Origin of the sequence: Streptomyces sp. 4F14 (assembly GCF_048159485.1) — a bacterium.
Lineage (GTDB): Bacteria > Actinomycetota > Actinomycetes > Streptomycetales > Streptomycetaceae > Streptomyces.
Genome location: NZ_JBLRVY010000046.1, coordinates 1 through 56,236 on the forward strand (window position 1 = coordinate 1; position 56,236 = coordinate 56,236).

The following is a 56,236-nucleotide window of genomic DNA, read 5'->3' on the forward strand; positions in this document are numbered from 1 at the left end:
CCCGGAAGCTAAGCCTTACAGCGCCGATGGTACTGCAGGGGGGACCCTGTGGGAGAGTAGGACGCCGCCGAACAATCTTTGGAGGACCCCTGGTCCCAGCGTTCAGCTGGGACCAGGGGTCCTTTTGTTTTTACAATGCTTGAGGTACCGAAGACAGGAGTCACCCATGTCCACCAACTCTCCCGACGACCGACCGGAGCGCGACCAGCGGCGACGGGACAGTGGGGACCGCAACGACCGTGGTGAGCGCGGCGATCGTGGCGGTTTCCGCCGTGACGACCGACGCGACAGCGGCCGGGGCGATCGGGGTGACCGGGGTGGGTTCCGCCGGGACAATGACCGGCGCGACGACCGCCGTGACGGTGGCCGGGGCGACCGCCGCGACGACCGTCCGCAGGGCGACCGTGGCGGGTACGGCCGGCGTGACGACCGTCCGTCGTTCCGTCGTGACGACGACCGTGGTGGTTTCCGTCGGGATGACCGTCGGGACGACCGTCCGCAGGGTGACCGTGGGAGCTACGGCCGGCGTGACGACCGGGGTGGCCGTCCCGCGTTCCAGCGCGACGACCGCCGGGACAACGACCGCGGCGGCTACCGCCGCGACGACCGTCCCCAGGGCGGAGGCGACCGTCGCGACGACCGGCCGTCGTTCCGCCGCGACAACGACCGCCGCGACGACCGCCCCTCCTTCCGCCGGGACAACGACCGTCCGCCCTTCCGGCGTGACAACGACCGGCGTGACAACGACCGCGGCGGCTTCCGCCGCGACGACCGTCCGCAGGGCGACCGTGGGAGCTACGGCCGGCGTGACGACCGCCCGTCGTTCCGCCGCGACGACGACCGTCCGTCCTTCCGCAGGGACAACGACCGGCGCGACGACCGCAGGGACGACCGCCGGGACAACGACCGTGGCGGGTTCCGCCGCGACGACCGAGGCGACCGTCGCGACAACGACCGTCCCTCCTTCCGCCGAGACGACGACCGTGGTGGTTTCCGTCGGGATGACCGTCGGGACGACCGTCCGCAGGGCGACCGTGGGAGCTACGGCCGGCGTGACGACCGGGGTGGCCGTCCCGCGTTCCAGCGCGACGACCGCCGGGACAACGACCGCGGCGGCTACCGCCGCGACGACCGTCCCCAGGGCGGAGGCGACCGTCGCGACGACCGGCCGTCGTTCCGCCGCGACAACGACCGCCGCGACGACCGCCCCTCCTTCCGCCAGGACAACGACCGCCGCGACAGCGGCCGGGGCAGCTACGGCGGCCCCCGTCGCGACGACCGGGGCGGGCGCCCCGGCGGCGGCTTCCGCGGACGTGACGACCGGCGTGACGACCGGCGTGACGACCGCCGTGGCGGTTTCCGCCGGGACGACCGGGACCGCGACCGGGACCGTGACCACCGTGACCGCGACCGCGAGCCGATCAAGCGCCTGCCGATCCCGGACGACGTCACGGGCGACGAGATCGACAAGGACGTACGGCAGGAGCTGCTGAGCCTGCCGAAGGGGCTCGCGGAGGACGTCGCCAGGAACCTGGTGATGGTGGCGCGGCTGATCGACGAGGAGCCGGAGAAGGCGTACGGCTACTCGAAGGTCGCCCTGCGACTGGCGTCGAGGGTCGCCGCTGTGCGGGAGGCGGCCGGTTTCGCGGCGTACGCGAACCAGAAGTACAGCGAGGCGCTGGCCGAGTTCCGGGCGGCCCGGCGGATGACCGGGAACACGGAGCTGTGGCCGGTGATGGCCGACTGCGAGCGTGGGCTCGGGCGGCCGGAGAAGGCGTTGGACATGGCCGGCGCCCCGGAGGTCCACAAGCTCGACAAGGCCGGCCAGGTCGAGATGCGGCTCGTCGCGGCGGGTGCCCGGCGTGACATGGGCCAGCTCGACGCGGCGATCGTGACGCTGCAGAGCCCCGAGCTGGCGTCCAACTCGGTCCAGCCGTGGACCGCGCGCCTGCGGTACGCGTACGCGGACGCGCTCCTCGCGGCCGACCGCGTGGACGAGGCGCGCGAGTGGTTCGCGAAGGCCGTAGAGGCGGACCGCGACGGCAGCACCGACGCCTCCGACCGCCTGGCCGAGATGGACGGCGTGGAGTTCGTGGACGCCATGGTGGAGGACGACGCCGAGGTCGCCGAGACCCCTGAGGCGCAGGACGCCGAGGAGGACGAGGACATCGACGACGTCGAGGAAGAACTCGACGACGAGGACGATGAGGACGCCGAGGACGAGGCCGTAGCGGCCGAGCCGGCCGTCAAGAAGGACTCCGACGACAAGGACTCCGCCGACAACGCCTGACGACCGAAAATGGGCCTCCTCTTTTAAAGAGGGGGCCCATTTTGTCTATGGAGTGCCTTCGTTGCAGGGCGTGCCCTTACAGATCCACCGCGCGCAGCACCAGCCCCGTAGCCGGCTTCGGCCCGAACGACGTCGACTTCCTGGGCATCGTCACTCCCTGCCGGGCCAGTTCCCGCACGATCTCCTCGCGCACGGGATGCAGCAGGACCGCAGTCCCCCCGTCCCGCTCGGCCTTGCGGACCGTCGCCTCCGTGTCGTGGATGTACGCCACGCGCGCGGGATCATCCTCGGGGATGTCCCAGACGGCGGCGAGGAGCGTCGCGTGCAGGACGGTCGCGTCGAGTGTGCGCCAGGCGGTCGGATGCCCGGTGGGGACGGTGCGTGCCAGCAGTCCCGGATCGGGCCGGTCGACCAGCCACAACCCGCCGTCCCCGGCGAGGAGGTACGCGTTCCCCGCGCACGCGGCGTCCGCGAGGGTCTCCAGGGCCTCCGGGAGAGCGCCCTCCAGGCGTCGTACCCGGAAGTGGCCCTCCAGGGCGGCCAGCGCCTCGCCGATAGGCAGTCCCGGCAGGTAGCGGTGGATCGCGCGCACGCGCAGGGGGTAGCGGGCCGTGTCGACGAGGAGGACCAGCCCGTGGTCCCAGGGGCCGGGGGAGGGGTGTTCCGCGCGGAGCATGCGGTACGTCGCCCAGCGGTGGTGGCCGTCGGCGATGAGGGCCTGGTGGCGGGCCAGGTCGGCCTGGACGCCTGCGACCTCGGCGGGGTCGGTGATCTGCCACAGGCGGTGGTGGTAGCCGTCGTCCGTGGTGGTCGCGAGCAGGGGCGGGCGGGCCGCCGTGCGCTCGACGAGGTCCGCTGCCGTGCCGCCGTCGCCCCGGTAGGTGAGCAGCAGCGGTTCCAGGTTGGCCTGGGTCGCGCGCATGAGGGCCGCGCGGTCGGCGACGACGTGCGGCATGACGTCCTCGTGCGGCAGGACGACGCCCTCGGCGGGTTCGGAGACGCGCAGGGTGCCGATCAGGCCGCGCTGGAGCATGCCGTCCGCGTGGCGCTGCTCGTAGACGTACAGGGCCGGGTAGGGGTCCGGGGTGAGGATGCCCTCGGTGAGCCACTCGCGCAGGGTCGCGGCGGCCTGGTCGTTCCGGGCGGCCGGGGTGGTGGCCTGCGGGAGGATCAGGCGGACGATGTTGTGCGGGTCGGCGTCGTGGAGCTCGTGCAGACCGTCAGGGCGGACGACGACGTCGTACGGCGGTGAGGTGACCGCGGCGAGCCCGCCGACCCGGTCGGGGTCGTAGCGAAGTCCTCGGAACGGGGTGAGTTCCAGACCTCGGGGCGCCGTTGCCTGCGAGTGACCTGCTGTGTTCATCAGGGCATCGTACGGCTGTCAGTGGCATGGGGGATGATCGGAGGAAAGGCGAGCGAACGAGGAGCGTGGGGTATGGGGCAGGGCGTGCGGAGGGTTCCGGACGGCAGTGAGCAGGCCCTGAGCGAGGCGTACGACACAGCGCTGCTCGATCTTGACGGGGTGGTGTACGCGGGTGGGAACGCGATCGCGTACGCGGTCGAGTCGCTGCACAGCGCCCGCGCGGGGGGCATGCGCCTGGCGTATGTCACGAACAACGCGCTCAGGACGCCGGACACGGTCGCCGATCACCTGACCGAGCTGGGGATCGACACAGCGCCCGAGGACGTCATCACGTCCGCGCAGGCCGTCGCCCGGCTGATCAGCGAGCAGGTGCCCGCGGGCGCGCGCGTGCTGGTCATCGGCGGCGAGGGGCTGCGGGTCGCGCTGCGCGAGCGCGGGCTCGTGCCGGTCGAGTCGGCGGACGACGACCCGGCGGCGGTCGTGCAGGGGTACGGCGGGCCGGAGCTGCCCTGGGGGCGGTTCGCGGAGGCGTCGTACGCGGTCGCGCGTGGGGTGCCGTGGTTCGCGTCGAACACGGACCTGACGATCCCGAGCGGGCGCGGGATCGCGCCGGGGAACGGCGCGGCCGTCCAGGTCGTGCGGATCGCGACCGGCGCGGAGCCGCAGGTGGCGGGCAAGCCGCTGCCCCCGATGCACCGGGAGACGATCCTGCGGACGGGCGCGGAGCGGCCGTTGGTGGTGGGGGACCGCCTCGACACGGACATCGAGGGCGCGTTCAACGGCGAGGTGGACTCCCTCCTGGTCCTGACCGGCGTCACGGACGGCGCGCAGCTTCTTGCCGCGCCCCCGCAGCACCGGCCGACGTACGTGGACCGGGACCTGCGCGGGCTCCTCACGGGCCAGCCGGAGGTCGTCGCGGACGGGCCGGGCTTCCGTTGCGGAGGCTGGACGGCGACGGCCGGCGAGACCCTCGAACTCACCGGCGAGGGCGACGAGCTGGACGGCCTGCGGGCCCTGTGCGCGGCGGCCTGGACGGCGGCCGGCGAGGGCTCCTGCGAGCTGGACGGGGGCAAGGCGCTGGCACGGCTGGGCCTCTGAGACACGGTCACCGGGCGGACGAGAAGGCGCCTCGCAGGCAGGCGCGACGCCCCCGCCACCCTCCCAGTTGTCCCCGCCACCCCTCCCACCAGCCACCTTCCGCCACCAGCCCCCGGGAGCGCATGGCAGGGTAGGCTAACCTAACCTCCGTGTTGGTCGACAGTGTTCCGGAACAGGCGGTCTCCCCACCCCGCAGCGGGCGAGGGCCCCGCTCCCTAGGGCTCGTGGTCTCGGCGGTGCTCCTCGCGGCGGTCGCCGTCGCGAGCATCGCCATCGGGGCGAAGGAACTGTCCCTGGAGCAGGTGTGGCACGGCCTCTTCCAGGACTCCGGGAACTACGCGGACGTCGTCGTCGGCGACCGCCTCTCGCGCACGCTCCTCGGAGTGCTGGCCGGCGCCGCGCTCGGGCTCGCCGGAGCCGTCCTCCAGGCGCTGACCCGCAACCCGCTGGCCGACCCGGGCCTGCTCGGCATCAACGCGGGCGCCTCGGCGGCCGTCGTCACCGCGATCACCTTCCTCGGCGTCACCAGCCTCAGCGGCTATGTGTGGTTCGCGTTCCTCGGCGCGGCGGCGGTCGGCGCGCTGGTCTGGTTCCTGGGCGGCAGCCGGGGCGCGACCCCGGTACGGCTCGCGCTCGCCGGCACGGCCATCACGGCGGCCCTGTACGGCTACCTCCAGGCCGTCATGATCATGGACGACGCGGCGCTCGCCCGGATGCGGTTCTGGACGGTCGGCTCGCTCTCCGGCGCCTCTGACGAGACGATTCTGCAAGTCCTCCCCTTCCTCGCCGTCGGCACCCTCCTCGCCTTCGCGCTCGCCCGCCCCCTCAACGCCGTGGCGATGGGCGACGACACGGCAACAGCCCTCGGCGCGCATCTGGGCCGCACGCGCGCGCTGTCGATGCTGGCGGCGACCGTGCTGTGCGGGGCGGCCACGGCGGCCTGCGGTCCGATCGCGTTCGTCGGCCTGATGGTCCCGCATGTCGTGCGCTCGTTCACCGGCCCCGACCTGCGCTGGATCATGCCGTACGCGGCGATCCTGTCGCCCGTGCTGCTGCTGGGCTCCGACGTGCTCGGGCGGGTCGTCGCCCGGCCCTCCGAGGTGCAGGTCGGCATCGTCACGGCGGTCGTCGGCGGGCCGGTGTTCATCTTTCTCGTACGGCGGCGGAGGGCGGCCCAGCTGTGAAGACGACGACCCTCAAGAACCGCACGCCCCGCGCCCCGCGCACACCTCGGGCCTCGCGCGCCCCACACGCGACCCGCGCTCCCCGCGCCCTGCGCACCGGCCGCCTCTCCCTCCGCCTCGACCCCCGCGCCCTCACCGTCACCCTCGCCCTCCTCCTCGCCGCGCTCACCGCGAGCGTCGTCCTCATCGGTACCGGCGACTTCCCCATCCCCGCCTCCGACGTGCTCAAAGTGCTGTTCGGGGACGGGAGTCCGAGCCAGGAGTTCATCGTCAACGACCTGCGGCTGCCGCGTGTCCTGGTCGGCCTCCTGGTCGGGGCGTCGCTCGGACTCGGCGGGGCGCTGTTCCAGGCCGTGTCGCGCAACCCGCTCGGCAGCCCCGACGTCCTCGGGCTCAGCCAGGGGGCGACCGCCGGGGCGCTGATCATGATCGTGCTGTTCTCCGGGTCCACCGCGCAGGTCACCCTGGGCGCGCTGGCCGGCGGGCTCGTCACCGGCGCGCTGATCTATCTGCTGGCCTGGAAGCGGGGCGTGCACGGCTACCGGCTCGTCCTCGTCGGGATCGGCGTCTCGGCCGTGGCGAGCGCGGTCAACGGCTACCTCATCACCAAGGCCGACATCGTGGACGCCGCGCGGGCCGTCGTCTGGATGACCGGGACGCTCGACGGGCGGGACTGGAAGCAGGTCTGGCCGCTGCTCGCGCTGGTCTGTGCGCTGGTGCCGGTCGCGCTGGCCAATGCGCGCGGGCTGCGGATGATGGAGATGGGCGACGACGTCTCGAACGCGCTCGGGGTGCGGGTGGAACGCGTACGGATGCTGCTGATGGTGTCCGCCGTCCTGCTGACCGCCGCCGCGACCGCGGCCGCCGGTCCCGTCAGCTTCGTGGCGCTCACCGCGCCGCAGCTCGCCCGCCGCCTCACCCGCTCCCCGGGCCCGAACCTCGTCCCGTCCCTGTGCATGGGCGCGGCCCTCCTGGTCACCGCCGACTGGGCGTCCCAACGCCTGTTCGGGGACGGCCAGTTGCCGGTCGGCGTGGTCACGGGGGTGCTCGGTGGGGTGTACCTGCTGTGGCTGCTGGTCACCGAACGGAAGGCAGGTCGGATATGAGCGGATCGTACGACCATGAACTCCCCGCCCCGCACCAGGCCGCCGTCCCCGGCACCCCACACCCCCCAAGGAACACCGTGAACCGCCTCTCCGCCGAGAACGTCACCCTCGCCTACGACCAGCGGGTCATCGCCGAACAGCTCTCCGTGGAGATACCCGACCGGTCGTTCACGGTCATCGTCGGCCCCAACGCCTGCGGCAAGTCCACGCTCCTGCGCGCCCTCTCCCGGATGCTGAAGCCCCAGCAGGGCCGCGTGCTGCTCGACGGGCAGGTCATCCAGTCGATGCCCGCGAAGAAGGTCGCCCGCACCCTCGGCCTGCTCCCGCAGTCGTCGATCGCGCCCGACGGGATCACCGTCGGCGACCTCGTCGGCCGGGGCCGCTACCCCCACCAGGGCATCCTGCGCCAGTGGTCCACCGAGGACGAGCGCGTCGTACAGGAGTCGATGGAGCAGACCGGCGTCGCGCGGCTCGCGGACCGGTACGTCGACGAGCTGTCCGGCGGGCAGCGGCAGCGCGTGTGGATCGCGATGGCGCTCGCCCAGCAGACGCCGCTGCTGCTGCTCGACGAGCCGACGACCTACCTCGACATCCAGCACCAGATCGACGTGCTCGACCTGTGCGCGCAGCTCCACGAGGAGCAGGGCCGTACGCTCGTCGCCGTCCTGCACGACCTCAACCACGCCGCCCGCTACGCCACCCACCTGATCGCCCTCAAGGAGGGCCGGGTCGTCGCCGAGGGCGCCCCGGGCGACATCGTCACCGCCGGGCTCGTGGAGGAGGTGTTCGGGCTGCGCTGCCAGGTCATCGACGACCCCGAGACCGGGACGCCGCTGGTGGTGCCGGCCGCCCGCCAGGCCCGTACGAAGTCCGCTACAGCAGCTTCCTGAGGCTCAGCAGGTCGCGGAAGCCCGCCTCCAGCTTCACCCGGCCCGAGCCCCACGCCTTCGCGAAGTTCAGCTCGCCGGCCACCATGGCGACCAGGTCGTCGCCGGTCATGGTGAGGCGGATCTGCGCCTTCTCGGCGGGCGGGCCGGGCGCGACGTCGTCCACCACGATCGCGCCGCCCGTCATCCGGCCGGTGAACGTGACATCCAGGTCGGTGACGCGGCAGCTCACCGTGCGCTCCAGGGACACGGCTTCGCGTACGTCGCCGTCGGCGCCGCGCATGTTCTGCGCGAGTTTCTCCAGTGCCGTACGGCACTCATCGATCGTGGCCATCGTGATCGACGGTACACCGGCGGCTCGGGGTAGCGTCGGGGCATGAACGATGCCACCGACGGCCGGGCACCCACCGGGAACCCCGAGGTCGACGCCCTCCTCGACCGGCTCGCCGACACCGGGCACCTCGCGACCGAGGGGCACGTCGAGGTGTACGAGGATGTACACCGGGGGCTGCGCGAGACGCTCACCGCGCTCGACGCCCGCCCGGGGCCTTCGGGGCCCGCAACGCCGTACGTGAACTAGGAGTGGGACCCAGGTGGCAGGAGTCGCGCGTCGACGGTTGGACGCGGAGCTGGTGCGGCGGAAGCTGGCGCGGTCGCGGGAGCACGCCAGTCAGCTGATCGCGGCGGGGCGGGTGACGGTCGGGAAGACCGTCGCGACGAAACCGGCGACACAGGTGGAGACGGCCGCGGCGATCGTCGTGCAGGCCGACGACGGCGATCCCGAGTACGTGTCCCGGGGCGGGCACAAACTCGCGGGCGCGCTCGCCGTGTTCGTGCCTCGGGGGCTCGTCGTCGAGGGGCGGCGCGCGCTCGACGCGGGCGCCTCCACCGGCGGGTTCACCGATGTGCTGCTGCGGGCCGGGGCCGCGCACGTCGTCGCCGTCGACGTCGGATACGGACAACTCGCCTGGTCTCTTCAGAGCGATGAACGCGTCACCGTCAAAGACCGTACGAACGTACGCGAGTTGACGCTTGAAGCGATCGATGGGGAGCCTGTGGATCTTGTCGTGGGGGACTTGTCCTTCATTCCGCTCGGGCTCGTGCTGCCCGCGCTGGCGCGGTGCACGAAACCGGGTGCCGATCTGGTGATGATGGTCAAGCCGCAGTTCGAGGTGGGGAAGGAACGGCTCGGCAGCGGGGGCGTCGTCCGCAGTCCCGAACTGCGCGCCGAAGCCGTGCGGGGGGTGGCCGCGAAAGCCGCCGAACTGGGGCTCGGGGTGAACGGGGTCACCGCGAGTCCGCTGCCCGGGCCCTCCGGGAATGTCGAATACTTTCTGTGGCTGCGTGCCGGGGCGCCCGCCCTGGACCCGGCCGACGTCGATCGTGCAGTGGCGGAGGGGCCGCGGTGACCCAGAACTCAGGTCGTACTGTTTTCCTGCTCGCGCACACGGGGCGGCCCGCCGCCATCCGCAGCGCCGAGCTGGTCGTGAAGGGGCTGCTGCGGTCCGGGATCGGGGTGCGGGTCCTGGAGTACGAGGCCCGCGATCTGCCGCTGCCGGCCGAGGTCGAGCTGGTCGCCGAGGCCACCCCGCAGTGCCTTGAGGGGTGCGAGCTGCTCATCGTCCTCGGCGGGGACGGCACGCTGCTGCGCGGCGCCGAGTTCGCGCGGGCGTCCGGGGTGCCGATGCTCGGCGTCAACCTCGGGAGCGTCGGGTTCCTCGCGGAGGCCGAGCGCGACGACCTCGACAAGGTCGTCGACCGGGTGGTGACGCGGGCGTACGAGGTCGAGGAGCGGATGACCGTCGACGTCGTCGTGCACAGCAACGGTGACATCGTCCACACGGACTGGGCGCTGAACGAGGCGGCCGTGCAGAAGGCGGGCGCCGAGAAACTGCTCGAAGTCGTCCTGGAGATCGACGGGCGGCCCGTCACCGGGTTCGGGTGCGACGGGATCTGCCTGTCGACGCCGACCGGGTCCACCGCGTACGCCTTCTCCGCCGGGGGGCCCGTGGTGTGGCCCGAGGTGGAGGCGCTGCTCATGGTGCCGATCAGCGCGCACGCGCTGTTCGCGAAGCCGCTGGTGACGTCGCCGGATTCCGTGCTGGCCGTGGAGATCCTGCCGCACGTTCCGCCGGGGGTGCTGTGGTGCGACGGCCGGCGGACGGTCGAACTGCCGCCGGGGGCCCGGGTGGAGGTCCGGCGGGGGTCGGTGCCGGTGCGGTTGGCCCGCTTGCATCATGCGTCGTTCACGGACCGGTTGGTGGCCAAGTTCGCGCTGCCGGTTTCCGGGTGGCGGGGGGCGCCGCACTAGGCGGTTGGTGGTGGGGGGGGGTGCTGCTTCGGCGGCGGGTGCGGGTGATCTGTGGCTGGTCGCGCCCACGCGGCGGAGCCGCATATCGATGCAGCCCCGCGCCCCTGAGAGATTCGGGCTCGCCGGAGATCTCTGGCTCGGCCCCTCCGTTCTCACAACCTCCACCCGCCCGGGTGACAAGGGCGCCTCGCGCTTCTCCCCGCCCACCTCGTATGGTCTTCTGCGTGCTGGAAGAGATGCGGATACGGTCCCTCGGAGTCATCGACGACGCGGTCGTCGAGCTGTCGCCCGGGTTCACCGCCGTGACCGGTGAGACCGGTGCCGGGAAGACCATGGTGGTCACCAGTCTGGGGCTGTTGCTCGGAGGAAGGGCCGATCCGGCGCTGGTGCGGATCGGGGCCGAGCGGGCCGTCGTCGAGGGGCGGATCTCCGTGCCCTCGGGGGCCTCGGTGGCGCTGCGGGCCGAGGAGGCCGGGGCCGAGCTCGACGACGGGGCGCTGCTGATCAGCCGTACCGTTTCGGCGGAAGGCAGGTCGCGGGCGCACGTCGGCGGGCGGAGTGTGCCCGTGGGGGTGCTGGCCGAGCTTGCCGACGAACTGGTCGCCGTCCATGGGCAGACCGATCAGCAAGGGCTCCTGAAGCTCACCCGGCAGCGGGCGGCGCTCGACCGGTACGCCGGTGACGCCGTGGCCGGACAGCTCGCCAAGTACGGCGAGGCGTACCGGCGGCTGCGGGTGGTCGCGGCCGAGCTGGACGAGATCACCACGCGCGCGCGGGAGAGGGCGCAGGAAGCCGACCTGCTGCGCTTCGGGCTGGAGGAGATCGCCGGGGTCGAACCCCGCGCCGGCGAGGACCTCGAACTCGCCGAGGAGGCCGAGCGGCTCGGGCACGCCGAGGCGCTGTCGTCGGCCGCGACCCTCGCGCACGCCGCGCTCGCGGGCAACCCCGAGGACCCCGAGGGCATCGACGCGGCGACCCTCGTCGCGGGCGCCCAGCGGGCCCTGGAGGCCGTCCGCGCGCACGACCCGGCGCTGGCCGCCCTCGCGGACCGCATCGGCGAGATCGGCATCCTCCTCGGCGACGTGGCGGGCGAACTCGCCGGGTACGCCGACGACCTGGACGCCGACCCCCGGCGCCTGGCGGCCGTGGAGGAGCGCCGCGCCGCCCTCACCGCCCTGACCCGCAAGTACGGCACCGACGTGAACGCCGTCCTGGAGTGGGCCGAGACGAGCGCCGCCCGCCTCACCGAACTGGACTCCGACGACGACCGGATCGAGGAACTCACCGCCGAACGCGACGCCCTGCGCACCGGACTCGGCGCCCTCGCCCAGGCGTTGACCGACGCCCGCACCGAGGCCGCCGACCGCTTCGCCGCCGCAGTCACCGCCGAACTCGCCTCCCTCGCGATGCCCCACGCGCGCGTGTCGTTCGCGATCCGCCAGACCGAGGACCCCGAGGGCGTCGAGGTCGGCGGCCGCACGGTCGCGTACGGCCCCTCCGGCGCGGACGAGGTCGAGCTGCTGCTCGCCCCGCACCCCGGCGCCCCGCCCCGGCCGATCGCCAAGGGCGCGTCCGGCGGTGAGCTGTCGCGCGTGATGCTCGCGGTGGAGGTCGTGTTCGCGGGCACCGACCCCGTCCCCACGTACCTCTTCGACGAGGTCGACGCGGGCGTCGGCGGCAAGGCGGCCGTCGAGATCGGCCGGCGGCTCGCCAAGCTCGCCAAGTCCGCGCAGGTCGTCGTCGTCACCCACCTCCCGCAGGTCGCGGCCTTCGCCGACCGGCAGCTGCTCGTCGAGAAGACCAACGACGGGTCGGTCACCCGCTCCGGCGTGAAGGTCCTGGAGGGCGAGGAACGCATCCGGGAGCTGTCCCGGATGCTCGCCGGCCAGGAGGACTCCCAGACGGCCCGCGCGCACGCGGAGGAACTCCTCGCGGCGGCCCGCGCGGACGCGTAGCGGTACGCCCCCGCGCGCAGGGGGCCGTTCGGGTGATGTGCGGGTCGTCCGGGGGTGCTGTGGCGGCCGGGTGTGCGAAGTTCTCCAACCGTGGAGAGGTTGTTCGCACGTAACCGGACGGCGTCACTCATGTGGGTGACAAGAGGGTTCAGGCGCGGGGGTCCGGGCATGCCGGGCGGTCCGGAACACCCGTACGTGCTGGCATCCTTGGTGGGGAACGCGCGGGAATGTACGGGGGACGCGTCCGCGTACGTCCCTTCGGTACGTTCCCTCGTGACCATCCCCCGCCGAACCAGGAGCCCCGGCCGCGTGAGCCACGTGAGCAGCCCTTCGTCCCAGGGCCAGGCCCCGCTGCGCACCGTGCAGGTGCTCGGCGGCGGCAACGCCGGCAGCAGCGCGCACGTGCGCTCGCTGACCGCCGGGCTCGTCGCACGGGGCGTACGGGTCACGGTGTGCGCCCCCTCCGAGTCCGATCACGCCTACGACTTCTCCGGCGCCGGCGCGGACCACGTACCCGTGCCGCGCAGCAGCGACCCCGGGTCCGTCGCCGCGCTGCGGGCCGCGTGCGCCGACGCGGACCTCGTCCACGCGCACGGGCTGCACGCGTCCTTCCGGGCCGTCCTCGCGCTCAGCGGACGCCGTACGCCACTGATCGTCACCTGGCACAACGGGGCCCGCGCCGAGGGCGCCCGCGCGCATCTGCTGCGCCTGCTGGAGCGGCGGGTCGTGAAGGCGGCGACCGTCGTCCTCGGGACCACCTCCGGCCTCGTCGACCGGGCGCGGCGCACGGGGGCGCGGGACGCGCGGCTCGCGGCCGTCTCCCTGCCGGGGGCCCGGCGCGACTCCGGGGTGCTGTCGGGGGACAAGGTGCGGGCCGAACTCGGGGTGGGGGAACGGCCCTTGCTGCTCGCCGTCGGGTCGCTCGAACGGCATCGGGGGTACGAGGTGCTGCTCGACGCGGCCCGCGGGTGGCGGTTCCTCGAACCCGTTCCGCTGGTCGTCGTCGCCGGAGAGGGGCCATTGCGGGGGGAGTTGCAGGGGCGGATCGACCGGGAAGGGCTGCCGGTGCTGCTCGCCGGGCGGCGGGAGGACGTTCCCGAACTGCTGGGGGCGGCCGATCTGGCGGTGCTGACGGGAGCCGACGAGTCGCGGTCCGTCTTCGCGCAGGAGGCTCTGCACGCGGGGGTGCCGTTGGTGGCTCCGTTGACCGGTGGGGTGCGGGAACTGGTGGGGGACGCGGCGGAGTTGGTGGCCGCGGGGGATGCGGAGGCGTTGGCGGGGGCTGTGGTGCGGTTGCTGGGGGACGAGGAACGGCGGAGGGTGTTGCGGGAGTTGGGGGAGCGGCAGGTGGGGAGCTGGCCCACGGAGGATGAGACGGTGGCGCAAGTGCTGAGTGTTTACGACGAGTTGACTCAGCCTCGGCCTATTGGGTAGGGGGTGTGCCCTCAAGGGCGTACGTGTCTCCGTGCCTTCAAAGCCAAGCTCAGTGTCAGCACCGTCTGCGGGTCGTCCAGGTCCGTTCCCAGCAACTCGCCGATCTTCGCCAGGCGGTTGTACAGCGTCTGGCGGTTCAGGTGGAGTTCCCTCGCCGTCTCCGCCTTGCGGCCCGCGTGCGCCAAGTACGTTTCCAGCGTGGGGAGCAGAGGCGGCTTGGCCCGGGTGTCGTGGGACTGGAGGGTGCCGATCGCTCTCGTCACGAACGCCGCGAGGTCCGGGTGGTCCCGTAGCCGCCACAGCAGCAGGTCCGTGTCCAGGTGGCGGGCGTCGTGCCAGGGCTGGGGTGGCAGGCCCTGGGCCGCTGTGGCCGCCTCGGTGGCGTGGTGGAGGCTCGCCGCCGCCGCTGTCCAGGTGCCGGGGACTCCTACGACGATCACCGGCGGCGGGGTACCCGGGCGCCGGGTGCCCGCTCGGTCCGCGCCGGCGTGGAGGGCGGTGGCCGCGCGGTCGGCCAGCGCCCCGCGGTCCCCTTCCGTACGCAGGCCCAGGAGGACCAGGACCCGGCCCTCGACGGGGCGGACGCCGAGCAGGACCGGGACGCCCAGGGACGCCAGTTCCTCCGCGAGCGCCCTCGCCGTGAGCGTCCCGGGATCGCCGAGGCGCATCACGATCGGCAGCAGGGGCCCGGCGCCGGGCTTGAACCCGAGCACCCTGGCCTGGGCCGGCGCGTCCTCGGCGGCGATCCGTCCCTCGGCGAGGTCGGTGAGGAAGTCGCCCCGGCCGCGTGCCGCCAGCTCCTCCTCCTGGCGGGCCTGCATCAGGACGACCGCGAGGGTGCCGGCGGCGCGCTCGGCGGCGATGCGGTGAACGGGGGCGAGGGGGGCGCGCACGGGGAGCAGAACGAGCCGGGCACGCACCGAAGTGCTGCCGGCGCCTCCGCCAGAGCCGGCCCTGCCTCCCCCGACCACCTCGGCGCCGGAGCCCCCGACGCCCGGCGCTGACCCGCCCCGCCCCGCCCCCGGCCCTCCGCCGCTCCACCCGCCCCCCGGCGTCGAGCCACCCCCGTACCCACCCGGCACATCCACCACCACCGATCCCGAAGGTGCCTCCCGCCCCGGCCCCCGTAGCCGTTCCCACACCTGGAGCGGATCCGCCCCCTCCGGCCCCGCCCCCGCCGCGTACAGGAGCCTCCCCTCGGCCGTCTCCAGGAACACCGGGTTGCCGCTGAAGTCGCCGAGGATGCCGAGGACTTGGGGGATGCCACCGCCGCTGAGGACCGCGTCCGTGCACCGGCGGTGGACTTCCTCGGCGCGTCGGAGGAGCGCGTAGTGCCCGTTCACGATCTCCGTGTGGATCTCTTCGGTGACCGTCACGAAGGCGACCTCGCGGTGGAGTTGGACCAGCGGGAGTCCCGTCGTGCGTGCCGTGTCGACCAGGGCCGCGGGCAACCGGGTGAAGCGGGGCCCGAGTTCGACCACCAGCGCGGCGATGCCCCGCTCGGCGAGGGTGCGGACGAAGGCGCGCTGTTCGGCGGGGCGGGTGCCGAGGCCGTACCCGGTGGTGAGCAGGAGTTCGCCGCCCTTGAGGAGCGAGGCGATGTGCGGCACCTCACCCGCGTGCACCCACCGCACCCCCCGGTCCAGCGCCTCCGCCCCCGCGAGGACCTCGGGCAGCCCCCTGCGCAGCCCGGGCAGCTCCAGGGCGCGGCGCACGGTGATGTGGTCGACGGGGGTGTCCATACGGGGACGCTACCCGGGGACGCCGCCCATGGCCTCTACGGGGCGACCAGCTCCTCCAGCGCCGGCCCCAACCGCTGCGCGAGCCCCGAGTCCCAGTGCCCGACCTCCGCCACCAGCAGCCCCACCGCCGCCCCCAGCGCCCTGCGCAGTTCCTCCGCGTCCAGGGACCGTACGAGCGTCGGCTCCAGGGGAAGGTCCACGAGGTGTGCCCCCTTGGCGTGCGCGGAGGGAACGCCCAGCCGGAGACACGCGAGGGTGATCAGGTGGGCCCGCAGTGCGCCGATCCAGTGCTCGGCCTGCCAGGCCCGGCCCCGCTCCACGCACGTGCGCGCGTGCAGGGCGTGATGCCAGGAGAGGCCGATCAGATGCGCCGGATCAGGGTCGCCGAACGGCTCCTGCACCCTCGTACTCCCGAAGAGCGTGCGCCACTGCGGGCCTCGTGGGCCGAACTCCGCCTCCGGGGCGAACGTGATGTCGACCTCCGTCCAGCCGGGCAGGAGGAAGACGCGGATCGTGCCGAGGTCCCAGTGGTGGAGGGCGCCGAAATCGGAGTACAGACGGGCCGTCCACGCCGTGACGACCGGTGTGCGGTCGCCGTGGACCGCGAGGACCAGGTCGAGGTCGGACCACTCGTCGGAGTGGTCCGTGGCGTGGGAGCCGGTGAGGGCGGCTCCCGTGATCGCGGGGTCCTGGCGGGCGAGGCTCAGGAGCCGCTGGGTGACCTGGTCCTCGGGCACGGTGTCAGCCGCCGTACGCGCCCGATGCCGTCAGGCGCAGGGCCGTGTCGATCAGGGGGACGTGGCTGAACGCCTGCGGGAAGTTGCCGACCTGGCGCTTGAGGCGGGGGTCCCACTCCTCGGCGAGGAGGCCGAGGTCGTTGCGCAGCGCGAGGAGCTTCTCGAAGAGCTTGCGGGCCTCGTCCACCCGGCCGATCATCGCGAGGTCGTCCGCCATCCAGAACGAGCAGGCCAGGAAGGCGCCCTCGTCGCCGGGGAGGCCGTCGACGCCCTCGTCGCCGCCGGAGGTGGGGTAGCGCAGGATGAAGCCGTCCGAGGTGGACAGCTCGCGCTGGATGGCCTCGATGGTGCCGATGACGCGCTTGTCGTCGGGTGGCAGGAAGCCCATCTGGGGGATCAGGAGGAGCGAGGCGTCGAGTTCCTTCGAGCCGTACGACTGCGTGAAGGTGTTGCGCTCCTTGTCGTAGCCCTTCTCGCAGACGTCCCGGTGGATGTCGTCGCGCAGTTCGCGCCAGCGCTCCAGGGGGCCGTCCGCGTCGCCGGACTCGATGAGCTTGATCGTGCGGTCGACGGCGACCCAGGCCATCACCTTGGAGTGCACGAAGTGCCGGCGCGGGCCGCGGACCTCCCAGATGCCCTCGTCCGGCACGTTCCAGTGGTCCTCCAGGTAGCGGATCAGCTTGAGCTGGAGCAGGGAGGCGTAGTCGTTGCGGGCGAGGCCGGTCATGTGGCCGAGGTGCAGGGCCTCGGTGACCTCGCCGTACACGTCGAGCTGGAGCTGGTGCGCGGCGCCGTTGCCGACGCGGACCGGCGCCGACTTCTCGTACCCCGGCAGCCAGTCCAGCTCCGCCTCGCCGAGCTCGCGCTCGCCCGCGATGCCGTACATGATCTGGAGGTTCTCCGGGTCGCCGGCGACGGCCCGCAGGAGCCATTCGCGCCAGGCGCGCGCCTCGTCGCGGTAGCCGGTGCGCAGCAGCGAGGAGAGGGTGATCGCGGCGTCGCGCAGCCACGTGTAGCGGTAGTCCCAGTTGCGGACGCCGCCGATGTCCTCCGGCAGGGAGGTGGTGGGCGCGGCGACGATCCCGCCGGTGGGGGCGTACGTGAGGGCCTTCAGCGTGATCAGCGAGCGGATCACGGCCTCGCGGTAGGGGCCGTGGTACGTGCACTGCGCGACCCACTCGCGCCAGAACTCCTCGGTCGCCTCCAGCGAGGCTTCCGGCTCGGGGAGCGGCGGGGGCTGCTTGTGCGAGGGCTCCCAGGAGATCGTGAACGCGATCCGGTCGCCCGGCGCGACCGTGAAGTCCGAGTACGTCGTGAGCTGCTTGCCGTACGTCTGTGCGGTCGTGTCGAACCACACCGAGTCGGGGCCCGCGACGGCGACCGTGCGGCCCTCGTGCTTGTGGACCCAGGGGACGATCCGGCCGTAGCTGAAGCGCATGCGCAGCGCCGAGCGCATCGGCACGCGCCCCGAGACGCCCTCGACGATGCGGATGAGCTGGGGCGCTCCGTCGCGCGGGGGCATGAAGTCGGTGACCCGGACCGTGCCGCGCGGGGTCTCCCACTCGGACTCCAGGATCAGCGAGTCGCCCCGGTAGGTGCGCCGGGTGGCCGGCGGGGGAGCGGATTCGGCGGGGTGGGCGGGGCCCAGGCGCCAGAAGCCGTGATCCTCCGTGCCGAGCAGGCCCGCGAAGATGGCGTGCGAGTCGAAGCGGGGCAGGCACAGCCAGTCGACTGTGCCGTCCCGGCAGACCAGTGCGGCGGTCTGCATGTCTCCGATGAGTGCGTAGTCTTCGATGCGCCCGGCCACGTGCAACTCCAGAAGAACGGCCACGTCACCCCCGCGAGGGGGGCTTCTTGCGGTCAAGGGGTCGGTGTCAAATGCATGTCGTTGAGTGGTTGTGAAGCAAACCAGTCGTCCCGCGCTGTGGCAAAACGCCATTTTTCGCTCAACGAGCTGACGAGCGTTCGTTGTTCCGGTGCGCAGGCGGGGGTGTCCCGTGAAGCAGCGGGCGGGCTCGGCAGCGAGTGTCTGAGCAGGATACGGCTCACGTAGATGATCTGCGTGCCGCTCGCGTCAACGGGGCTGCGCCGAACGGGTGAGTCAGGGTGAAAGCGTCGTCAAGGAACACGAAATCCTTACCAAAGGACTTGTGTCGGCGGGTGCGCGGAGCGTGGCCGGAGGCCATCTCTCCGGGGCGCTGATACCCTGGTAGCCCGTGGACCGGTGGGCTCGAAACCCCCGAACCGCAGCGACCCCAGACCGCGACCACGGGAGCCCCCCCTTGGCTATGACGCCCAAAAGTACGACGACCAAGCACATCTTCGTCACCGGGGGTGTCGCTTCCTCGCTCGGCAAAGGTCTGACCGCCTCCAGCCTCGGCATGCTGCTCAAGGCCCGAGGTCTGCGCGTCGTCATGCAGAAGCTCGACCCGTACCTGAACGTCGACCCCGGCACGATGAACCCCTTCCAGCACGGCGAGGTGTTCGTCACGAACGACGGCGCCGAGACCGACCTCGACATCGGCCACTACGAGCGCTTCCTCGACCGCGACCTCGACGGCAGCGCCAACGTCACCACCGGCCAGGTGTACAACACCGTGATCGCCAAGGAGCGGCGCGGCGAGTACCTGGGCGACACCGTCCAGGTCATCCCGCACATCACGAACGAGATCAAGCACCGCATCCGCCGTATGGCGACCGACGAGGTCGACGTCGTCATCACCGAGGTCGGCGGCACGGTCGGCGACATCGAGTCGCTGCCGTTCCTGGAGACGGTCCGCCAGGTCCGCCACGAGGTCGGCCGGGACAACGTGTTCGTGGTCCACATCTCGCTCCTTCCGTACATCGGCCCGTCCGGTGAGCTGAAGACCAAGCCCACCCAGCACTCGGTGGCCGCCCTGCGCAACATCGGCATCCAGCCCGACGCGATCGTGCTGCGCTGCGACCGCGAGGTGCCGACCGCGATCAAGCGCAAGATCTCCCTGATGTGCGACGTCGACGAGTCCGCCGTCGTCGCCTGCCCGGACGCGCGTTCGATCTACGACATCCCGAAGACCGTCCACGGCGAGGGCCTCGACGCGTACGTCGTCCGCAAGCTGGACCTGCCGTTCCGCGACGTGGACTGGACGACGTGGGACGACCTGCTGGACCGCGTCCACAACCCCGACCACGAGATCACGCTCGCCCTGGTCGGCAAGTACATCGACCTCCCCGACGCCTACCTCTCGGTCACCGAGGCGCTGCGCGCGGGCGGGTTCGCCAACAAGGCCCGCGTGAAGATCAAGTGGGTCACGTCGGACGACTGCAAGACCCCGGCCGGCGCCGCCGCCCAGCTCGGTGACGTGGACGGCATCTGCATCCCCGGCGGCTTCGGCGACCGCGGGGTGCTCGGCAAGGTCGGCGCGATCAAGTACGCCCGCGAGAACCGCGTACCGCTCCTCGGGCTCTGCCTGGGTCTCCAGTGCATCGTCATCGAGGCGGCCCGCAACCTCGCGGACATCCCGGACGCCAACTCCACCGAGTTCGACGCGGCGACGGCCCACCCGGTCATCTCGACCATGGCCGAGCAGCTCGACATCGTCGCGGGTGACGGCGACATGGGCGGCACGATGCGGCTCGGCATGTACCCGGCGAAGCTCGCCGAGGGCTCCATCGTCCGCGAGGTCTACGACGGCAAGGAGTACGTCGAGGAGCGGCACCGCCACCGCTACGAGGTCAACAACTCCTACCGCGCGGAGCTGGAGAAGAAGGCCGGCATCCAGTTCTCGGGCACCTCCCCGGACGGCAAGCTCGTCGAGTACGTCGAGTACCCGCGCGAGGTCCACCCCTACCTGGTCGCCACGCAGGCGCACCCGGAGCTGCGGTCGCGGCCGACGCGCCCGCACCCGCTGTTCGCCGGGCTGGTGAAGGCGGCTGTCGAGCGCCAGCGGGTCGAAGGGGCCGCCAAGAGTTCGAAGTAACACGGCCGGTTGTACGGTGGCCGGGGTGTCTCCCGCTCAACGGGAGCACCCCGGTTTTCGTTTGCGCACGTCGGAGAGGCAAGAGCAATGACGATCAAGGACACCCCGCAGGAGTGGGAGATCCGGGCGACGGACACCCCCTTCGTCGGCAAGAAGACGTCCGTGCGCACCGATGACGTCGTCATGCCGGACGGCTCGGTCGTCCGCCGCGACTACCAGGTCCACCCCGGCTCCGTCGCCGTCCTCGCCCTCGACGACGAGGACCGGGTGCTGCTGATCAAGCAGTACCGCCACCCCGTGCGCGAGAAGCTGTGGGAGATCCCGGCCGGTCTGCTCGACGTCCCCGGCGAGAACCCGCTGCACGCGGCGCAGCGCGAGCTGTACGAGGAAGCCCACGTCAAGGCGGAGAGCTGGCACGTCCTCACCGACGTCTACACCACGCCCGGCGGCTGCGACGAGGCCGTGCGCGTCTTCCTCGCGCGGGGGCTCTCCGAGGCGCAGGGGCGGCGCTTCGAGGTCGAGGACGAGGAGGCCGACATGGAGTACGCGCGCGTGCCGGTCGCCGAGCTGGTCCGGGGGATCCTCGCGGGGGAGCTGCACAACAACTGTCTGGTGGTGGGGGTCCTGTCGCTGGTCGCCGCGCGTGCCGGGGACGGGCTCGGGGCGCTGCGTCCGGCGGAGGCGGCGTGGCTGGCCCGGCCGTTCGAGGCGTGACCGTTTCTGACGCAAACGTGAACCCCGTGTGATCGTTCCGCGGTCCCTCAGGGGTTCACGTTCCCGGTGTGACCATCGGCTGATCCGATCAGGGGACCTGAGGGACTGTCATGGCCGCGCTCCGCGAAGAAGGTTGCAGAGCGTGAACTAGGCTCCCGTTGAGTGAGCCGAGAGTGCGTGCCGGTGTTGCGCGTGTGTGAGACGGGAGCGTGGCCCGTGGCGGATCAGGCAGTGGAGACGGACGGCGTGCCGCTGTCGGGCCACGCTGCGACGGAGGGCCAGTTCCTGGGCCGGACCAGGGAGTTGAAGGAACTGCGCGCCGACATCGAGCGCGTCGGCCTCGACACCCTGGTCGGCAAGAAGGCCCCCCGCGCGCGGGTGCTGCTCATCGCCGGCCGGCCGGGCTCGGGGCGCACCGCGCTCGCCGAGGAACTCGTCCGCCAGGTCGCCGACCGTTACCGGGACGGCGTCCTGCGGGTCCGGCTCGCCGAGCCGGACGGCACGCCCGTACCGGTCGAGCGGGCCGCCCGCGACCTGCTCGCCGAGCTGGAGGTCGAGGCGCCCGCCGGAGCCGATCAGGACGACCTCTCCGCGCTGCTGCGGGACGCGCTCGCCGAGCGCCGTACGCTGCTGCTGCTCGATGACGCGCCGGGCGCCGAGCAGGTGGACGCGCTGCTGCCGGACAACCCGGAGTGCCTGGTCGTCGCGGTGTCCGGGGGGCCGTTGACGGGGATCGCCGATGTGCGGCCGTGCACGCTGGGCGGGATGGACACCAAGTCGGCGCTGGACCTGCTGACGCGGTCGACCGGGTCGGTGCGGGTGACCGTCGATCCGCGCTCGGCGGAGGGGCTCGTCGAGGTGTGCCAGGGGCAGCCCGCCGCGCTGGTCCTGGCCGGGGGATGGCTCGCCGCGCGGCCCATGGCGGCCGTCGCCGACCTCGCCAAGCACCTGCGCGCCGAGGGCGACGAGGGGACGCCGCTGAGCCGGGTCTTCCGGCTCGTGCACGCGGGACTGCCGGCGCCGGCCGCGCGGATACTGCGACTGCTGAGCCTCGCCCCCGCCGGGCTCGTCGACCCGCACACCGCCTCCGCGCTGGCCGGCTGCTCGATCGGCGCCGCCCGCACCACCCTGGACGACCTGACCGCCCACGGCCTGCTGCACGCGGTGGACTCACCGCTCCCGCAGTACGAGGTCCCCGGCTGTCTGTACCCCCTGCTGAAGGCCGCCGCCGAGACCCACGACCGCCCGGCCGAACTGCACCTGGCCCGCGCGCGCATGCTGGAGCGCACGGTCCGCCTCCTCCAGTCCTGCCGCGCGGTCACCGAACCCGAGAACCCGCAGGCCCGCGCCCGCCTCCAGGGCCTGCCACGCGCCCTGCGCTTCCCCAGCCAGCGGGCGGCCGGCGACTGGCTCAGGCTGCGCCGCCCGGCCCTGCTCGCCTCGGCCCGCCTCGCGGTCGCCGACGGCGAACTCGACACCCTGGCACGCCGGTTGATGTCCCAGTTCGTGCGCGCGATGGTCGCCCACTTCGGCACCCGGGCCGCCGCCCCCGACCTGTACGGCGTCCACCACCTCGTCCTGGACGTCGCCGAGCGCCGCGCCCTCCCGCGCGAGCGCGCCGCCGCCCTGCTGAACCTCGCCGACGTCGACGCGAGCACCGGCCGCACCGAGGAGGCCCTCACCCGCTACCGGGCCGCCCTCGACGCCGGGCGCGAGGCGAACGACCCGTACGCGACCGGCCGGGCCATGGAGTCGATCGGCGGCGCCCACCTCGAACTCGGGGACTTCGAGCGGGCCGCCGACTGGTACGGCCGCGCGCTGGCCCAGCGGCTCGCCCGGGACGAACGCGCCGACGCCGCACGCCTGTACGGCCGTATCGCCACCGCGCAGACGTACGCCGGCCGGTACGGGGAGGCGCAGCGGGCGTGGCGGGCGTCGGCCGCCGGGCACCGGAAGAACGGGGACGTGGGGGCGCACGCGCGGGCGCTCAGTGAGCTGGCGCGGGTGCAGGAGTACGCGGGGCGGCCCGAGGAGTCGCTGCGGACCTGCCAGGAGGCGGTGGAGTGGGCGCGGCGGGCGGAGGACGGGCGCCTCCAGGCCGCGCTGCAACTGCGGCTCGCCGACACGCTGGAGCACCTCGGCGACCCGGCGGCGGCCCGTGTGCACCGGGCGGCGGCCGACCGGATGCTGGCCGAGGAGGGCCCCAGCCGTGAATCCGAGGTGGAACACCGCGCTAGCGCCTACGAAATCCGTGGCGCTTCGGCCGAAGATTGATGCTTTGAAAGGCTGGACACCGGGAACACCTTCATTAGACTGGCTCTGTCGTACCACTGGTGCGACATATCCCGGTATACGCATATGTATACGTCCCTTGAGTCGAGGACCGTGATCGACGTGAAGGTCGGCATCCCCCGCGAGGTCAAGAACAACGAGTTCCGGGTGGCCATCACCCCCGCCGGCGTCCACGAGCTGGTGCGCCACGGCCACCAGGTCGTCATCGAGCGCGGCGCGGGCGTCGGGTCCTCGATCCCGGACGAGGAGTACGTCGCGGCCGGCGCCGCGATCCTGGACACGGCGGACGAGGTGTGGGGCAGCGCCGACCTGCTGCTCAAGGTCAAGGAGCCGGTCGCCGAGGAGTACCACCGGCTGCGCAAGGACCAGACGCTCTTCACCTACCTGCACCTGGCCGCGTCCAAGGAGTGCACGGACGCGCTGGTCGCCTCCGGCACCACCGCGATCGCCTACGAGACGGTCGAACTCCCGGGCCGCGCACTGCCGTTGCTCGCACCCATGTCCGAGGTCGCGGGACGGCTCGCCCCCCAGGTCGGCGCCTACCACCTGATGCGCTCGGCCGGCGGACGCGGTGTCCTGCCCGGCGGGGTGCCGGGGACCCAGCCCGCCAAGGCCGTCGTCATCGGCGGCGGCGTCTCCGGCTGGAACGCGACACAGATCGCGATCGGACTCGGCTTCCACGTCACGCTGCTGGACCGGGACATCCACAAACTCCGCGAGGCCGACAAGGTGTTCGGCACCCAGGTGCGGGCCATCATGTCCAACTCCTTCGAACTGGAGAAGGCCGTCCTCGACGCCGACCTCGTCGTCGGCGCGGTCCTCATCCCGGGCGCGAAGGCGCCGAAGCTGGTCACCAACGAGCTGGTGGCCCGCATGAAGCCGGGAAGTGTCCTTGTCGACATCGCGATCGATCAGGGCGGCTGCTTCGAGGACTCCCGGCCCACCACCCACGCCGAACCGACGTTCACCGTCCACGAGTCGGTGTTCTACTGCGTCGCCAACATGCCCGGCGCGGTCCCCAACACCTCGACGTACGCGCTCACCAACGCGACCCTCCCGTACATCGTCGAACTCGCCGACCACGGCTGGGCCGAGGCGCTGCGCCGCGACCCCGCGCTCGCCAAGGGGCTCAACACCCATGACGGCAAGGTCGTTTACCGCGAGGTCGCCGAGGCGCACGGCCTGGAGCACGTCGAACTGACGTCGCTGCTGGGCTGATCGGCCGCGCCTGATCGGCCAAGCTCAAGTCACCGTTTCATAAAGGCGATACGTCAACAAGACGCGTCAACGACGCACAGCGGGCCGGGCCTTGTCCATAAGGTCCGGCCCAATGTGTGTATGGTCACTTTGCGATGCTCGGTCAACTCGCCGCGAACGTAACCCTTCGACCGATTCGCACACCGGTGAAACCTGCTGTGCGACGGCCGTACGCCCTTGACAGCGTCATGTTTCTTTGCCGACACATCCGGCCGGGTCCGGCGGATTGTGTTGCTGCGAACGGCCGACACGCCATAGAGTCGCCAACCGTCGGCATGGTGCCACGCTGACCTGTCTAGAAATTCCCTGGTCACCAAGGAGGTAAGACGACTTGTGAATGAGTCGACATTTTCTCCCGGGGGTGGTCGAGCAGGAACGCCTGTCCGGGGCCGGAGCCCTGAGGGAACCACCGAGGCTGTCGGCTCCGTCGCTGTGCGCACTTTCGCAGCCCACCAGAGTCCGCAGACCCTGCGGACAGCACACCAGAGCATGGATGGCCATCACGTGAACGCCATGGCCGGCGACGGAAGTGGCACGCCCCACAACCACTTCGCCGACTACGACGAACTGCCCGACGGGCACTTCTACGATCCCGACGCCGAATACGAGCCCGACCCCGAGTACGCGGCCACGCTCGCGCCCGACGCCGCACGCCAGCGTCGCGAGCGCGTCGGCCCGACCGGGCGGCCGCTGCCGTACTTCCCGATCCCGGGCCCGCTGACCGATCACGGACCCGCGACGATCATCGCGATGTGTAACCAGAAGGGCGGCGTCGGCAAGACCACGTCGACCATCAACCTGGGTGCCGCGCTCGCGGAGTACGGCCGACGGGTCCTGCTCGTGGACTTCGACCCGCAGGGCGCGCTGTCGGTCGGTCTCGGCGTCAACCCCATGGAGCTCGACCTCACGGTCTACAACCTGCTCATGGAGCGGGGCATGTCGGCCGACGAGGTCCTGCTCAAGACCGCGGTCCCCAACATGGACCTGCTGCCGAGCAACATCGACCTGTCGGCGGCCGAGGTCCAGCTCGTCTCCGAGGTCGCGCGCGAGTCGACCCTCCAGCGGGCACTGAAGCCGCTGATGGACGACTACGACTACATCGTCATCGACTGCCAGCCCTCGCTGGGCCTGCTCACGGTGAACGCGCTCACGGCCGCCCACAAGGTGATCGTCCCGCTGGAGTGCGAGTTCTTCGCGCTGCGCGGGGTCGCGCTGCTCACCGAGACCATCGAGAAGGTGCAGGAGCGTCTCAACCCCGAACTGGAGCTGGACGGCATCCTCGCGACGATGTACGACTCGCGCACCGTCCACAGCCGTGAGGTGCTCGCGCGCGTCGTCGAGGCGTTCGACGACCACGTCTACCACACGGTGATCGGGCGGACCGTCCGCTTCCCGGAGACCACGGTCGCGGGCGAGCCGATCACCACGTACGCGTCCAACTCCGTCGGCGCCGCCGCCTACCGTCAGCTCGCCAGGGAGGTGCTCGCCCGGTGTCACGCCGAGTGAGTCTGCCGGGGGCCGACGAACTCTTCCGCACGACAGGGGGAACGGCGCTCCAGCCGTCCACTCCCCGGCGGCCCGGCGAGGGCCGGGTGCCGGGACAGGCGGGTGAGAGCGAGACGGCGAGCGGCGCCGCCGAGGACGTGCCGCTCGCCGTGCCCGCGCAGGGCGGGGACGGCGACGGGGCCGAACACGTCGCCACCGACGCCGGCCAGGGCAACGGGGGCGAGTCCCGCAGCAGGGGCGAGCCGCAGCCGGGCGCGCGGCGGGCGCAGGAAGGTTCTGTCACCGCCGCCGGGCCCGCCGACGCCGAGCCGCGCAAACGGGGCCGGGCCGCAGCCCGCCGCCCCTCCGGGCGCGAACGGCACGACGAGAAGATCACCGTGTACGTCTCCGCCGAGGAACTGATGGACCTGGAGCACGCGCGCCTCGTCCTGCGCGGCGAGCACGGCCTCGCCGTCGACCGCGGCCGCATCGTCCGCGAAGCGGTCGCCGTCGTCCTCGCCGACCTGGAGTCCCGCGGGGACGCGAGCATCCTCGTACGCCGGTTGCGGGGGCGTTAGGGGTACCTTCGGGGGCTATGACCTCGCACGACACGTCTCCTGCCACCGGTGCCCCGGTCGGCCGCCGACGCGCACTGGGCCGGGGGCCGGGCGCCGGGGAGGAGACGGTCCCGGAGGTGCCGGCCGCGCCCGAGCCCGAGGCCGAGGCTGTCCCCGACGGGGTCTTCAAGGTCCGGCTCGCCAACTTCGAGGGCCCCTTCGACCTGCTGCTCCAGCTCATCGCCAAGCACAAGCTGGACGTCACCGAGGTCGCGCTCTCCAAGGTCACCGACGAGTTCATGGCGCACATCAGGGCGATGGGCCCGGACTGGGACCTGGACCAGACCACCGAGTTCCTCGTCGTCGCCGCGACGCTGCTCGACCTCAAAGCCGCGCGGCTGCTGCCCGCCGCCGAGATCGAGGACGAGGCCGACCTCGCGCTCCTTGAGGCGCGGGACCTGCTGTTCGCGCGGCTGCTCCAGTACCGGGCGTACAAACAGATCGCCGACATCCTCAACCACCGGCTGGACGTCGAGGGGCGCCGCTACCCCCGTACCGTCGGCCTGGAGGCGCACCACGCCGAGCTGCTGCCCGAGGTCGTCATCAGCATCGGGGCGGAAGGATTCGCCAGGCTCGCCGTGAAGGCGATGCAGCCGAGGCCCAGGCCCCAGGTGTACGTCGACCACATCCACGCGCCGCTGGTGAGCGTCCAGGAGCAGGCGGGGCTGGTCGTCGCCCGGCTCAAGGAACTCGGCGAGGCGAGCTTCCGGGTGCTGGTGGCGGACACCGAGGACACCCTGACCGTCGTCGCCCGGTTCCTCGCGCTGCTGGAGCTGTACCGCGACAAGGCGGTGGAGCTGGACCAGGAGACGGCGCTCGGGGACCTGATCGTGCGGTGGACCGGCGGGGACGCCGCCGTGGCGGTGACCGACGAGTTCGACCGGCCGGCCTCCGACCGGCCGACCGAGGAGGAGGAGACGTGAGCGAGGACGTCGCGGAGCTGGACCTCAAGCCGGCCCTGGAGGCCGTCCTCATGGTCGTGGACGAACCGGCGACCGAGGAGCACCTCGCGAAGATCCTCCAGCGGCCCCGTCGGCAGATCGGGGACGCGCTCAGGGAGCTGGCCGACGAGTACACGGCACAGGGCAGGGGATTCGAGCTGAGGACCGTCGCGGGGGGCTGGCGCTACTACACGCGGCCCGCCTACTCGGCGGCCGTGGAGGGCTTCGTCCTGGACGGCCAGCACGCCCGGCTCACCCAGGCGGCCCTGGAGACGCTGGCGGTCGTCGCCTACCGCCAGCCGGTCAGCCGCAGCCGGGTCTCCGCGGTGCGCGGGGTGAACTGCGACGGCGTGATGCGCACCCTGCTCCAGCGGGGCCTGGTCGAGGAGACGGGCACGGAACCCGAAACAGGTGCGATCCTGTATGCGACGACGAACTACTTCCTGGAGCGGATGGGCCTGCGCGGTCTGGACGAGCTTCCGGAACTCGCGCCCTTCCTCCCGGAGGCGGAGGCGATCGAGGCCGAGACGCAGGAGGGCGTTCCGTCGTTCGATCCGGACGCTCCGGATTCCGAGGACGCAGACGACAAGACGGAACTTTGATGCGAAGCAGCAGCGGCAGGAACAGCAGCGGAAACAACGGCGGGAGCCGTGGTGGCAACAGCGGCGGCCGCGGCGGGAACAGCGGGGGTCGCGGCAACTACCGCGGCGCCGGCAACAACCGCGACGACAACCAGGGCGGCCGGCCGAAGAAGCCCCGCCCCGAGGAGCGGCGCTACGACGTGGGCCCCGGCGCCTCCCCGGAGGGCCCCAAGTCGGGGCGCGGCGCCTCGGCGCGCGGCGGCGCCAAGGGCGGCCCGAAGCAGTCGTCGGGCAGCAGCGGCCGTGGCCGCTGGGCGCCGGCGACCTCGCGTGAGTACGACGCGCGCGCGGAGGAGCGCAACCGGGAGCGGTACGCGGGCAAGAAGGACGTGAAGCTCCCCAAGACCTTCCCGGGTGCCGAGCAGGAGGGCGAGCGGCTGCAGAAGATCCTCGCGCGCGCGGGCTACGGCTCGCGGCGGGCCTGCGAGGAGCTGATCGAGCAGGCGCGCGTGGAGGTCAACGGCGAGATCGTCCTGGAGCAGGGCAAGCGCGTCGACCCCGAGAAGGACGAGGTCCGCGTCGACGGGCTGACGGTCGCGACGCAGTCGTACCAGTTCTTCTCGCTGAACAAGCCCGCCGGTGTCGTCTCCACGATGGAGGACAACGAGGGCCGCCAGTGCCTCGGCGACTACGTCACCAACCGTGAGACGCGCCTGTTCCACGTGGGCCGGCTCGACACGGAGACCGAGGGCGTCATCCTGCTCACCAACCACGGCGAGCTGGCGCACCGCCTGACCCACCCGCGGTACGGCGTGAAGAAGGTCTACCTCGCGCACATCGTCGGCCCGATCCCGCGCGACCTGGGCAAGCAGCTCAAGGACGGCATCCAGCTGGAGGACGGGTACGCCCGCGCGGACCACTTCCGGGTCGTCGAGCAGACCGGCAAGAACTACCTGGTCGAGGTCACGCTCCACGAGGGCCGCAAGCACATCGTGCGGCGGATGCTCGCCGAGGCGGGCTTCCCGGTGGACAAGCTGGTGCGGGTCGCCTTCGGCCCGATCACCCTCGGCGACCAGAAGTCGGGCTGGCTGCGGCGGCTGTCCAACACCGAGGTGGGCATGCTGATGCAGGAGGTCGACCTCTAGAAGGCGGCTGTACGGCTCTGTGGCGGCCGATCCCGGGCTCTCCGGGATCGGCCGTCGCCGTGTCCGGGAACGGGTCTCCTGGGGGCGTTGAGAGCTTTCGGGGGTTCCGTGGAGGGCTGGTGCCGGTCGCGGCCAGGGTCTTGTCCGCACCCGGCACGCTGCTTATGGTCGAGGTGACCATAAAGGCGGGGGTGGCGGTGAACGGCTACGACAAGCACGCGCACGAACCCTTCGCCGTGACCGTCGACCTCGCCGTGCTCACCCTGTCCGCGGGCGCCCTGCACGTCCTGCTCGTCGAACGGGGCCAGGAGCCGTACGCCGGACGGTGGGCGCTGCCCGGCGGGTTCGTGCTGCCCGAGGAGTCCGCCGAACAGGCCGCCCGGCGCGAACTCGCCGAGGAGACCGGGCTCGGCCACGTCACCGGGCTGCACCTGGAGCAGCTGCGCACCTACAGCGAACCCGGCCGCGACCCCCGGATGCGGGTCGTCTCCGTCGCCTTCGCCGCCCTCGTCCCCGGCGCCCCGACGCCGCACGGCGGGGGCGACGCCGTCCAGGCCCGCTGGACGCCGTACGACACGGCCGGGCCGCTCGCCTTCGACCACGACCGGATCCTCGCCGACGCGCGCGAACGCGTGGGCGCCAAGTTCGAGTACACGTGCCTCGCCACCGCGTTCTGCCCGCCCGAGTTCACCCTCGGCGAGCTCCAGCGCGTCTACGAGACCGTCTGGGGCACCGGCCTCGACCGGCCCAACTTCCGCCGCAAGGTCCTCGCCACCCCCGGCTTCGTCGAACCGGCCCGCGCGGGCGCCGCCCGGCTCACCGGAGGGCGCGGCAAACCCGCCGCCCTCTACCGCGCGGGCACGGCCACCGCGCTCCACCCGCCGCTCGTCCGGCCCTCCACAGAAGGACGTCCCTCATGAGTTTCACCGTGCACAAGCGCGCCGCCTCCGGGGCCCTCATGGGGCTGGCGCTGGGGGACGCCCTCGGCTTCCCCACCGAGTTCAACGACGTCCCGCAGATCGTCGCCAAGTTCGGGCCCTGGCGGAAGATGCCGCTGCCCGCGCGGGCGATCGTCTCCGACGACACCCAGATGACGCTGGCCCTCGCGCGCGGGCTGCGCTCCGCCATGGACCGGGGCGTCCTCGCACCGCTGCGGCTGGAGCGGCCCGTGCGCGAGGAGTTCGTGAACTGGTACCACTCCCCGGACAACAACCGCGCCCCCGGCCGGACCTGCCTCAGGGCCTGCGAGCTGCTGGGCGACCCCGAGCGGCACTGGCAGGACGCCAGCCAGATCGACTCCAAGGGATGCGGCGCCAACATGCGCGTCGCCCCCATCGGACTCGCCCCCGGACTCAGCGACGAACAGCGCGCGGGCGCCGCCCAGCTCCAGGCCGCCCTCACCCACGGCCACCCCACCGGGCTCGCCGCCTCTGACCTCACCGCGCACGCGGTACGGCTCCTCGCGCAGGGGACCCGGCCAGGTGTGCTGATCGGCCTCCTGCGCGCGTACGCGCTGGCGAACCGGTCCAAGTACCGGCGGGACTGGCTGGGTGACCTGTGGACCCGCAGCCAGGACCCCGGCCCGGAGCACTTCATCGCGCGCGGGTGGGACGAGTGCCTCGCTGTCCTGGACCGGCTGGAAGCGGCGCTGCTGGACCCCGACCCGGAGGCCGACCCCTGCCTCGCCACCGGCGCCGGGTGGATCGCCGAGGAGGCCCTCGCGACAGGGCTGTACTGCTTCCTGCTGTTCCCCGAGGAGCCGCTCACCGCGCTGCGCAGGGCCGCCTGCTCCTCGGGGGACTCCGACTCCATCGCCTGTCTGACCGGGGCCTTCGCGGGGGCCTGGCTGGGGATCGACGCGTGGCCCACCGAGTGGGCGGACCGGATCGAGTACGGGAGTGAGCTGGTGACGCTCGGGGCGCTGTGGGACGCGTGAAGTGACGGGGTGGCGCGCGCGTGAGAGGGCTCCTCACGCGCGCGTGTGAGTTCACGCCAGGGTGATCGTGTCGCCCTTGACCGTGATCTCCTTCGCGGGCAGCGGGCGCGGGGCCGGGCCGCCCTTCACCGCGCCGTCCGCGATGCCGAACCTGCTCTGGTGGCAGGGGCAGTCGATCGTGCCGTCCGCCACCTTGGCCACCGTGCAGCCCTGATGGGTGCAGACCGCCGAGAACGCCTTGAACTCGCCCTTCACCGGCTGGGTGACCACCACCTTCTGGTCCTTGAAGACCTTGCCGCCGCCCACCGGGATGTCGGAGGTCTTCGCCAGGTCCGTGGCGCCGGACGTGCTGTCCGAGGAACTGTCGTTGCTGCCGTCGGCGTCGTCGGAGCCGCCACAGGCTGCCGTGAGCGCCACCGCGCTCGTCGTCATCAGGGACGTCAGGAGGACCGTGCGGCGGGTCGTGGGGAGCGTCATGCGCGTCATCCTGGCACCGGCGGGCGGCGACGAGAAGCAACCGGGACGGAGTGGCACAAAGGCGTCGGACGTCTCAGGGGGCGGGCGGACGCGCCGTTGTCAGTGGGGCTGATTACGCTGGGTGGTCCAGAGGCGAGGCGTACGGAGACAGCGAGGAGCGGTGGCGTGGCGGTACGAGCGGTCCGGGGGGCCGTCCAGTTGGACGAGGACGACGCCGGGGAGATGGAGCGGCGGGTCGGGGAGCTGCTCGCGGCCGTCCTGGAGCGCAACGACCTCGCCGTCGACGACCTGATCAGCATCTGGTTCACCGCGACGCCCGACCTGCACAGCGACTTCCCGGCCGCCGCCGCCCGCAAGATCGGGATCGTCGACGTGCCGCTGATCTGCGCGCAGGAACTCGACATCACCGGGGCCATGCCCCGCGTCGTCCGGCTCCTCGCGCATGTCGAGTCCCCGCGTGCGCGGGCCGACATCGCCCACGTCTACCTCGGTGCCGCCGCCGGGCTGCGGAAGGACATCGCCCAGTGAGGACCGCGCTCGTCATCGGGACCGGGCTCATCGGGACGTCCGTCGCCATGGCCCTCGTCCAGCGGGGGGTCGTCGTCCATCTCGCCGACCACGATCCGGAGCAGGCCCGGACGGCCGCCGCGCTCGGGGCCGGGACCGACGAGGCGCCCGAGGGGGTCGTCGACCTCGCCGTCGTCGCGGCGCCGCCCGCGCATGTCGCCCGGGTGCTCGCGGACGCCATGCGGCGCGAGGTCGCCTACGGGTATCTCGACGTCGCCAGTGTCAAGGGCGGGCCCCGGCGGGAGCTGGAGGCCACCGGGGTCGATCTGGCCCGGTATCTCGGGACGCATCCCATGTCCGGGCGGGAGAAGTCCGGGCCGCTCGCCGCGTCCGCGGAGTTGTTCGAGGGGCGGCCGTGGGTGCTCACGCCCACGCGGGACACCGAGACCGAGGTGCTCAATCTCGCGCTGGAGCTGGTGTCCCACTGCCGGGCCGTGCCGGTCGTCATGGACGCCGACGCCCACGACCGGGCCGTCGCGCTCGTCTCCCACATGCCCCATATCGTGTCCAGCCTGGTCGCCGCTCGGCTGGAGCATGCCGAGGAGTCCGCCGTGCGGCTGTCCGGCGGGGGGATCCGGGACGTTACGCGGATCGCCGGGTCCGATCCCCGGATGTGGATCGACATCCTGTCCGCGAACCCTGGGCCTGTGGCCGAGCTGCTGTCCGATGTCGCCGCCGATCTCGACGAGGCGGTGCGGGCGTTGCGGGCCGTGGAGTCCGGGGACGTCGATCGGCGGAAGGCGGGGGTCGCCGGGATCGAGGATGTGCTGCGGCGGGGCAATGCCGGGCAGGTTCGGGTGCCGGGCAAGCACGGGGCCGGGCATCGGGTGTACGAGGTGGTCGCCGTGCTCATCGACGATCAGCCGGGGCAGCTGGCGCGGATCTTCGCCGATGCGGGGCGGGCCGGGGTGAACATCGAGGACGTGCGGATCGAGCATGCGACGGGGCAGCAGGCCGGGCTGGTGCAGCTGATGGTGGAGCCCAAGGCCGCGCCGGTGCTGTCGGCGGCTCTGCGGGAGCGGGGCTGGGGGGTCCGGCAGTAGTCTCCTCGACCCCGCCAGGGGCTCCGCCCTTGGACCCCGTCCGGCCCCGGAAGGGCCTCGTCCTCAAACGCCGGACGGGCTGGTAGTGAGTACCCAGTAACCTTGTGCGGGGCGTTCTTGTCGTCCCCGATTCCCAGCACCATGCACCAGGAAGGTGTCTCCCCGTGGAAAACGGCGCCGCTCGGCCTGTGATCGTCGCTATTGACGGTCCCTCCGGCACCGGGAAGTCGAGTACGTCGAAGGCTGTGGCCGGGGAGCTCGGGCTGAGTTACTTGGACACCGGGGCCCAGTACCGGGCGATCACCTGGTGGATGGTGAGCAACGGGGTCGATGTCGAGGACGCCGATGCCGTCGCCGCTGCCGCCGGGAAGCCGGTGATCGTGTCGGGGACGGATCCGGCGGGGCCGACGATTCATGTGGACGGGGTGGACGTCGCCGGGCCCATCCGGACGCAGGACGTGACGTCCAAGGTCAGTGCCGTGAGCGCGGTGCCCGAGGTGCGTGCCCGGATCACCGAGTTGCAGCGGTCCATCGCCGCCGGCGCGGAGAAGGGGATCGTCGTCGAGGGGCGGGACATCGGGACGACCGTCCTGCCGGACGCCGATCTGAAGATCTTCCTCACCGCGTCCGCCGAGGCCAGGGCCGCCCGGCGCAGCGGTGAGCTGGGCCAGGGCACCGACGTCGCCGCGACGCGCGAGGCGCTGGTCAAGCGGGACGCGGCGGACTCCAGCCGCAAGACCTCGCCGCTCGCGAAGGCGGCCGACGCGGTCGAGGTGGACACCACGGAGCTGACGCTGACGCAGGTCATCGAGTGTGTCGTGACCCTCGTCGAGGAGAAGCGGGCGGGGAAGTGAGCACGCAGCCCGCCCGGTGGTCGCAGCGCCTGGCGCCGGCCGCGTCCTCCACCCCCTCGGAGAGGGGCGCCGAGGTCGGCCGGCGGATCGGCGTCGGCCTCATGTACGGCCTGTGGAAGCCCCGTGTGCTCGGCTCCTGGCGGGTCCCGGCCGCCGGCCCCGTCATCTTCGCCGTGAACCACTCGCACAACATCGACGGTCCGATGGTGATGGGTGTTGCCCCGAGGCCCACGCACTTCCTGATCAAGAAGGAAGCGTTCATCGGCCCCCTCGACCCCTTCCTCCTGCGGATCGGCCAGCTCAAGGTGGACCGCGAGTCCACCGACCGGGGCGCCGTCACGCAGGCCCTGGACGTCCTGAAGAACGGCGGCGTCCTCGGGATCTTCCCCGAGGGCAGCCGGGGCGAGGGCGACTTCGCGGCGCTGCGGGCGGGCCTCGCCTACTTCGCCGTACGCGGGAACGCGCCGATCGTCCCCGTGGCCGTGCTGGGAAGTTCCGAGCGCCGGGGACGGTTGGTCAAGGGGCTGCCGCCGCTGCGGTCGCGGGTGGACGTCGTCTTCGGGGACCCCTTCGACGCGAGCGACGGCACCGGCCGTCGTACCCGCAAGGCTCTCGACGAGGCCACGGAACGTATCCAGAAGCAGCTGACAGCGCACCTGGAAAACGCGAAGCGCCTCACCGGGCGTTAAGCGACACTTAGTAGTGGATCAGCCCATAACGGAGGGTCCACCGATCACCACGATGAACGAGGTACGGAACTTCATGAACGACGACAACCACTCCGAGCACGGAGCGCTCGGCGATGCCGAGTACGCGGAGTTCATGGAGCTCGCCGCGGAAGAGGGCTTCGACGTCGAGGACGTCGAAGGGGCCATCGAGGAGGCGGGGCACGGGCCGCTGCCGGTGCTGGCCGTGGTCGGGCGCCCGAACGTCGGCAAGTCGACGCTGGTCAACCGGATCATCGGCCGCCGCGAGGCCGTCGTGGAGGACAAGCCGGGGGTGACCCGGGACCGTGTGACGTACGAGGCCGAGTGGGCCGGGCGGCGCTTCAAGGTCGTCGACACCGGCGGCTGGGAGCAGGACGTCCTCGGCATCGACGCCTCGGTGGCCGCGCAGGCGGAGTACGCGATCGAGGCGGCCGACGCGGTCGTCTTCGTCGTGGACGCCAAGGTCGGCGCGACGGACACCGACGAGGCCGTCGTACGGCTGCTGCGCAAGGCCGGGAAGCCGGTCGTGCTGTGCGCCAACAAGGTGGACGGGCAGAGCGGCGAGGCGGACGCCTCGTACCTGTGGTCGCTGGGTCTCGGCGAGCCGCACCCGGTCTCCGCGCTGCACGGCCGCGGTACCGGCGACATGCTGGACTCCGTCCTGGAGGCGCTCCCGGAGGCGCCGGAGCAGTCCTTCGGCACGGCCGTCGGCGGTCCCCGGCGGATCGCGCTGATCGGGCGCCCGAACGTCGGCAAGTCCTCGCTGCTGAACAAGGTGGCGAACGAGGAGCGCGTCGTCGTCAACGAGATCGCGGGCACGACCCGTGACCCGGTCGACGAGCTGATCGAACTCGGCGGCGTCGTCTGGAAGTTCGTCGACACCGCGGGTATCCGCAAGCGCGTCCACCTCCAGCAGGGCGCCGACTACTACGCCTCGCTGCGCACCGCCGCCGCCGTCGAGAAGGCCGAGGTGGCGGTCATCCTCATCGACGCCGCCGACTCCATCTCCGTACAGGACCAGCGGATCGTCACGATGGCCGTCGAGGCGGGCCGCGCGATCGTCGTCGCCTACAACAAGTGGGACACCCTCGACGAGGAGCGCCGCTACTACCTGGAGCGGGAGATCGAGACGGAGCTCGGGCAGATCGCCTGGGCGCCGCGGGTGAACGTCTCGGCGCGCACCGGGCGGCACATGGAGAAGCTGGTCCCGGCGATCGAGACGGCGCTCGCGGGCTGGGAGACGCGGGTGCCGACCGGCCGGCTGAACGCGTTCCTCGGCGAGCTGGTCTCCGCGCACCCGCACCCGATCCGCGGCGGCAAGCAGCCCCGCATCCTCTTCGGCACCCAGGCCGGCACCAAGCCGCCGCGCTTCGTGCTCTTCGCCTCCGGCTTCATCGAGGCGGGCTACCGCCGCTTCATCGAACGCCGGCTGCGCGAGGAGTTCGGCTTCGAGGGCACGCCGATCCATATCTCGGTGCGCGTGCGCGAGAAGCGCGGCAAGAAGAAGTGAGCGGTACGTGAGAAAGGGCGGCTCCTTCGGGAGCCGCCCTTTCTCAGTACCCCCTGCGCGGGCCCGGTGGCAGCGCCGCCGGGATGTGCTGCATGCCCTGGTACTGGTACGACGGCTGCTGCTGCCCCAGCGTCCCCACCCGCTGCCACTGCCCCTGCTGCCGCGCGCTCTGGGCGCCCGCGCTGTAGGCGCTGTAGCCGCCGTACGAGCCCGCGTAGCCCCCGGCGTACCCGCCGCCCGCCCCGGGCCCGCTCCCGAACGCCGTGAACCCCAGCTCCTCCTCCCCGCTCCGGTCGCCCGGCAGCGCCCGGAAGGACTTCACGTACTCGGCGTAGAGCGCGTCGTAGATCGGGGTGGCCGACTGCGTGTCCTGTCCGGGGCGGGCGGACGGGATCGCGGGGTAGGACGGCCACAGAGACGGTTCGTATGTGTGCACGTCAGTCCCAACGACCCGGGTGGGCAAGGGATGCGGTGGGGGAGGTGTGACCCGGGTGAGGGTCACGTGCCCGCCAGCGGCAGGGCCGCGGCCACCAGACGGCCGTTCGCGGCGGCCTTGTCGAGCGCGTCGCGCAGCAGGTCCTCGCGGGGCTGGCGGCCGATCGAGCCGACCGGCGCCGCGAACATCAGCACCTGCTGGTGCTTGTTGGCGGCGGCCCGCCAGCTGTCGGTGACCTGGAGCGGCTGGTGCGCCTGCCACCAGGCCGCCGGCTGACCGCCGCCCGGACCGGGCTGGAGGATCGCGTGGAGCTGGCCGACGGCGAGCAGCACCGACCAGCCGTGGCGCACCGGCGGCACCTCGGTGATCTGGCCGACCGGCTGGAAGCCCTGCTCGACGAGGAGCGGCAGGAAGTCGTCCCCGGCGCCCGTGGAGCCGGGGCGGGCGATCGGCGCGGTCGGCTCGACGACCAGCGCGGGGTGCAACTCCCCGGCGATCAGGACGAGTCCGCTGGTCACCCCGAGCACCGCCTGCTCCGGTACGGCCTTGGCGGGCTCGGCGTCGCCGCCGATGGAGCGGACGGCGCCCTGGAGCTGCTCCTCGGTCACCTGGACGACCTGGGAGGGCAGGCAGCCGGCGTGGGCGAAGGCGAGGACGGCGGTCTCGTCGCCGATGAACAGGACGGTGCTGGTGCGCTCGTGCTCGGAGTCGCCCGGAGTGCGGCAGGACGTGCAGTCGTAGCTGCCGGGGGCGTTGTCTCCGGTGAGCAGCCGGTCGGCTTCTTCGTCGCCGATCTCGGTGCGTACCTCGTCGCTGACGTCGAGCATGCGCGGCACGGTGGCTCCCTCGGGATGCGGTGCTGTGGCGGGCCGGGTGGGTCCCCGGCTCATTCAGACTCAACGGGCGAGCTGTGGTGGGAGTCACGCACTTGTGAGGACTGAACCGGGCCGCTCGACGAGGTCGGTCACTTTGGGGTCGGATTCGAACACGGGCAGTCAAGTAACGGGTGGGTCACGGGCGTTGGTTCCGTGAGGTGACTCACAGGGCGCTCTGGTTCATGGTCGACAGATCGTGAAATGAGGTGATGTAAAGGCCGTTCAATCCTCTTTGTTACCACCGGTAATGCCTAACTGGCCTGCGGAAACAGGGAGTTGGTTGCTAACGGCTCGTCAGGACTCCTAGATTCCTCCGCCGGTGCACAGAGCACCACCCGGAACCTGTGCGGCGACCGCGCTGAGACAGACAGCGCGCCGAAGCATCACGTCGGCGCACAGGGGGCGGAACGCCATATCGACGTCCGTACGTGGATAGCGTCCCGCTCGTCAGGGGGAATCCGGGTCCGTAGAGAGGGAACCACATGTCCGAGTGTGCCGATAACACCCGCCGCACCCGCACGACCGCTGTCCTCGCCGGGGCAGCGCTCCTCGCCCCCCTCGGTCTGCTGGCCACAAGCGGCAACGCCGCCGCGGCCGACAGCGGGGTGTGGGACCGGATCGCGCAGTGCGAGAGCGGCGGCGACTGGCACATCAACACCGGCAACGGCTACTACGGGGGCCTGCAGTTCTCGGCCTCCACCTGGCGTGCCTACGGCGGGACCGCGTACGCGTCCACCGCCGACCAGGCGTCCAGGGCCCAGCAGATCGCCGTCGCCACCAAGGTCCAGCGCGGACAGGGCTGGGGCGCCTGGCCCGTGTGCTCGTCCCGCGCCGGGGCCTACGGCAGTGCGCCCAACTCCGGGTCGGGATCCGGGTCCTCGGGATCGGGGTCATCCAACTCCGGCTCCGGTTCGGTGAAGAAGTACAAGAGCGAGAGCTCGTACAAGAAGAGCTCCGCCAGGAAGGGCTCGTCCGGCGAGAGTTCGCGCAAGAACTCGGCGCCCGAGCGCTCCACCGGGAACACCGCGCGAGGCACCGTCCGGGCGACGCCGGGCGCCAACTACACCGTGCGCGCGGGTGACACGCTCAGCGGCATCGCCGAGCGCAACGGGACGACCTGGGGCCGGCTGTACTCCGCCAACAAGGCCGTCATCGGGGGCAACCCCGACCTGATCATGCCGGGACAGCGGCTGCTCGTCTGAGCCGTCGTCACGTCCTCGGGGCCGGGCCCCATCCGGTGAGCCGACCGGGTGGGGCCCCCGCCGTCGTCCGGCACGGCTGGGCGGAGGGGTACGGGGACGCTGTCTACGGTGACGCGATGTTCCTCGTGCCCTTGCTCACGGCCCTGCTGCCGCTCCTCGCCGCCCCGCCGCCCCCGCTGCCCGGGCCCGCGCGGGCGCCCGTCTCCTACGACTGCGCCCGCGACCGGTGGCCCTGGTCCTGTGTCGCCGACTGCGAGAGCGGGGGGCGCTGGGACGCGAACACCGGCAACGGGTACTACGGCGGGCTCCAGTTCTGGGCGCCCACCTGGAAGGAGTTCGGCGGGCTCGCGTACGCGCCGCGCGCCGACCTCGCGACCCGGGAGCAGCAGATCGCCGTCGCGCGGGAGGTGCTCGCGCTCCAGGGGTGGGAGGCGTGGCCCGCGTGCGCCGCGCGGTACCGGCTCCAGGGGCGGACGTACATCGTGGCCGCCGGGGACACGCTCTCCGGGATCGCCGCCAAGTACCGCGTCAAGGGCGGGTGGAAGGCGCTGTACCAGGCCAACAAGGACGTGGTGGGCGACCGTCCGGACCGGCTCAACCCCGGCACGTTCCTCGCGCTGCCTCGGTCCGGGGCGCGGGAACGTCCGCCGGCCGTCTTCGGACCGCCCCTGACGTAGGTGCCGGTTCGGTCTCGCTGTGGCTCAAGTGGCTGTCGTGCAGCGGGGATTGACTGCAAGATGCCTTCTGGCAGCCGACGTCGAACACATGGTGGTGCATCAGATGGCTCTCAGGAACGGCACCCGGCGCGTGGCCGGAGCAGCCGCCGCGTCCGCGCTCCTTCTCGCGCTCTCCGCGTGCAGTCACGACCCCGACGACAAGCTGCCCCGCTTCACGCCCTCGCCGTCCCCCTCGTCCTCCCGGCCCACGGCACCCGCCGACACGGCCGCCGCGGAACAGTCCATCCGCGCCAACTGGACCAAGTTCTTCGCGCCCGGGACAACCACCGCCCAGAGACAGAACCTCCTGGAGAACGGCAAGCTCCTCGCGGGCGCCCTCCAGACGTACGAGGCGGCCGGCACCGTCGACATCAAGGGGATCACCTTCGCCTCGGACAAGCGGGCCACCGTCAGCTACACCCTGACGAACGGCACGGCCGCGCCGAAGAACGCGACCGGCACGTCCGTCGAACAGGCGGGGGTGTGGAAGGTCTCCGCGAGCACCCTGTGCGCCCTGCCGAAGCCCGAGAAGGCGACTCCGCCCGCGGCCGGGGTGTGCTGAGGGGCGGTGTGGAGGAGGTGTGTATTTCCTATGGCCCGTCAGATCGTCATGGTGAGGTCGTGAGGGGAATGCGCCAGGCGGCCGGAAACGAATCCGGCGGCGCTTTTCGGGTGGATTTCCGGAGGGCTGTCGGGGGGTGCGGGAATTGCGTTCGAATACGTCCGGAACTCGGCCGGATCCGCTCGTACGTGTGACGGACGGGGATCGAAACGCGACACGTGATCCTGTGACGGAAGTGTGACCAGAAGCGGGAACTCGGGCTTCCCGCACCCCGATCCGGGGGCCTAGCGTGGCGCTATGGCACCGATTCCCCCTCCCGCCGAGGAGCCCCAGGACAACCCCGAGGACTACGTGGGCCTCACGACCGAGGACGCCGAACAGCGCGCCCGGCAACGGGGGTGGTCGACCGTCAGGTCCCTGCCGCCCGGCGCGATCATCACCATGGAGTACCGCGTGGGCCGCCTCAACTTCGAGGTCCACGAGGGCTGTGTGGCCCGCGCCTGGAAAGGCTGAGACGCGGTACGACGACGGCGCCGGCCCAGTTCGAGGAACTTGGGCCGGCGCCGTCGTCGTAGGGCTCCGGGTGTGCGTACCGGTGCTTCTCAGGTGCCGGGGCGGGCCGCCGAGGCCGTCGTACCGCGGGGCAGCCGGTCGGCGTGCGGCGGGCGGCGGCTGCCGGCCGGGGTGACCGGGGTGCGTTCGGCGCGGGTGGTGTGCGGGCCGGGGGCCAGGTAGGCCGGGGATCTCGGCGGGCGGGGGGCGCCCACCGGGGCCTTCTTCAGGTCGACGACCTGGCGGGGGGCGGCGAGGGAGACGGGCACGGTGACCGGCGCGGGCCGGACCGCCGTACTGCGGCGCTCCCGCCAGCGGTCGCGCAGGCCCAGGAGCCAGCTCTCGGCGCGCGCGATGAGGGGTTCGCACCAGGGGAGCGCGAGCAGGATCAGCAGGCCGGCGGCCCAGCCGAGCAGGACGTCGCTCAGCCAGTGGGTGCCGAGGTAGACGGTGGAGAGGCCGACGCCCAGCGAGGTGACCGCGGAGATCGCGGACAGCCAGCGGCGGGCTCGCGGGGTGGAGGCCAGATAGGCCAGGATGCCCCAGGTCACCACGGCGTTCGCGGTGTGGCCGCTGGGAAATATATCGCCGCCGAGCCCCATCTCGGCCGAGCCGATCGTGGTCGCGTAGTGCGGTCCGAGGCGGCCCATGCCGATCTTGGCGGCGCCGACGGTGATGTTCAGCAGCAGCAGGGAGGCGCCCAGGGTGAGCAGCGGGCGCAGGGTGTGCTGCCGCCAGGAGCGCCAGCCGAGCCAGGCGGAGACCATCACCGCGGTCGGGCCGCGCTGGCCGAGCACCACGTAGTAGTCCACGAACCAGTGGATCTCCGGCCACTGCTGGTACGGCCGGAAGAACATGACCTGCCAGTCGAACCGGACCAGCCACGACGTGGTGACGACGAGCCATACGATCGCCAGGTAGAAGGCGAGGGTCCCGGCGAACAACCCGACCCGGTGCCGGCTCATCTCCGGCACGCCGATGTGAGCCGGCCGCTCCGGCTCACGGTCCAGCCTGGCGAACATGCGGTCCAGGCGGGAGAGGTTTCGTTCGGTACGCACCCAATCGACGTTACAGCGAGTGAGTGTGGATGCTCTGCGAATCCACGGCTTTGTGATGACGATGTGATGTGGGATTCCTCTCAGGGAGGGGCTTATTTCCTGGGAATCCACTATGAGGCCCCGCCCTTGCCTGCAATTCGCTTGATCATTTTAGGTGGCGGTTTATCGTCGTTTATGAATTCGTTCACCGGGCGATGGGGCGGAATTCGCTCCGTGCTCATAGCGGTGTCCGGCGGCCGGGACAAGGGAGAGGTGACGATTGGCTCGAACCGGCCATATCGGGTGGACACGTCAACGAAGCCCTCGCCAGCATGGGCGCCGATCACGTTGTCCGGAGAACGGAGAGGGGATGATCAAGGCTTGTTACGGGGGGCACGAGCACTCGACCTGGGGTCGGTGGACGTCGTCGACGTGAGTCGTCTGGCGTCCGGCAGATGGCGATCCACGAGACCGGTACGGGGCTCTGACCAGGTCCTGTGCTCGGTGGTGTTCGCCCGGCGGGGAGAGCTGAGGGTGACCCAGGCCGATCGCGAAGCGGTTCTGGGGACACGGGACTTCGCGCTCTGCGAGGACGCCCGGCCCTTCAGCGTACGGACCGGCGGCCATCAGGCCGCCACAGCGGTACGGGCCCGGGTGCCCCGCGCGATGCTGCCGTTGCCGCCCCGACGGCACGACCGGCTGCTGGTGACCCGGCTGTCCGGGCAGGAAGGGGTGGGGGCGCTGTTCGCGCAGTTCCTCGACGGGGCGACCGCCGACTGCCCGTCCTATCGGCCCGCCGATGTCGTCCGGCTGGGCGCGGTGGGCCTGGACCTGCTCGTCGCGGCGCTCGCCCACCATCTCGACACCGACGCCCAGGAGCCGGCCGCGTCTCCTCGGCGCACCCTGCTCCTGCGCATCGAGGTGTTCATCCGCGAGCACCTGCGCGATCCCGGCCTGTCCACCCAGGCCATCGCCGAGGCGCACCACATCTCCGTCAGCTACCTGCACCGGCTCTTCCAGGCCAACGGTGTGACGGTCACGGAGCTGATCCGCGGCCGGCGCCTGGAGGGCACCCGCCGGGACCTCGCCGACCCGGGGCTGCGGGACGTCGCGGTCCACCAGATCGCGGCCCGCTGGGGCTTCAAGGGGCACGCGGCGTTCTCCCGCACCTTCCGCGCCGCGTACGGGGTGGCGCCCGGGGAGTATCGCCGCCGGGCCTTGGGGGCGGGGGCCGGGGCGTAGAAAAACTGCGTGTCTGTCCGCGATGCGCCGCGGACAGACACGCAGTGGTCCTGGCTCTGCTGTCAGCCGGCCCAGGTCGCCGTGTCGCAGTACGAGTCGCCGCTGGTCTGGTGCAGGCAGATCTTGAACGTGTACGCGGTGCCCTCCACCAGGTCGTAGACGCCGCCGTCGCTGGCCCGCACGGTCTTGGAGGTGCCGGTACCGCCGGCCTGGACGGTGTAGCGCGTCGTCCCGTTCGGGTTGTAGACGAACAGCTTGGCGGCGTACCCGTCCGCCTCCAGGTCGTCGACTCTGACGATGTCGCCGTTGCGGGTGAACTGGACCCGGCCGCCGGGGTCGCCGTCATTGGTGTGCATCTCGTGGTCCACGGCGAGAGCCGGGCTGCCGGCCATGAGCAGGAGGCCCACGGCCGCGATCGGCGTTCCCACGAACGTGACGATCTTTCGTGCTCGCATACGTACTCCTCTTCGAGGCGATCGCGTGGTCAGGGCGCCGAACCTGCCGGCGCCCTCCTGCTCCGCAAGCCTTTCGTGATCGCCGAGGGGAGTCGTTAGCGGCATGTCGACGGCCCTGTGCGCGGTGTCGACACCCCGGCACGGCCGGGGAGTGGCCGGGGAGTGGCGGTGGAGTGACCGGGAAGTGGCATACGCCACACGTGTTCTCCGCGGCGTGTGAGAGGTCCGCCACTTGGAGCAGGCGCGAACTCGCGTACGCTGCGATGCACTCGCCGTTCGTCTGCGTGGGCCGGGGACGCCGCTCCTTCCCGGCCGTGTCGTGGGAGTCCCCGCCCCGTGAATCCGCCGGACGTGCGAATCAGCTGGGAGGTACGCGCATGTCCGGGACGATGACGGTCACAGCTGTGCGTGGACGCTTTCCCGAGCGGGTCGGGGGGCAGCGGTGGGTCGTGCTCGTCGTGTTGTGCGTGAGTCTGTTGCTGGTCGCCGTCGACGCGACCGTGCTGCATGTGGCTGTGCCTGCTGTCACCGAGGATCTGAGGCCCGGGGGCATCGAGCTGCTGTGGATCGTCGATACGTATCCGTTGGTCTGTGCCTCGCTGCTGATTCTGTTCGGGACGTTGGGGGACAAGGTCGGGCGGCGGCGGGTGCTGTTGCTCGGGTACGCGTTGTTCGGGGTTGCCTCCGGGCTTGCCGCCTTCGCCGGGAGCGCGCAGGTGTTGATTCTCGCGCGGGCCCTGCTCGGGGTCGGTGGGGCGATGATCATGCCGGCGACGCTGTCGATCCTTCGGCAGGTGTTTCCCGATCGGCGGGAACGGGCGCTGGCGATAGGGATCTGGAGTGCGGTCGCGGCGGTCGGGGCGGCGGCTGGGCCGTTGCTCGGGGGGTTCCTGCTCGAACACTTCTGGTGGGGGTCCGTTTTCCTCGTCAACATTCCGTTGATGCTGGTCAGTCTGCCGGTGGGGCGGTGGCTGCTGCCCGAGTCCAAGGGGGACACCGAAGGGCCCTGGGACGTCGTCGGGGCGCTCATGGCCGCCGGGGGGTTGTTCTCCGTCGTCCTCGCGGTCAAGCGGCTCGGGGGTGGGGAGTTCGGGGGGCTGACCTTCGTGCCGGTTCTGCTCGGGGGTGGGCTGCTGGTCGCCTTCGTGCGGCGGCAGCGGCGGCGGCCGTATCCGCTGGTCGATCTGCGGATGTTCGCCCGGCCCGCGTTCGGGACGTCCGTGCTGTGCATCGTGCTGGCCATGCTTGCCCTGGTGGGGCTGGAGTTGATCGCCGCGCAGTATCTGCAGCTCGTGCTGGGGCTGTCGCCCTTGGAGACCGGGTTGCGGTTGTTGCCGTTGACCATCGCGGCGATGGCCGCGGGGTTGGCGGGGGCGCGGTTGTTGCGGCGGGTGGGGCCTCGGCGGATGGTGTGCGGGGGGTTCGTGCTGACCGCCGTCGCCGTGCTCACGTTGACCGGGATGGGGGGATCCGACAACGCCGGGTTGTTGCTCGGGGGGTTCGTGTTGCTCGGGTTCGGGTTGGAGACGACGCTGTTCGCCGCGTACGAGTCGATGCTGAGTGAGGCGCCGGTCGAGCAGGCGGGTGGGGCTGCGGCTGTGGGGGAGACGTCGTATCAGCTCGGGGCGGGGATCGGGATCGCGCTGCTGGGGAGTGTGATGAACGCTGCCTACAAGCCGGGGGTCGTGGGGGTGGTGGGGGTGCCTGCGGAGGCTTCCGTTGCCGCTGGGCATTCGTTGGGGGAGGCGTATGACGTTGCCGGGGAGATCGGGGGGCCGGCGGGGGGTGTGCTGCGGAGGGTGGCTCGGGAGTCGTTCGTGCATGGGCTGCATGTGACGTTGCTGGTCAGTGCGGGGTTGTTGTTGCTGGGGGCGGTCATGGCGTTGCGGTTGCCGCGGGTCATGCAGGTGGAGGTGCCTGGGCCCAGAGGGGCTTGCCCGCCCGCGCGCCGCCCGTGACTGTTTGTTGAGGGGTGGGCGTCTCTTGTGGGGGTGGGGTGTCGGCTGGTGCCGGGTGCGGGTTGTTTGTGGCTGGGCGCGCAGTTCCCCGCGCCCCTGGGTGGGGGGACTTCCCCTGCGTTGGCAAGTTTCGGTTGCTTCCCTCGCCGTCTCGCCGTCTCGGCCTCCCTACCGTCGTGCGTTCCCCTGTGGGCTTGTTGGGGTGGGAGTGTGGGGCGTAGGTTCCGGGGTGGTGTGTAACTAGCGGTGCTAGTTTTGGGAGGAAGTGTGGGAACGTTCGACGCTGGTGATCTGCTGGGGATCGACGACTTGTTGTCGCCCGAGGATCTTGCTGTGCGGGAGACCGTGCGGCGGTGGGTGACGGAGCGGGTGTTGCCTGGGGTTGCGGGGTGGTACGAGGCGGGGGAGCTGCCTCAGGTGCGGGAACTGGCCCGGGAGTTGGGGGGTATCGGGGCCCTCGGGATGTCGCTTGAGGGGTATGGGTGTGCGGGGGCCAGCGCTGTGCAATACGGGCTGGCCTGTTTGGAGCTGGAGGCGGGGGACTCCGGGATCCGGTCGCTCGTGTCCGTGCAGGGGTCCCTTGCCATGTACGCCATTCATCGGTTCGGGAGTGAGGCGCAGAAGAGTGAGTGGCTGCCTCGGATGGCTGCGGGGGAGGTCATCGGCTGTTTCGGGCTCACCGAGCCCGATCATGGGTCCGACCCGGGGTCCATGCGGACCTTCGCCAAGCGGGACGGTGACGACTGGGTGCTCAACGGGCGGAAGATGTGGATCACCAACGGGTCCGTCGCCGGGGTCGCGGTCGTGTGGGCGCAGACCGAGGGCGGCGTACGGGGGTTCGTGGTGCCCACCGATGTCGTGGGGTTCTCCGCGCCGGAGATCAAGCACAAGTGGTCGCTGCGGGCGTCGGTGACGAGTGAACTGGTGCTGGACGACGTGCGGTTGCCCGGGGATGCCGTGCTGCCGGAGGTCGTGGGGCTGAAGGGGCCGCTCAGCTGTCTGTCGCACGCCCGGTACGGGATCGTGTGGGGCGCGATGGGTGCGGCGCGCGCCTGCTTCGAGACGGCCGTCGAATACGCCAGGACCCGGGAGCAGTTCGGGAAGCCGATCGGCGGCTTCCAGCTCACACAGGCCAAACTCGCCGACATGGCGGTCGAGTTGCACAAGGGGGTGCTGCTCGCGCATCACCTGGGCCGGCGGATGGACGCGGGACGGCTGCGGCCCGAGCAGGTCAGCTTCGGCAAGCTGAACAACGTACGCGAAGCCATCGAGATCTGCCGTACCTCGCGGACGATCCTCGGCGCGAACGGGATCTCGCTGGAGTACCCGGTGATGCGGCACGCGACGAATCTGGAGTCGGTGCTGACGTACGAAGGCACCGTGGAGATGCACCAGTTGGTGCTGGGCAAGGCGCTCACCGGACTCGACGCCTTCCGCTGACCCCCGGACCTGAACCCCAGGGGGCAGGGCCGGTGAGCGGCCCTGCCTCAGCTCTGGTTGAAGAAACCGTCCGTGCGGTGGCCGCCGGGGTCGCCGTTGACGATCTCGGTGTTGGCCGGGGTCAGCAGGAACACGCGCGTGGAGACGCGCTCGATCGAACCGCGCAGGCCGAAGATGAGACCCGCGGCGAAGTCGACGACGCGTTTGGCGTCGGCGGCCTCCATCGCCGTCAGGTTCATGATGACCGGCACGCCTTCGCGGAACAGCTCGCCGATCGCGCGGGCGTCCCGGAAGCTGTCCGGGGTGACCGTGCCGATCCGGCGGCCCTTCTCCTCGGCCGTGTCCGTGGCGACCTTGACCCGGGGGTCGGTGACCCAGGCTTCGCCGGAGTCGGTCCCCTCGGAGTAGTCGTCGTCGTAGTAACGCTCGTCATCGTTGTCGTCGACGAGGCCAAGCCAGGCACTCGCCTTGCGCACCGATCCCATGGACGCCTCCTCTCACAGCGGTCTGCTTGCTATCCGCAGGACCCATGGTCGTCCATGATGCGGATGTCGCGCCAAGTGGATAGACGCCGCGCGGGGGGTTTGTGACGGTACTGGTGCAGAGCCGATTCGTCGAGAGTCCAAGTGCCCCAAGGGTCGTAGCGTGTACGGATGCTGACTGAGAGTGAAATAGGATTCTTTGTGGCGGACGGGTGACAAGCGGTGCGTACGGGTGAACGGATGCGACCGTTCGGGCTCGGCGCAGGCTGATTGTCTGTCTGTATGCGGGTGCTGACTGTGTGTCAGGAGGGTGTGCGGAGTGAGGGGAGGCGCACGCGTGAAGGCGGGGAGGGAGGCATCGGGAGCGCCCCGGCGAGAGCCGTGGGGCGGGTGGCGGTCAGCTCAACAGGAACAGGACCACACGCGACCGAAGTCGATGTGGGAGCGGGTGACCAGCCACTGCTGCGGATGCATGGGTCAAGTGGAACAGGTCTCCGGATACGAGTCAACCGACCTGAGACGAACCGCTCACAGTGTGGACGACCTTGACAGTGAGGGGAAACGCGGTCGTACGCTCGAAGCGCGGCCCTGCTGAGGGGCTCGGCCGCGCCGGCGCCGCGCGGCGCCCCGTGTGAAGGCAACCGCCACCGCCCCCTGTCCGGGGGACTTCCGCCACGGAGCCTTCCATGCCTTCCCTCGTCATCGTCGGCGCCGGCCCCCGAGGGGTCGGACTGATCGAGCGCATCGCCGCCAACGCGCCTGAGCTGTACGACGGTTCGGGCCTCGACATCCACCTCGTCGACCCGCATCCACCGGGCGGCGGCCGGATCTGGCGGGCCGCGCAGTCGCCGCTGCTGTGGATGAACTCCCACGCCGAGGACGTCACGATGTTCACCGACGAGACGGTGGCCATGGAGGGTCCGGTCCGGCCGGGGCCGACGCTCCACGAGTGGGCGGGCATCGACGCGAGCACCTTCGCCGACCGGCAGCTCCAGGGGCGGTACCTGGGGTGGTTCTACGAGGAGGCGCTCGCGGCGCTGCCGGCGGGGGTGCGGGTGCACCGGCACGCGCGGCGGGCGGTGCGGGTCGTGGGGGAGCGGGAAGGGAGCCAGGAGGTCTGGCTGGAGCGGGGGGCCGGGGCGGGCGGGTGCGGTGGCGCGGGGGCCGAGGCCGGGCAGGGTGGGGCAGGGGTCGACGCCGGGTACGGCGGGGCTGGAGGCGAGGCGGGGCAGGGTGGGGCTGGGAGCGATGCCGGGCTCGGCGAGGTTGGGGGTGATGCCGGGTACGGGGAGGTTGGGGGTGGGGCCGGGTACGAGGTTCTCCGTGCCGACCTCGTCGTCCTCGCCCTCGGGCACCTCGACGCCGAACTCGACGAAGAGCAGCGCGCGTTGGCCTCGTACGCCGAGCGGCACGGGCTCGTCCACCTCCCGCCCGACTTCACCGCCGACACCGACCTCTCCGCACTCGAACCCGGCGCACCCGTCGTCGTACGGGGGTTCGGGCTCGCGTTCGTCGATCTGATGGTGCTGCTCACCGAGGGGCGGGGCGGGCGGTACGACGGTGAGGTGTACGTGCCGTCGGGGCGGGAGCCGGTGCTGTACGTGGGGTCGCGGCGGGGTGTGCCGTACCGGTCGAAGATCGGGTACGAGTTCACCGGTGAGCGCCCGCCGCTGCCGAGGTTCCTCGGGCCCGGCGAGATCGACGGACTCCTCGCCCGGGAGGGCGGGTTCGACTACCGGCGGGACGTGTGGCCCCTGGTCGAGAAGGAGTTGGGGTTCGCGCACTACCACCGGCTGTTCTCGGCGCATCCCGGACGGACGGCGATGGACTGGGCGGACTTCGAGGAGAAGTACGCGGCGGGGAGCGGGGCCGATCTGGCGGCGCTGGTCGCGGAGGCCGTGCCCGACCCCCGGGACAGACTCGATCTCGCGGCGCTGGACCGGCCGTTGGCGGGGGAGCGGTACGGGTCCGAGGGGGAGTTCCAGGACGGGCTGCGGGCGTACATCGAGGCGGATCTGACGCGGCGTCACGATGACGCGTACAGTCCCGACTTGGCCGTGTTCCTCGGACTCCTCTCCGTATACGTCCAGTTGATACGTCTCGGGGGCGGGGTCGCCTCCTCGTGGCACGGGTTCTTCAGCTACCTCGCGTCCGGACCGCCCGGGCCCCGGCTGCGGCAGATGCTCGCGCTGTCCCGGGCGGGGGTGCTGAGGTTCGTCGGCGGGGAGATGGAGGTGCGCGCCGAGGGCGGGGTGTTCCGGGCGTCAAGTCCCAACGTCCCCGGGGCCGTTGTGGAGGCGCGGGCGCTCGTCGAGGCGCGGTTGCCGGAGGCGTCGGTGCGGCGGGCGCTGGATCCGCTGCTGCGGGGGCTCGCCGAGGACGGGGTGGGGGAGACGGACGCCGGGCTGCTGCGTGTGGACGCGCGGGACGGGCGGGTGCTGGATGCCCAAGGGCGCCCGCATCCACGGCGGTTCGCGCTCGGACCGTATACGGACGGGCGTACGCCGGGGGCGTTCACGCGGCCCCGGACCGGGGGGCCGGCGTTCCGGCAGAACGACGCGACGGCTCGGGCGGTGCTGGGGTTTCTGCGCGGGGAGGGCGGGCGGTGAGCGCGTCGTGGGGGTTGCCGCATCTCGCCGCCGCTGTGGACGTGCCGGAGGGCGAGGACTGTTCGGAGCTGGTGCGGCTGGCCGAGCGGGGTGGGCTGGACTTCGTGACGCTGGGAGGTGCGGGGGATGTGGTGGGGGTGCTGGCGGGGGCGGCCGCGGTGACCCGGCGGGTGGGGCTGGTGGCGATGTCCTTGGAGGGGGCGGGAGTTGTCGGGCTCGACCGGGTGAGCGGGGGCAGGGGCGGGGGGCTGGTGTCGGGGGAGGGGGGTGGAGCGGCGTCGCCTGGTGCGGAGGCGGGGGTGCGTCCGGGCTCCGGAACCGACGGGGCTTCGGGGCCGTGTCCGCTGCGCGTCGTCGACGCCGGTGACCCCGCCGCGTGGGGCTTCGCCGCGCGGTACGGCGATGTCGCGCTCGTACGGGTCGCGGGGGCCGGGGAGGCGCGGGGCGTGCGGGAGCGGCTGCGGGCGCTCGCCGGGGAGGCGGGGCGGGACCCGGACGCCCTGCGGGTGCTGGCCGCGCTGGCGATCGATCTCGGGGACGGGGAGCGGGCCGCTGTACCCGGGCACGGTGGGGGCGGGCCGCGGGCGAGTGCGCGGGGGCCGCTGTACCGGGGCGGGCCTGTCGATCTCGCGGAGCTGATCGCCGGGTGGTACCGGGAGGGGGCCGTGGACGGGTTCCATCTGACGCCCGTCGAGCCGCGCCGGGATCTGGAGCGGCTGGTCAACGGGACGGTCGCGCTGCTCCAGCACCGGGGGCTGCACCGGACGTTCTACCCCGGGGCGACTTTGCGTGAGCACCTGGGGCTGGGGCGGCCCGTGCGGGTGGCCCGGTGAAGTCCCCCGGGGGCGGCGGGGAGTTCGCTGAAGGGGTCACTCCGGGGGGCGTTTTCGGCCGTCCCCCGGGGACGCGCAGGTGTGGAGCGTGACCCGGGTAGATGCGTGCCGGGGTCCGTCGGGCCGGGGCGGGCGACGGGTGGGTGCGAGGGCGCGGCTCAACTGGGAGTTGGGGGTTCCGGGGAACTTTTCGGGGCCCTTCGTCGTCGTACAGAAGGAGAAGTTGGCCTGAAACAGCTCATACCTCACAGTTTCAACTCTGGTTCTCGGCCGAAAGACGCTCTTGCGGGCGGCGGGGCCTCGGGGCGCTCTTGCGCCGACCGTCCGTTCGGCCGAATACTCCTTCCTCAGCGCTTGTCAGGGGCATGAATCCCTGGTTCCACGGGCGGATCATGGCTCTGGCTGCGCCTCACGGGCCCCGACCCCACGCGGGCCCCCTGATTCCCGGGAGGGAACGAAAAGTGAGGATCAAGCGCACCACCCCCACCACCCACAAGAGACGGACCCGCATGGTCGCCCTCGCGGCCGGGTTCGTCGCCGCCGCCGGCTTCGCCGTCCCCACCGCGAACGCGGCCGACGCGCACACGTTCAGCGCCTCCGAACTCAGCAGCGTGAACAGCTCGGTGCTGAAGTCCGACATCCCGGGCACCGCCTGGGCCGTCGACGCCAAGACGAACCGTGTGGTCGTCACCGTCGACAGCACGGTCTCCGCCGCGGAGATCGCGCAGATCAAGCAGGACGCGGGCAGCAAGGCCGGCGCCCTCACGATCAAGCACACGCCCGGCAAGTTCAACAAGCTCATCGCCGGCGGCGACGCCATCTACGGCGGCGGCTACCGCTGTTCGCTCGGCTTCAACGTCGTCAGCGGCAGCACGTACTACTTCCTCACCGCGGGCCACTGCGGCGAGGTCGCGTCGACCTGGTACTCCAACTCCGGCCAGTCGACCGTGCTCGGCACGAACGTCGGTTACAGCTTCCCGACCAACGACTACGCGCTGGTCCGGTACACCAACAGCTCGGTGACCAAGTCCGGTACCGCGGGGAACACGGACATCACCAGCGCGGCCAACCCCAGCGTGGGCACCGCGGTCACCCGTGACGGCTCGACCACCGGTATCCACACCGGCCGGGTGACGGCTCTGAACGCGACCGTCAACTACGGTGGCGGCGACGTCGTCTACGGCATGATCCAGACCAACGTCTGCGCCGAGGGCGGCGACTCCGGTGGCCCGCTGTACTCGACCAGCGGCATCGCCTACGGGCTGACCTCCGGCGGCAGCGGCAACTGCTCCGTCGGCGGGACGACGTTCTTCCAGCCGGTGGTCGAGGCGCTCAACGCGTACGGCGTCAACGTCTTCTGACGCACCGTCAGTGATTCTGCCCGAGTGCACCGGGCCGAGCGCTCCGAGCCCCCGTACGCAACCGGCGTGCGGGGGCTCCCCCTTGTACGCGGCGCGGGTTACCGTCGATGGGAGCCCCTGGACGCAGGTCTGACGCACGGAGGGCGGTGGCCGTGGTGGTCGAGGAACTGGTGGCGGCGGGAGCGGGGCTGGTGACCGCCGGGCTCGTGTACGCGGCGGCTGCCGCGCGGGTCGTCAAGCAGTACGAGCGGGGTGTCGTGTTCCGGCTCGGGAAGCTGCGGCCCGATGTGCGGGGGCCCGGGCTGACGATGATCATTCCCGGGGTCGACAAGCTCCGCAAGGTGAGCATGCAGATCGTCACGATGCCGGTGCCCGGGCAGGAGGGGATCACCCGGGACAACGTGACCGTGCGGGTCGACGCCGTCGTGTACTTCAAGGTGACGGCACCCGCCGAGGCCGTCGTACGTGTCGAGGACTACCGGTTCGCCGTGTCCCAGATGGCGCAGACCTCGCTGCGGTCCATCATCGGCAAGAGCGAGCTCGACGATCTGCTGTCCGACCGGGAAAAGCTCAACCAGGGGCTGGAGTTGATGATCGACAGCCCGGCCGTCGAGTGGGGCGTCACCATCGATCGCGTCGAGATCAAGGACGTGTCGCTGCCCGAGACCATGAAGCGGTCCATGGCCAGGCAGGCCGAGGCGGACCGTGAGCGGCGGGCGCGGGTCATCAACGCGGACGCGGAGCTGCAGGCGTCCAAGAAACTCGCCGAGGCCGCCCAGGAGATGGCGGACACGCCGGCCGCGCTCCAGCTGAGGCTGCTCCAGACGGTCGTCGCCGTCGCCGCGGAGAAGAACTCGACGCTGGTGCTGCCGTTCCCGGTGGAGTTGCTGCGGTTCCTCGAACGGGCCACGCCGACCCAGCAGTTGCCGCCGGAGGGGCCGGAGCGGTCGTCGTAGCGGGGGTTCGGTCTGCTGGTGCGGGGATAGCAGAAGACGGCTGGGCAGACGGGTGAATCCCGGAGTTTTTACTGACGCGTAACTTCCCAGAGTGGCTACTCGTCCGTAACTTGAAGAGTGAACAGCATCCTCGTGATCCGGATCACAGGGCTTAGTGCCGTTGCACCTCCCCCCTTGAGCCGCAAGGAGATCGATCGATGCTGCATTGGAGACGCCTGTTCAGACCTCTGACGGCGCTGCTGCTGGCGGTCGCCGCCGTCACCGTCCCCCTGTCCGCCGCGCACGCCGAATCCTCGTCCGCCGTCAGCCGCGGGTGGAATGATTACTCGTGCAAGCCGTCCGCCGCGCATCCCCGGCCCGTCGTCCTCGTCCATGGGACGCTGGCCAACTCCGTGGACAACTGGCTGGGGCTCGCGCCGTATCTCGTGGGCCGCGACTACTGTGTCTTCGCCCTGGACTACGGCCAGTTGGAGGGCGTACCGCTCGTCCACGGGCTCGGGCCGATCGACGAGTCGGCCGAGCAGTTGGCGGCGTACGTCGACAAGGTGCTCGCCGCGACCGGAGCGTCCGAGGTGGACCTCGTCGGGCACTCCCAGGGCGGGATGATGCCCCGCTACTACCTCAAGTTCCTCGGTGGGGCCGCGAAGGTGAACGCGCTCGTCGCGATCTCGCCCAGCAACCGGGGGACGACGCTCAGCGGGCTGACCAACCTGCTCCCCTACTTCCCCGGCGGGCGCGAGTGGCTCAACCTCAACACGCCCGCGCTCGCGCAGCAGATCGTCGGCTCCGACTTCCTGACGAAGCTCAACTCGGGCGGTGACACGGTTCCCGGCGTCAAGTACACCGTCATCGCCACGAAGTACGACGAGGTCGTCACCCCCTACCAGTCCCAGTTCCTGACCGGTGCGGGTGTCAGGAACGTCCTCATCCAGGACCTCTGCCCCCTCGACCTCTCCGAACACGCCCTCATCGGCCTCACGGACCGGATCGCGTTCCACGAGGTCGCGAACGCGCTGGATCCGGCGCGGGCGAGACCGACCACCTGCGCGTCGGTTTTTAGCTGACATGCACCTGCCCTAAGGGGGCCGTCGTCCTTCGGGGCGGCGGCCTTTCGGGGGTCCAGGGGTGGGTACGGGCCGGAGTATCACGCGGCGGACGTCGCCGCCGGGCGGGTGTATGTCGTCGGGGAGCCGGTCGTCGGGGTCGTAGTACTTCGGGACTACGACGACCATCTGTTCCTCGACAGCGTCGCCGTGCACCCGGACGCTCACGGGCAGGGCCTCGGGGAGGTCCGGCTCTGCACCAACGCGTTGATGTGGGAGAACCAGGAGATCTACCCCCGGTACGGGTACGAGGCCGTCGAGCGGCGGACGGACGGGGTCTACGACCGGGTCCACTACCGCAAGCCGCTCGTGTGATTCACGTCTCCGGCCACCAGGTGCGGGCGATGTCCTTGCGGATCTCGGGGCGGGTGGCGGGGGTGGGGTCCGGGGTTTCGCGGGAGCGGGGGGTCTGTTTTTTCTGGGGTTTCTGGAGGGTTGTGCGGCGCATGGGGCCTCCTTGAGGGGCGCCTGGTCCGTGGTGCACGGGGCGGGCCCTTTGGGGGAGGGTGGCTCATCGGGGGCCCGTTGTCAGTGGCGGGTGTCACTCTGGGGGCATGAGTGATCGACGTGGTGGTGCGGTGGCGGGCGGGGTCGACTGGGACCTGGCCGCGGGGTCCTTCGACGAGGAGGCGGATCACGGGCTGCGGGATCCGGCGGTCCGGGCGGCCTGGGCGGAGCGGATGGCCGCCTGGCTGCCGGGCGAGCCGTCCGACGTGCTCGACCTCGGGTGCGGGACCGGGAGCCTGGCGCTGCTCGCCGCCGAGCGGGGACACCGGGTGACCGGCGTCGACGGCTCCCCGGCGATGCTGGAGCGGGCCCGCGCGAAACTCGCCGCGTACGACGCCGGGTTCCTGCTGGGGGACGCGCAGGAGCCGCCCGTGGGGGAGGCGCGGTTCGACGTCGTCCTCGTACGGCACGTGCTGTGGGCGCTGCCGGATCCTGCGCGGGCCCTCGCGAACTGGCGGGGGCTGCTGCGGGAGGGCGGGCGGATGGTGCTGGTGGAGGGGGTCTGGGGGGAGGTCACGCCGGTGGGGATTCCGGCGGAGCGGGTGGTGGAGCTGGTGGAGGAGGGTGGGGGGAGTGCTCGGGTGGAGCGGCTGGACGGGGACGATCGGTTGTGGGGTGGGGCTGTGGGGGATGTGCGGTATGTGGTGGTGGCGGTGGGGTGAGGGGAGGGGGTGGGGGGAGAGGGATGGGGGCGCGTGGGCGGAGGGCCGGGGGCGCTGGGGTTCGGGAGAGGTGGTACGCGGTGCGACGGGGTGGGGGTGCGCGGGGGGTCGGGAGAGGCGGTACGCGGTGGGGTGCGCGGATGCCGTCGGGGTCGGGGTCGGGCTCGGGGTCGGGCTCGGGTGTCCGCCGGTGGCTTCCGGCGTGGCCCGTTCCCGGTGCCCGTGCCTCCTACGCCAGCAGTTTCTCCAAGCCGTCCGGTGTCCTCGCGTACCCCTCCAGCTCGTCCAGCGCCGCTGTCGCCGAGCTCGCCGCCTCCGGGTCCCGGTCGCGCAGGCCGCTCTCCACGAACTCGTCCTCGTCCAGGCGGCGTACGTCCGTGCCGGAGGCGTCGCGCCAGAGGTCGAGGTCGAGGTCCTCCACCGTGAGGGTGGCGCCGGTGCGGACGGCGGGGCGGGTGATGTCGCAGTACCAGCCCTTGAGGGTGCCGTCGGCGGCGCGGACCTCCTTGATCGCGTACCAGCGGTCGCGCCAGTAGTGCTCGGTGAAGACGTCGCCGGGTTCGAAGCGGACGAAGCCGAAGTCGCGGGCGCCGGTGCCGGCCCAGGGGGCGCGGACGGTGAGGTGCGTGCCGTCGTCGGCGAGGAGGTCCGCCGGGTAGCGGATCTTCGTACGGCCCGCCTTGACCAGGACGACGTCCAGGGAGGGGGTGTCAGACGAGGTCGCGGACATGGCGCACCTCCGTCCCGCGGATCTCGTACCCGAACGCCTTGTTGATCGCGAGCATCGGGGCGTTGTCCGTGTCGTTGCCGGTGAACGCGACCGTGCAGCCGGCCTCGCGGGCGCGGTGCAGGGACGTGGTCTTGGCGAGCTTCGCGAGGCCCCGGCCCCGGTGGGCGCGGGCCGTGCCGGTCATCGCGGTGTGGTAGCGGCCGGCGCCGTCGGTGTGGGCGACGCTCAGCGCGACGGGGCGGCCGTCGACGACGACCACGGTCGTCAGGGCGCGGTCCAGGTGCGGGTGGCGCCAGTTCTCCTCGACCCACGCCTCGTAGTCCGTG

General features: G+C 71.7%; 52 protein-coding genes and 3 pseudogenes (1 of these 55 cut by a window edge). 41 read left to right on the forward strand and 14 right to left on the reverse strand.

Annotated elements, in window-relative coordinates:
• Positions 1–220: 220 nt before the first annotated feature.
• Both ACLZOT_RS46435 and ACLZOT_RS46440 read left to right on the forward strand, forming a co-directional pair.
• Positions 221–838 (forward strand): annotated as a pseudogene (locus tag ACLZOT_RS46435) (RNA helicase); the annotation flags it as partial.
• Between the two features lie 591 nt (positions 839–1,429).
• The gene (locus ACLZOT_RS46440) at positions 1,430–2,290 is read left to right on the forward strand and encodes a tetratricopeptide repeat protein (protein WP_416975377.1); all 861 of its coding nucleotides are present in this window, start codon (positions 1,430–1,432) and stop codon (positions 2,288–2,290) included.
• Between the two features lie 76 nt (positions 2,291–2,366).
• Here the strand turns inward: ACLZOT_RS46440 and ACLZOT_RS46445 are convergent, their stop codons facing one another.
• Complete coding sequence (locus tag ACLZOT_RS46445) at positions 2,367–3,653, reverse strand: DUF1015 family protein (RefSeq protein WP_416975326.1); 1,287 nt, start codon at positions 3,651–3,653, stop codon at positions 2,367–2,369.
• 72 nt (positions 3,654–3,725) lie between these two features.
• On the opposite strand from ACLZOT_RS46445, the gene ACLZOT_RS46450 reads away from it, so the two are divergent.
• From ACLZOT_RS46450 to ACLZOT_RS46465, 4 genes are all read left to right on the forward strand, one after another.
• Complete coding sequence (locus tag ACLZOT_RS46450) at positions 3,726–4,751, forward strand: HAD hydrolase-like protein (RefSeq protein WP_416975327.1); 1,026 nt, start codon at positions 3,726–3,728, stop codon at positions 4,749–4,751.
• Between the two features lie 149 nt (positions 4,752–4,900).
• Positions 4,901–5,935, forward strand: coding sequence for a FecCD family ABC transporter permease (locus tag ACLZOT_RS46455; protein ID WP_416975328.1), 1,035 nt, complete (start codon positions 4,901–4,903; stop codon positions 5,933–5,935).
• A gap of 89 nt (positions 5,936–6,024) precedes the next feature.
• On the forward strand, positions 6,025–7,041 hold the full coding sequence (locus tag ACLZOT_RS46460) for a FecCD family ABC transporter permease (protein ID WP_416975378.1): 1,017 nt from the start codon (positions 6,025–6,027) through the stop codon (positions 7,039–7,041).
• Positions 7,038–7,931: an ABC transporter ATP-binding protein gene (locus ACLZOT_RS46465; RefSeq protein WP_416975329.1), complete on the forward strand. Its 894-nt coding sequence runs from the start codon at positions 7,038–7,040 to the stop codon at positions 7,929–7,931. The genes ACLZOT_RS46460 and ACLZOT_RS46465 overlap by 4 nt, the downstream gene beginning before the upstream one ends.
• Here ACLZOT_RS46465 and ACLZOT_RS46470 read toward each other — a convergent pair.
• Positions 7,915–8,262 carry an SCP2 sterol-binding domain-containing protein gene (locus ACLZOT_RS46470; RefSeq protein ID WP_416975330.1) on the reverse strand — a complete coding sequence of 116 codons (348 nt, stop codon included), beginning with the start codon at positions 8,260–8,262 and terminating at the stop codon, positions 7,915–7,917. The two genes, ACLZOT_RS46465 and ACLZOT_RS46470, sit on opposite strands and share 17 nt — an antisense overlap.
• Positions 8,263–8,325: 63 nt before the next feature.
• Here ACLZOT_RS46470 and ACLZOT_RS46475 point away from each other — a divergent pair.
• From ACLZOT_RS46475 to ACLZOT_RS46495, 5 genes and pseudogenes are all read left to right on the forward strand, one after another.
• Positions 8,326–8,508 (forward strand): annotated as a pseudogene (locus tag ACLZOT_RS46475) (hypothetical protein); the annotation flags it as partial.
• A gap of 13 nt (positions 8,509–8,521) precedes the next feature.
• Positions 8,522–9,337, forward strand: coding sequence for a TlyA family RNA methyltransferase (locus tag ACLZOT_RS46480; RefSeq protein ID WP_416975331.1), 816 nt, complete (start codon positions 8,522–8,524; stop codon positions 9,335–9,337).
• Positions 9,334–10,239, forward strand: coding sequence for an NAD kinase (locus ACLZOT_RS46485; RefSeq protein ID WP_416975332.1), 906 nt, complete (start codon positions 9,334–9,336; stop codon positions 10,237–10,239). The genes ACLZOT_RS46480 and ACLZOT_RS46485 overlap by 4 nt, the downstream gene beginning before the upstream one ends.
• A gap of 212 nt (positions 10,240–10,451) precedes the next feature.
• Entirely contained in the window at positions 10,452–12,194 is a 1,743-nt protein-coding gene (gene recN / locus ACLZOT_RS46490; RefSeq protein WP_416975333.1) for a DNA repair protein RecN, read from the forward strand.
• Positions 12,195–12,503: 309 nt separating this feature from the next.
• Complete coding sequence (locus ACLZOT_RS46495; protein ID WP_416975334.1) at positions 12,504–13,628, forward strand: glycosyltransferase family 4 protein; 1,125 nt, start codon at positions 12,504–12,506, stop codon at positions 13,626–13,628.
• A gap of 11 nt (positions 13,629–13,639) precedes the next feature.
• On the opposite strand, the gene ACLZOT_RS46500 is transcribed toward ACLZOT_RS46495, so the two are convergent.
• From ACLZOT_RS46500 to ACLZOT_RS46510, 3 genes are read right to left on the reverse strand one after another with little or no spacing between them, the layout of a single operon-like run.
• Positions 13,640–15,370, reverse strand: coding sequence for a PucR family transcriptional regulator (locus ACLZOT_RS46500; RefSeq protein WP_416975335.1), 1,731 nt, complete (start codon positions 15,368–15,370; stop codon positions 13,640–13,642).
• A gap of 35 nt (positions 15,371–15,405) precedes the next feature.
• The gene (locus tag ACLZOT_RS46505) at positions 15,406–16,107 is read right to left on the reverse strand and encodes a hypothetical protein (RefSeq protein WP_416975336.1); all 702 of its coding nucleotides are present in this window, start codon (positions 16,105–16,107) and stop codon (positions 15,406–15,408) included.
• Between the two features lie 4 nt (positions 16,108–16,111).
• On the reverse strand, positions 16,112–17,914 hold the full coding sequence (locus ACLZOT_RS46510) for a glycoside hydrolase family 15 protein (protein ID WP_416975379.1): 1,803 nt from the start codon (positions 17,912–17,914) through the stop codon (positions 16,112–16,114).
• Positions 17,915–18,395: 481 nt separating this feature from the next.
• Between ACLZOT_RS46510 and ACLZOT_RS46515 the strand changes: the two genes are divergently transcribed.
• From ACLZOT_RS46515 to ACLZOT_RS46565, 11 genes are all read left to right on the forward strand, one after another.
• Positions 18,396–20,066 (forward strand): CTP synthase, encoded by a 1,671-nt coding sequence (locus ACLZOT_RS46515; RefSeq protein WP_416975337.1) that lies wholly within the window; start codon positions 18,396–18,398, stop codon positions 20,064–20,066.
• A gap of 87 nt (positions 20,067–20,153) precedes the next feature.
• On the forward strand, positions 20,154–20,780 hold the full coding sequence (locus ACLZOT_RS46520; RefSeq protein ID WP_416975338.1) for an NUDIX domain-containing protein: 627 nt from the start codon (positions 20,154–20,156) through the stop codon (positions 20,778–20,780).
• Positions 20,781–20,996: 216 nt separating this feature from the next.
• Positions 20,997–23,054: a tetratricopeptide repeat protein gene (locus tag ACLZOT_RS46525; protein WP_416975339.1), complete on the forward strand. Its 2,058-nt coding sequence runs from the start codon at positions 20,997–20,999 to the stop codon at positions 23,052–23,054.
• A gap of 120 nt (positions 23,055–23,174) precedes the next feature.
• A complete protein-coding gene (gene ald, locus ACLZOT_RS46530; protein WP_416975380.1) occupies positions 23,175–24,290 on the forward strand; it encodes an alanine dehydrogenase in 1,116 nt (371 codons plus the stop codon).
• 552 nt (positions 24,291–24,842) lie between these two features.
• Positions 24,843–25,835 (forward strand): ParA family protein, encoded by a 993-nt coding sequence (locus ACLZOT_RS46535; protein ID WP_416975381.1) that lies wholly within the window; start codon positions 24,843–24,845, stop codon positions 25,833–25,835.
• Positions 25,820–26,392, forward strand: coding sequence for a hypothetical protein (locus ACLZOT_RS46540; protein ID WP_416975340.1), 573 nt, complete (start codon positions 25,820–25,822; stop codon positions 26,390–26,392). Before ACLZOT_RS46535 ends, ACLZOT_RS46540 begins: the two co-directional genes overlap by 16 nt.
• Positions 26,393–26,409: 17 nt before the next feature.
• Positions 26,410–27,354: a segregation and condensation protein A gene (locus ACLZOT_RS46545; protein WP_416975341.1), complete on the forward strand. Its 945-nt coding sequence runs from the start codon at positions 26,410–26,412 to the stop codon at positions 27,352–27,354.
• A 50-nt stretch (positions 27,355–27,404) separates the two neighbouring features.
• Positions 27,405–27,974, forward strand: coding sequence for an SMC-Scp complex subunit ScpB (scpB, locus tag ACLZOT_RS46550; RefSeq protein WP_416975382.1), 570 nt, complete (start codon positions 27,405–27,407; stop codon positions 27,972–27,974).
• A complete protein-coding gene (locus ACLZOT_RS46555) occupies positions 27,974–29,098 on the forward strand; it encodes a pseudouridine synthase (protein WP_416975342.1) in 1,125 nt (374 codons plus the stop codon). The genes scpB and ACLZOT_RS46555 overlap by 1 nt, the downstream gene beginning before the upstream one ends.
• Positions 29,099–29,295: 197 nt before the next feature.
• Positions 29,296–30,018 (forward strand): NUDIX domain-containing protein, encoded by a 723-nt coding sequence (locus ACLZOT_RS46560; protein ID WP_416975383.1) that lies wholly within the window; start codon positions 29,296–29,298, stop codon positions 30,016–30,018.
• Positions 30,015–31,034 carry an ADP-ribosylglycohydrolase family protein gene (locus tag ACLZOT_RS46565; RefSeq protein WP_416975343.1) on the forward strand — a complete coding sequence of 340 codons (1,020 nt, stop codon included), beginning with the start codon at positions 30,015–30,017 and terminating at the stop codon, positions 31,032–31,034. Before ACLZOT_RS46560 ends, ACLZOT_RS46565 begins: the two co-directional genes overlap by 4 nt.
• Positions 31,035–31,085: 51 nt before the next feature.
• On the opposite strand, the gene ACLZOT_RS46570 is transcribed toward ACLZOT_RS46565, so the two are convergent.
• The gene (locus ACLZOT_RS46570; protein ID WP_416975344.1) at positions 31,086–31,511 is read right to left on the reverse strand and encodes a Rieske (2Fe-2S) protein; all 426 of its coding nucleotides are present in this window, start codon (positions 31,509–31,511) and stop codon (positions 31,086–31,088) included.
• A gap of 165 nt (positions 31,512–31,676) precedes the next feature.
• On the opposite strand from ACLZOT_RS46570, the gene aroH reads away from it, so the two are divergent.
• From aroH to der, 5 genes are all read left to right on the forward strand, one after another.
• Positions 31,677–32,039 (forward strand): chorismate mutase, encoded by a 363-nt coding sequence (gene aroH, locus ACLZOT_RS46575; RefSeq protein WP_416975345.1) that lies wholly within the window; start codon positions 31,677–31,679, stop codon positions 32,037–32,039.
• Positions 32,036–33,121: a prephenate dehydrogenase gene (locus tag ACLZOT_RS46580; protein WP_416975346.1), complete on the forward strand. Its 1,086-nt coding sequence runs from the start codon at positions 32,036–32,038 to the stop codon at positions 33,119–33,121. The genes aroH and ACLZOT_RS46580 overlap by 4 nt, the downstream gene beginning before the upstream one ends.
• Positions 33,122–33,285: 164 nt before the next feature.
• Positions 33,286–33,975, forward strand: coding sequence for a (d)CMP kinase (gene cmk, locus ACLZOT_RS46585; protein ID WP_416975347.1), 690 nt, complete (start codon positions 33,286–33,288; stop codon positions 33,973–33,975).
• Positions 33,933–34,664 (forward strand): lysophospholipid acyltransferase family protein, encoded by a 732-nt coding sequence (locus ACLZOT_RS46590; protein ID WP_416975348.1) that lies wholly within the window; start codon positions 33,933–33,935, stop codon positions 34,662–34,664. Before cmk ends, ACLZOT_RS46590 begins: the two co-directional genes overlap by 43 nt.
• Positions 34,665–34,737: 73 nt before the next feature.
• Positions 34,738–36,192 carry a ribosome biogenesis GTPase Der gene (gene der / locus ACLZOT_RS46595; RefSeq protein WP_416975384.1) on the forward strand — a complete coding sequence of 485 codons (1,455 nt, stop codon included), beginning with the start codon at positions 34,738–34,740 and terminating at the stop codon, positions 36,190–36,192.
• A 43-nt stretch (positions 36,193–36,235) separates the two neighbouring features.
• Here der and ACLZOT_RS46600 read toward each other — a convergent pair whose 3' ends face one another.
• Entirely contained in the window at positions 36,236–36,628 is a 393-nt protein-coding gene (locus ACLZOT_RS46600; protein WP_416975349.1) for a hypothetical protein, read from the reverse strand.
• A 62-nt stretch (positions 36,629–36,690) separates the two neighbouring features.
• Entirely contained in the window at positions 36,691–37,464 is a 774-nt protein-coding gene (locus ACLZOT_RS46605; RefSeq protein ID WP_416975350.1) for a hypothetical protein, read from the reverse strand.
• Positions 37,465–37,985: 521 nt separating this feature from the next.
• Between ACLZOT_RS46605 and ACLZOT_RS46610 the strand changes: the two genes are divergently transcribed.
• The 4 genes from ACLZOT_RS46610 to ACLZOT_RS46625 all read left to right on the forward strand — a co-directional run bounded on the left by ACLZOT_RS46610 (position 37,986) and on the right by ACLZOT_RS46625 (position 40,496).
• Positions 37,986–38,705 carry a transglycosylase family protein gene (locus ACLZOT_RS46610; protein WP_416975351.1) on the forward strand — a complete coding sequence of 240 codons (720 nt, stop codon included), beginning with the start codon at positions 37,986–37,988 and terminating at the stop codon, positions 38,703–38,705.
• Between the two features lie 116 nt (positions 38,706–38,821).
• Positions 38,822–39,382, forward strand: coding sequence for a transglycosylase family protein (locus ACLZOT_RS46615; RefSeq protein WP_416975352.1), 561 nt, complete (start codon positions 38,822–38,824; stop codon positions 39,380–39,382).
• A 103-nt stretch (positions 39,383–39,485) separates the two neighbouring features.
• A complete protein-coding gene (locus ACLZOT_RS46620; protein WP_416975353.1) occupies positions 39,486–39,983 on the forward strand; it encodes a hypothetical protein in 498 nt (165 codons plus the stop codon).
• A 297-nt stretch (positions 39,984–40,280) separates the two neighbouring features.
• Positions 40,281–40,496 carry an I78 family peptidase inhibitor gene (locus ACLZOT_RS46625; RefSeq protein WP_416975354.1) on the forward strand — a complete coding sequence of 72 codons (216 nt, stop codon included), beginning with the start codon at positions 40,281–40,283 and terminating at the stop codon, positions 40,494–40,496.
• Between the two features lie 89 nt (positions 40,497–40,585).
• Here ACLZOT_RS46625 and ACLZOT_RS46630 read toward each other — a convergent pair whose 3' ends face one another.
• On the reverse strand, positions 40,586–41,593 hold the full coding sequence (locus ACLZOT_RS46630) for a phosphatase PAP2 family protein (RefSeq protein ID WP_416975355.1): 1,008 nt from the start codon (positions 41,591–41,593) through the stop codon (positions 40,586–40,588).
• A 174-nt stretch (positions 41,594–41,767) separates the two neighbouring features.
• Here ACLZOT_RS46630 and ACLZOT_RS46635 point away from each other — a divergent pair, with 174 nt between their 5' ends.
• Positions 41,768–42,814, forward strand: a complete 1,047-nt coding sequence (locus ACLZOT_RS46635) for a helix-turn-helix domain-containing protein (RefSeq protein ID WP_416975356.1) — start codon at positions 41,768–41,770, stop codon at positions 42,812–42,814.
• 62 nt (positions 42,815–42,876) lie between these two features.
• On the opposite strand, the gene ACLZOT_RS46640 is transcribed toward ACLZOT_RS46635, so the two are convergent.
• Positions 42,877–43,269, reverse strand: coding sequence for a hypothetical protein (locus ACLZOT_RS46640; protein WP_416975357.1), 393 nt, complete (start codon positions 43,267–43,269; stop codon positions 42,877–42,879).
• Positions 43,270–43,646: 377 nt separating this feature from the next.
• On the opposite strand from ACLZOT_RS46640, the gene ACLZOT_RS46645 reads away from it, so the two are divergent.
• Positions 43,647–45,227 carry an MFS transporter gene (locus ACLZOT_RS46645; protein WP_416975358.1) on the forward strand — a complete coding sequence of 527 codons (1,581 nt, stop codon included), beginning with the start codon at positions 43,647–43,649 and terminating at the stop codon, positions 45,225–45,227.
• A gap of 267 nt (positions 45,228–45,494) precedes the next feature.
• On the forward strand, positions 45,495–46,667 hold the full coding sequence (locus ACLZOT_RS46650) for an acyl-CoA dehydrogenase family protein (protein WP_416975359.1): 1,173 nt from the start codon (positions 45,495–45,497) through the stop codon (positions 46,665–46,667).
• 47 nt (positions 46,668–46,714) lie between these two features.
• Here the strand turns inward: ACLZOT_RS46650 and ACLZOT_RS46655 are convergent, their stop codons facing one another.
• Positions 46,715–47,152 (reverse strand): cell division protein SepF, encoded by a 438-nt coding sequence (locus ACLZOT_RS46655; RefSeq protein WP_010354399.1) that lies wholly within the window; start codon positions 47,150–47,152, stop codon positions 46,715–46,717.
• A 683-nt stretch (positions 47,153–47,835) separates the two neighbouring features.
• Between ACLZOT_RS46655 and ACLZOT_RS46660 the strand changes: the two genes are divergently transcribed.
• The 6 genes and pseudogenes from ACLZOT_RS46660 to ACLZOT_RS46685 form a co-directional block, all read left to right on the forward strand.
• Positions 47,836–49,758: an FAD/NAD(P)-binding protein gene (locus ACLZOT_RS46660; protein ID WP_416975360.1), complete on the forward strand. Its 1,923-nt coding sequence runs from the start codon at positions 47,836–47,838 to the stop codon at positions 49,756–49,758.
• Positions 49,755–50,591 carry an FMNH2-dependent monooxygenase gene (locus ACLZOT_RS46665; RefSeq protein WP_416975361.1) on the forward strand — a complete coding sequence of 279 codons (837 nt, stop codon included), beginning with the start codon at positions 49,755–49,757 and terminating at the stop codon, positions 50,589–50,591. Before ACLZOT_RS46660 ends, ACLZOT_RS46665 begins: the two co-directional genes overlap by 4 nt.
• Before the next feature lie 461 nt (positions 50,592–51,052).
• Positions 51,053–51,952: a S1 family peptidase gene (locus ACLZOT_RS46670; protein WP_416975362.1), complete on the forward strand. Its 900-nt coding sequence runs from the start codon at positions 51,053–51,055 to the stop codon at positions 51,950–51,952.
• 155 nt (positions 51,953–52,107) lie between these two features.
• Complete coding sequence (locus ACLZOT_RS46675) at positions 52,108–52,908, forward strand: slipin family protein (protein WP_416975385.1); 801 nt, start codon at positions 52,108–52,110, stop codon at positions 52,906–52,908.
• Between the two features lie 197 nt (positions 52,909–53,105).
• Positions 53,106–53,972, forward strand: coding sequence for an esterase/lipase family protein (locus ACLZOT_RS46680; protein ID WP_416975363.1), 867 nt, complete (start codon positions 53,106–53,108; stop codon positions 53,970–53,972).
• An 81-nt stretch (positions 53,973–54,053) separates the two neighbouring features.
• Positions 54,054–54,326: pseudogene (locus tag ACLZOT_RS46685) on the forward strand (GNAT family N-acetyltransferase); the annotation flags it as partial.
• Between the two features lies 1 nt (position 54,327).
• Here the strand turns inward: ACLZOT_RS46685 and ACLZOT_RS46690 are convergent.
• The gene (locus ACLZOT_RS46690) at positions 54,328–54,459 is read right to left on the reverse strand and encodes a hypothetical protein (RefSeq protein WP_409118097.1); all 132 of its coding nucleotides are present in this window, start codon (positions 54,457–54,459) and stop codon (positions 54,328–54,330) included.
• A 106-nt stretch (positions 54,460–54,565) separates the two neighbouring features.
• Here ACLZOT_RS46690 and ACLZOT_RS46695 point away from each other — a divergent pair, with 106 nt between their 5' ends.
• Positions 54,566–55,180, forward strand: coding sequence for a class I SAM-dependent methyltransferase (locus ACLZOT_RS46695; RefSeq protein ID WP_416975364.1), 615 nt, complete (start codon positions 54,566–54,568; stop codon positions 55,178–55,180).
• Between the two features lie 229 nt (positions 55,181–55,409).
• On the opposite strand, the gene ACLZOT_RS46700 is transcribed toward ACLZOT_RS46695, so the two are convergent.
• Positions 55,410–55,910, reverse strand: coding sequence for a DUF402 domain-containing protein (locus ACLZOT_RS46700; protein WP_416975365.1), 501 nt, complete (start codon positions 55,908–55,910; stop codon positions 55,410–55,412).
• Positions 55,891–56,236: the 3' portion of a GNAT family N-acetyltransferase gene (locus ACLZOT_RS46705; RefSeq protein WP_416975366.1), read on the reverse strand. It continues 581 nt past the right edge of the window; 346 of the gene's 927 nt are visible here — the last part of the coding sequence; its start codon lies off the right edge, out of view; its stop codon occupies positions 55,891–55,893. Before ACLZOT_RS46705 ends, ACLZOT_RS46700 begins: the two co-directional genes overlap by 20 nt.

What these genes read in the sequence shown, in the direction of transcription:
- scpB (WP_416975382.1), top strand. Translation starts at nt 27,405, where the DNA reads ATGGTCGTGGACGAACCGGCGACCGAGGAGCACCTCGCGAAGATCCTC.
- ACLZOT_RS46545 (WP_416975341.1), top strand. Translation starts at nt 26,410, where the DNA reads ATGACCTCGCACGACACGTCTCCTGCCACCGGTGCCCCGGTCGGCCGC.
- ACLZOT_RS46635 (WP_416975356.1), top strand. Translation starts at nt 41,768, where the DNA reads ATGAATTCGTTCACCGGGCGATGGGGCGGAATTCGCTCCGTGCTCATA.
- ACLZOT_RS46445 (WP_416975326.1), bottom strand. Translation starts at nt 3,653, where the DNA reads ATGAACACAGCAGGTCACTCGCAGGCAACGGCGCCCCGAGGTCTGGAA.
- recN (WP_416975333.1), top strand. Translation starts at nt 10,452, where the DNA reads ATGGTCTTCTGCGTGCTGGAAGAGATGCGGATACGGTCCCTCGGAGTC.
- ACLZOT_RS46555 (WP_416975342.1), top strand. Translation starts at nt 27,974, where the DNA reads ATGCGAAGCAGCAGCGGCAGGAACAGCAGCGGAAACAACGGCGGGAGC.
- ACLZOT_RS46640 (WP_416975357.1), bottom strand. Translation starts at nt 43,269, where the DNA reads ATGCGAGCACGAAAGATCGTCACGTTCGTGGGAACGCCGATCGCGGCC.
- ACLZOT_RS46515 (WP_416975337.1), top strand. Translation starts at nt 18,396, where the DNA reads ATGACGCCCAAAAGTACGACGACCAAGCACATCTTCGTCACCGGGGGT.
- ACLZOT_RS46655 (WP_010354399.1), bottom strand. Translation starts at nt 47,152, where the DNA reads ATGGGATCGGTGCGCAAGGCGAGTGCCTGGCTTGGCCTCGTCGACGAC.
- der (WP_416975384.1), top strand. Translation starts at nt 34,738, where the DNA reads ATGAACGACGACAACCACTCCGAGCACGGAGCGCTCGGCGATGCCGAG.
- ACLZOT_RS46645 (WP_416975358.1), top strand. Translation starts at nt 43,647, where the DNA reads ATGTCCGGGACGATGACGGTCACAGCTGTGCGTGGACGCTTTCCCGAG.
- ACLZOT_RS46695 (WP_416975364.1), top strand. Translation starts at nt 54,566, where the DNA reads ATGAGTGATCGACGTGGTGGTGCGGTGGCGGGCGGGGTCGACTGGGAC.
- ACLZOT_RS46470 (WP_416975330.1), bottom strand. Translation starts at nt 8,262, where the DNA reads ATGGCCACGATCGATGAGTGCCGTACGGCACTGGAGAAACTCGCGCAG.
- ACLZOT_RS46680 (WP_416975363.1), top strand. Translation starts at nt 53,106, where the DNA reads ATGCTGCATTGGAGACGCCTGTTCAGACCTCTGACGGCGCTGCTGCTG.
- ACLZOT_RS46660 (WP_416975360.1), top strand. Translation starts at nt 47,836, where the DNA reads ATGCCTTCCCTCGTCATCGTCGGCGCCGGCCCCCGAGGGGTCGGACTG.
- ACLZOT_RS46570 (WP_416975344.1), bottom strand. Translation starts at nt 31,511, where the DNA reads ATGACGCTCCCCACGACCCGCCGCACGGTCCTCCTGACGTCCCTGATG.
- ACLZOT_RS46565 (WP_416975343.1), top strand. Translation starts at nt 30,015, where the DNA reads ATGAGTTTCACCGTGCACAAGCGCGCCGCCTCCGGGGCCCTCATGGGG.
- ACLZOT_RS46500 (WP_416975335.1), bottom strand. Translation starts at nt 15,370, where the DNA reads ATGGACACCCCCGTCGACCACATCACCGTGCGCCGCGCCCTGGAGCTG.
- ACLZOT_RS46450 (WP_416975327.1), top strand. Translation starts at nt 3,726, where the DNA reads ATGGGGCAGGGCGTGCGGAGGGTTCCGGACGGCAGTGAGCAGGCCCTG.
- ACLZOT_RS46465 (WP_416975329.1), top strand. Translation starts at nt 7,038, where the DNA reads ATGAGCGGATCGTACGACCATGAACTCCCCGCCCCGCACCAGGCCGCC.
- ACLZOT_RS46700 (WP_416975365.1), bottom strand. Translation starts at nt 55,910, where the DNA reads ATGTCCGCGACCTCGTCTGACACCCCCTCCCTGGACGTCGTCCTGGTC.
- ACLZOT_RS46615 (WP_416975352.1), top strand. Translation starts at nt 38,822, where the DNA reads ATGTTCCTCGTGCCCTTGCTCACGGCCCTGCTGCCGCTCCTCGCCGCC.
- ACLZOT_RS46520 (WP_416975338.1), top strand. Translation starts at nt 20,154, where the DNA reads ATGACGATCAAGGACACCCCGCAGGAGTGGGAGATCCGGGCGACGGAC.
- ACLZOT_RS46535 (WP_416975381.1), top strand. Translation starts at nt 24,843, where the DNA reads ATGGCCGGCGACGGAAGTGGCACGCCCCACAACCACTTCGCCGACTAC.
- ACLZOT_RS46610 (WP_416975351.1), top strand. Translation starts at nt 37,986, where the DNA reads ATGTCCGAGTGTGCCGATAACACCCGCCGCACCCGCACGACCGCTGTC.
- ACLZOT_RS46690 (WP_409118097.1), bottom strand. Translation starts at nt 54,459, where the DNA reads ATGCGCCGCACAACCCTCCAGAAACCCCAGAAAAAACAGACCCCCCGC.
- ACLZOT_RS46620 (WP_416975353.1), top strand. Translation starts at nt 39,486, where the DNA reads ATGGCTCTCAGGAACGGCACCCGGCGCGTGGCCGGAGCAGCCGCCGCG.
- ACLZOT_RS46625 (WP_416975354.1), top strand. Translation starts at nt 40,281, where the DNA reads ATGGCACCGATTCCCCCTCCCGCCGAGGAGCCCCAGGACAACCCCGAG.